The 55519-nt window shown below is 52.0% G+C and carries 60 protein-coding genes (1 of these 60 cut by a window edge); 36 read left to right on the top strand and 24 right to left on the bottom strand.

The genetic code is table 11. The annotated features are described in order from the left end of the window. From ACT3T6_RS13440 to rho, 4 genes are all read left to right on the top strand, one after another. Positions 1 to 405: hypothetical protein (locus ACT3T6_RS13440; RefSeq protein WP_444625953.1), on the top strand; the 405-nt coding region annotated here is incomplete at its 5' end. Positions 406 to 437: 32 nt separating this feature from the next. Then, a complete protein-coding gene (locus tag ACT3T6_RS13445) occupies positions 438 to 752 on the top strand; it encodes a hypothetical protein (RefSeq protein ID WP_193056802.1) in 315 nt (104 codons plus the stop codon). Positions 753 to 1815: 1063 nt separating this feature from the next. Beyond that, positions 1816 to 2214 carry a GFA family protein gene (locus ACT3T6_RS13450; RefSeq protein WP_193053176.1) on the top strand — a complete coding sequence of 133 codons (399 nt, stop codon included), beginning with the start codon at positions 1816 to 1818 and terminating at the stop codon, positions 2212 to 2214. Between the two features lie 86 nt (positions 2215 to 2300). Then, the gene (gene rho, locus ACT3T6_RS13455) at positions 2301 to 3260 is read left to right on the top strand and encodes a transcription termination factor Rho (protein ID WP_193053175.1); all 960 of its coding nucleotides are present in this window, start codon (positions 2301 to 2303) and stop codon (positions 3258 to 3260) included. 135 nt (positions 3261 to 3395) lie between these two features. On the opposite strand, the gene ACT3T6_RS13460 is transcribed toward rho, so the two are convergent. Next, positions 3396 to 4583, bottom strand: a complete 1188-nt coding sequence (locus ACT3T6_RS13460; RefSeq protein ID WP_193053174.1) for a DEAD/DEAH box helicase — start codon at positions 4581 to 4583, stop codon at positions 3396 to 3398. A gap of 223 nt (positions 4584 to 4806) precedes the next feature. Here ACT3T6_RS13460 and sugE point away from each other — a divergent pair, with 223 nt between their 5' ends. Beyond that, positions 4807 to 5124, top strand: a complete 318-nt coding sequence (sugE, locus tag ACT3T6_RS13465) for a quaternary ammonium compound efflux SMR transporter SugE (RefSeq protein ID WP_193053173.1) — start codon at positions 4807 to 4809, stop codon at positions 5122 to 5124. Positions 5125 to 5253: 129 nt separating this feature from the next. On the opposite strand, the gene soxR is transcribed toward sugE, so the two are convergent. Continuing rightward, positions 5254 to 5733: a redox-sensitive transcriptional activator SoxR gene (soxR, locus tag ACT3T6_RS13470; RefSeq protein ID WP_193053172.1), complete on the bottom strand. Its 480-nt coding sequence runs from the start codon at positions 5731 to 5733 to the stop codon at positions 5254 to 5256. Positions 5734 to 5828: 95 nt separating this feature from the next. Here soxR and ACT3T6_RS13475 point away from each other — a divergent pair, with 95 nt between their 5' ends. From ACT3T6_RS13475 to ACT3T6_RS13505, 7 genes are all read left to right on the top strand, one after another. Further along, complete coding sequence (locus ACT3T6_RS13475; RefSeq protein WP_193053171.1) at positions 5829 to 6254, top strand: VOC family protein; 426 nt, start codon at positions 5829 to 5831, stop codon at positions 6252 to 6254. A gap of 45 nt (positions 6255 to 6299) precedes the next feature. Then, positions 6300 to 6860: a flavodoxin family protein gene (locus ACT3T6_RS13480; RefSeq protein ID WP_193053170.1), complete on the top strand. Its 561-nt coding sequence runs from the start codon at positions 6300 to 6302 to the stop codon at positions 6858 to 6860. A 369-nt stretch (positions 6861 to 7229) separates the two neighbouring features. After that, a complete protein-coding gene (locus tag ACT3T6_RS13485; RefSeq protein WP_193053169.1) occupies positions 7230 to 7676 on the top strand; it encodes a GNAT family N-acetyltransferase in 447 nt (148 codons plus the stop codon). A 13-nt stretch (positions 7677 to 7689) separates the two neighbouring features. After that, a complete protein-coding gene (locus tag ACT3T6_RS13490) occupies positions 7690 to 7965 on the top strand; it encodes a putative quinol monooxygenase (protein ID WP_193053168.1) in 276 nt (91 codons plus the stop codon). A gap of 127 nt (positions 7966 to 8092) precedes the next feature. Then, complete coding sequence (locus ACT3T6_RS13495; protein WP_193053167.1) at positions 8093 to 8824, top strand: glucose 1-dehydrogenase; 732 nt, start codon at positions 8093 to 8095, stop codon at positions 8822 to 8824. A 185-nt stretch (positions 8825 to 9009) separates the two neighbouring features. Continuing rightward, positions 9010 to 9432 (top strand): tetratricopeptide repeat protein, encoded by a 423-nt coding sequence (locus ACT3T6_RS13500; RefSeq protein WP_193053166.1) that lies wholly within the window; start codon positions 9010 to 9012, stop codon positions 9430 to 9432. An 85-nt stretch (positions 9433 to 9517) separates the two neighbouring features. Continuing rightward, positions 9518 to 10000, top strand: coding sequence for a YehS family protein (locus ACT3T6_RS13505; protein ID WP_172118236.1), 483 nt, complete (start codon positions 9518 to 9520; stop codon positions 9998 to 10000). A gap of 95 nt (positions 10001 to 10095) precedes the next feature. Here ACT3T6_RS13505 and poxB read toward each other — a convergent pair whose 3' ends face one another. Genes poxB through ACT3T6_RS13520 form a run of 3 tightly spaced genes read right to left on the bottom strand, consistent with a single transcriptional unit; the run spans position 10096 to position 13760 of the window. Next, positions 10096 to 11832, bottom strand: a complete 1737-nt coding sequence (gene poxB, locus ACT3T6_RS13510; RefSeq protein ID WP_193053165.1) for a ubiquinone-dependent pyruvate dehydrogenase — start codon at positions 11830 to 11832, stop codon at positions 10096 to 10098. 8 nt (positions 11833 to 11840) lie between these two features. Continuing rightward, on the bottom strand, positions 11841 to 13343 hold the full coding sequence (mqo, locus tag ACT3T6_RS13515) for a malate dehydrogenase (quinone) (protein ID WP_193053164.1): 1503 nt from the start codon (positions 13341 to 13343) through the stop codon (positions 11841 to 11843). Between the two features lie 21 nt (positions 13344 to 13364). After that, a complete protein-coding gene (locus ACT3T6_RS13520) occupies positions 13365 to 13760 on the bottom strand; it encodes a hypothetical protein (RefSeq protein ID WP_193053163.1) in 396 nt (131 codons plus the stop codon). A gap of 272 nt (positions 13761 to 14032) precedes the next feature. Between ACT3T6_RS13520 and ACT3T6_RS13525 the strand changes: the two genes are divergently transcribed. Then, positions 14033 to 15076, top strand: coding sequence for a linear amide C-N hydrolase (locus ACT3T6_RS13525; protein WP_193053162.1), 1044 nt, complete (start codon positions 14033 to 14035; stop codon positions 15074 to 15076). Positions 15077 to 15290: 214 nt separating this feature from the next. Continuing rightward, complete coding sequence (locus ACT3T6_RS13530; protein ID WP_172118231.1) at positions 15291 to 15695, top strand: DUF4019 domain-containing protein; 405 nt, start codon at positions 15291 to 15293, stop codon at positions 15693 to 15695. Here ACT3T6_RS13530 and ACT3T6_RS13535 read toward each other — a convergent pair whose 3' ends face one another. From ACT3T6_RS13535 to ACT3T6_RS13545, 3 genes are all read right to left on the bottom strand, one after another. After that, positions 15696 to 16481, bottom strand: a complete 786-nt coding sequence (locus ACT3T6_RS13535) for a class I SAM-dependent DNA methyltransferase (RefSeq protein ID WP_193053161.1) — start codon at positions 16479 to 16481, stop codon at positions 15696 to 15698. A 136-nt stretch (positions 16482 to 16617) separates the two neighbouring features. Further along, the gene (locus tag ACT3T6_RS13540; protein ID WP_193053160.1) at positions 16618 to 17073 is read right to left on the bottom strand and encodes a carboxymuconolactone decarboxylase family protein; all 456 of its coding nucleotides are present in this window, start codon (positions 17071 to 17073) and stop codon (positions 16618 to 16620) included. A gap of 50 nt (positions 17074 to 17123) precedes the next feature. Beyond that, complete coding sequence (locus ACT3T6_RS13545; protein WP_193053159.1) at positions 17124 to 17927, bottom strand: helix-turn-helix transcriptional regulator; 804 nt, start codon at positions 17925 to 17927, stop codon at positions 17124 to 17126. A gap of 317 nt (positions 17928 to 18244) precedes the next feature. Between ACT3T6_RS13545 and ACT3T6_RS13550 the strand changes: the two genes are divergently transcribed. Continuing rightward, entirely contained in the window at positions 18245 to 18562 is a 318-nt protein-coding gene (locus ACT3T6_RS13550) for an antibiotic biosynthesis monooxygenase family protein (RefSeq protein ID WP_193053158.1), read from the top strand. A gap of 36 nt (positions 18563 to 18598) precedes the next feature. On the opposite strand, the gene ACT3T6_RS13555 is transcribed toward ACT3T6_RS13550, so the two are convergent. Both ACT3T6_RS13555 and ACT3T6_RS13560 read right to left on the bottom strand, forming a co-directional pair. Further along, on the bottom strand, positions 18599 to 19201 hold the full coding sequence (locus ACT3T6_RS13555; protein ID WP_193053157.1) for a YqaA family protein: 603 nt from the start codon (positions 19199 to 19201) through the stop codon (positions 18599 to 18601). Positions 19202 to 19328: 127 nt separating this feature from the next. Further along, a complete protein-coding gene (locus ACT3T6_RS13560; protein ID WP_193053156.1) occupies positions 19329 to 20003 on the bottom strand; it encodes a LysE family translocator in 675 nt (224 codons plus the stop codon). Positions 20004 to 20149: 146 nt separating this feature from the next. Between ACT3T6_RS13560 and ACT3T6_RS13565 the strand changes: the two genes are divergently transcribed. Beyond that, positions 20150 to 21007, top strand: coding sequence for a methylated-DNA--[protein]-cysteine S-methyltransferase (locus ACT3T6_RS13565; protein ID WP_193053155.1), 858 nt, complete (start codon positions 20150 to 20152; stop codon positions 21005 to 21007). An 18-nt stretch (positions 21008 to 21025) separates the two neighbouring features. Then, positions 21026 to 21538 (top strand): O-acetyl-ADP-ribose deacetylase, encoded by a 513-nt coding sequence (locus tag ACT3T6_RS13570; RefSeq protein WP_193053154.1) that lies wholly within the window; start codon positions 21026 to 21028, stop codon positions 21536 to 21538. Between the two features lie 6 nt (positions 21539 to 21544). Here the strand turns inward: ACT3T6_RS13570 and ACT3T6_RS13575 are convergent, their stop codons facing one another. Further along, positions 21545 to 22465, bottom strand: coding sequence for a glutaminase (locus tag ACT3T6_RS13575; RefSeq protein ID WP_193053153.1), 921 nt, complete (start codon positions 22463 to 22465; stop codon positions 21545 to 21547). Positions 22466 to 22810: 345 nt separating this feature from the next. On the opposite strand from ACT3T6_RS13575, the gene ACT3T6_RS13580 reads away from it, so the two are divergent. The 3 genes from ACT3T6_RS13580 to ACT3T6_RS13590 all read left to right on the top strand — a co-directional run bounded on the left by ACT3T6_RS13580 (position 22811) and on the right by ACT3T6_RS13590 (position 26496). Beyond that, positions 22811 to 24172, top strand: coding sequence for a cytochrome P450 (locus ACT3T6_RS13580; RefSeq protein WP_193053152.1), 1362 nt, complete (start codon positions 22811 to 22813; stop codon positions 24170 to 24172). 152 nt (positions 24173 to 24324) lie between these two features. Further along, positions 24325 to 25776, top strand: coding sequence for a cobyric acid synthase (locus ACT3T6_RS13585; RefSeq protein ID WP_193053151.1), 1452 nt, complete (start codon positions 24325 to 24327; stop codon positions 25774 to 25776). Positions 25777 to 25935: 159 nt separating this feature from the next. After that, a complete protein-coding gene (locus ACT3T6_RS13590) occupies positions 25936 to 26496 on the top strand; it encodes a hypothetical protein (protein WP_193053150.1) in 561 nt (186 codons plus the stop codon). Between the two features lie 28 nt (positions 26497 to 26524). Here ACT3T6_RS13590 and ACT3T6_RS13595 read toward each other — a convergent pair whose 3' ends face one another. Both ACT3T6_RS13595 and ACT3T6_RS13600 read right to left on the bottom strand, forming a co-directional pair. Further along, positions 26525 to 27706: a vWA domain-containing protein gene (locus ACT3T6_RS13595; RefSeq protein ID WP_193053149.1), complete on the bottom strand. Its 1182-nt coding sequence runs from the start codon at positions 27704 to 27706 to the stop codon at positions 26525 to 26527. A 3-nt stretch (positions 27707 to 27709) separates the two neighbouring features. Continuing rightward, positions 27710 to 28564, bottom strand: a complete 855-nt coding sequence (locus ACT3T6_RS13600) for an AAA family ATPase (protein ID WP_172118209.1) — start codon at positions 28562 to 28564, stop codon at positions 27710 to 27712. Between the two features lie 583 nt (positions 28565 to 29147). Between ACT3T6_RS13600 and ACT3T6_RS13605 the strand changes: the two genes are divergently transcribed. Continuing rightward, positions 29148 to 29753 (top strand): OmpW/AlkL family protein, encoded by a 606-nt coding sequence (locus ACT3T6_RS13605; RefSeq protein ID WP_193053148.1) that lies wholly within the window; start codon positions 29148 to 29150, stop codon positions 29751 to 29753. Between the two features lie 89 nt (positions 29754 to 29842). Here the strand turns inward: ACT3T6_RS13605 and pepQ are convergent, their stop codons facing one another. The 7 genes from pepQ to ACT3T6_RS13640 all read right to left on the bottom strand — a co-directional run bounded on the left by pepQ (position 29843) and on the right by ACT3T6_RS13640 (position 37935). Continuing rightward, a complete protein-coding gene (gene pepQ, locus ACT3T6_RS13610) occupies positions 29843 to 31141 on the bottom strand; it encodes a Xaa-Pro dipeptidase (protein ID WP_193053147.1) in 1299 nt (432 codons plus the stop codon). Between the two features lie 14 nt (positions 31142 to 31155). Beyond that, positions 31156 to 32067 carry a LysR family transcriptional regulator gene (locus ACT3T6_RS13615; protein WP_193053146.1) on the bottom strand — a complete coding sequence of 304 codons (912 nt, stop codon included), beginning with the start codon at positions 32065 to 32067 and terminating at the stop codon, positions 31156 to 31158. Positions 32068 to 32116: 49 nt separating this feature from the next. After that, positions 32117 to 33163: an ABC transporter ATP-binding protein gene (locus ACT3T6_RS13620; RefSeq protein WP_193053182.1), complete on the bottom strand. Its 1047-nt coding sequence runs from the start codon at positions 33161 to 33163 to the stop codon at positions 32117 to 32119. A 17-nt stretch (positions 33164 to 33180) separates the two neighbouring features. Continuing rightward, positions 33181 to 34197, bottom strand: a complete 1017-nt coding sequence (locus ACT3T6_RS13625) for an ABC transporter ATP-binding protein (protein WP_172118205.1) — start codon at positions 34195 to 34197, stop codon at positions 33181 to 33183. Between the two features lie 7 nt (positions 34198 to 34204). Then, entirely contained in the window at positions 34205 to 35161 is a 957-nt protein-coding gene (locus ACT3T6_RS13630; protein WP_172118204.1) for an ABC transporter permease, read from the bottom strand. Continuing rightward, positions 35158 to 36207: an ABC transporter permease gene (locus ACT3T6_RS13635; RefSeq protein ID WP_193053145.1), complete on the bottom strand. Its 1050-nt coding sequence runs from the start codon at positions 36205 to 36207 to the stop codon at positions 35158 to 35160. Before ACT3T6_RS13635 ends, ACT3T6_RS13630 begins: the two co-directional genes overlap by 4 nt. A gap of 156 nt (positions 36208 to 36363) precedes the next feature. After that, a complete protein-coding gene (locus tag ACT3T6_RS13640; protein ID WP_193053144.1) occupies positions 36364 to 37935 on the bottom strand; it encodes an ABC transporter substrate-binding protein in 1572 nt (523 codons plus the stop codon). Positions 37936 to 38225: 290 nt separating this feature from the next. Between ACT3T6_RS13640 and ACT3T6_RS13645 the strand changes: the two genes are divergently transcribed. Further along, positions 38226 to 38726 carry a hypothetical protein gene (locus ACT3T6_RS13645; protein WP_226912108.1) on the top strand — a complete coding sequence of 167 codons (501 nt, stop codon included), beginning with the start codon at positions 38226 to 38228 and terminating at the stop codon, positions 38724 to 38726. 11 nt (positions 38727 to 38737) lie between these two features. On the opposite strand, the gene ACT3T6_RS13650 is transcribed toward ACT3T6_RS13645, so the two are convergent. Further along, positions 38738 to 39127 (bottom strand): glutaredoxin family protein, encoded by a 390-nt coding sequence (locus ACT3T6_RS13650; protein ID WP_193053180.1) that lies wholly within the window; start codon positions 39125 to 39127, stop codon positions 38738 to 38740. Positions 39128 to 39417: 290 nt separating this feature from the next. Between ACT3T6_RS13650 and mpl the strand changes: the two genes are divergently transcribed. From mpl to ACT3T6_RS13665, 3 genes are read left to right on the top strand one after another with little or no spacing between them, the layout of a single operon-like run. Continuing rightward, entirely contained in the window at positions 39418 to 40803 is a 1386-nt protein-coding gene (gene mpl, locus ACT3T6_RS13655) for a UDP-N-acetylmuramate:L-alanyl-gamma-D-glutamyl-meso-diaminopimelate ligase (protein WP_193053143.1), read from the top strand. Further along, positions 40800 to 41453, top strand: coding sequence for a flavin prenyltransferase UbiX (locus ACT3T6_RS13660; protein ID WP_287077089.1), 654 nt, complete (start codon positions 40800 to 40802; stop codon positions 41451 to 41453). Before mpl ends, ACT3T6_RS13660 begins: the two co-directional genes overlap by 4 nt. Then, a complete protein-coding gene (locus ACT3T6_RS13665; RefSeq protein WP_172118359.1) occupies positions 41450 to 42070 on the top strand; it encodes a LysE family translocator in 621 nt (206 codons plus the stop codon). The genes ACT3T6_RS13660 and ACT3T6_RS13665 overlap by 4 nt, the downstream gene beginning before the upstream one ends. A gap of 5 nt (positions 42071 to 42075) precedes the next feature. Here the strand turns inward: ACT3T6_RS13665 and ACT3T6_RS13670 are convergent, their stop codons facing one another. From ACT3T6_RS13670 to ACT3T6_RS13680, 3 genes are read right to left on the bottom strand one after another with little or no spacing between them, the layout of a single operon-like run. Next, positions 42076 to 43473 (bottom strand): bifunctional DedA family/phosphatase PAP2 family protein, encoded by a 1398-nt coding sequence (locus tag ACT3T6_RS13670; protein WP_193053142.1) that lies wholly within the window; start codon positions 43471 to 43473, stop codon positions 42076 to 42078. Between the two features lie 28 nt (positions 43474 to 43501). Beyond that, on the bottom strand, positions 43502 to 44428 hold the full coding sequence (locus ACT3T6_RS13675) for a diguanylate cyclase domain-containing protein (protein WP_193053141.1): 927 nt from the start codon (positions 44426 to 44428) through the stop codon (positions 43502 to 43504). Then, positions 44425 to 45273 carry a hypothetical protein gene (locus tag ACT3T6_RS13680; RefSeq protein ID WP_172118362.1) on the bottom strand — a complete coding sequence of 283 codons (849 nt, stop codon included), beginning with the start codon at positions 45271 to 45273 and terminating at the stop codon, positions 44425 to 44427. Before ACT3T6_RS13680 ends, ACT3T6_RS13675 begins: the two co-directional genes overlap by 4 nt. A 198-nt stretch (positions 45274 to 45471) precedes the next feature. Here ACT3T6_RS13680 and ACT3T6_RS13685 point away from each other — a divergent pair, with 198 nt between their 5' ends. The 11 genes from ACT3T6_RS13685 to lipB form a co-directional block, all read left to right on the top strand. After that, positions 45472 to 46779: a glutamate-5-semialdehyde dehydrogenase gene (locus ACT3T6_RS13685; RefSeq protein ID WP_193053140.1), complete on the top strand. Its 1308-nt coding sequence runs from the start codon at positions 45472 to 45474 to the stop codon at positions 46777 to 46779. A gap of 46 nt (positions 46780 to 46825) precedes the next feature. Beyond that, positions 46826 to 47485: a nicotinate-nucleotide adenylyltransferase gene (nadD, locus tag ACT3T6_RS13690; protein WP_193053139.1), complete on the top strand. Its 660-nt coding sequence runs from the start codon at positions 46826 to 46828 to the stop codon at positions 47483 to 47485. A 78-nt stretch (positions 47486 to 47563) separates the two neighbouring features. Further along, positions 47564 to 47950 carry a ribosome silencing factor gene (gene rsfS / locus ACT3T6_RS13695; protein ID WP_193053138.1) on the top strand — a complete coding sequence of 129 codons (387 nt, stop codon included), beginning with the start codon at positions 47564 to 47566 and terminating at the stop codon, positions 47948 to 47950. After that, positions 47947 to 48414, top strand: coding sequence for a 23S rRNA (pseudouridine(1915)-N(3))-methyltransferase RlmH (rlmH, locus tag ACT3T6_RS13700; RefSeq protein ID WP_193053137.1), 468 nt, complete (start codon positions 47947 to 47949; stop codon positions 48412 to 48414). The genes rsfS and rlmH overlap by 4 nt, the downstream gene beginning before the upstream one ends. Positions 48415 to 48484: 70 nt before the next feature. Beyond that, a complete protein-coding gene (gene mrdA / locus ACT3T6_RS13705) occupies positions 48485 to 50392 on the top strand; it encodes a penicillin-binding protein 2 (RefSeq protein ID WP_193053136.1) in 1908 nt (635 codons plus the stop codon). Between the two features lie 3 nt (positions 50393 to 50395). Then, positions 50396 to 51556, top strand: a complete 1161-nt coding sequence (gene rodA / locus ACT3T6_RS13710; protein WP_193053135.1) for a rod shape-determining protein RodA — start codon at positions 50396 to 50398, stop codon at positions 51554 to 51556. Positions 51557 to 51659: 103 nt separating this feature from the next. Next, entirely contained in the window at positions 51660 to 52628 is a 969-nt protein-coding gene (mltB, locus tag ACT3T6_RS13715) for a lytic murein transglycosylase B (protein ID WP_193053134.1), read from the top strand. After that, positions 52625 to 53599, top strand: a complete 975-nt coding sequence (locus tag ACT3T6_RS13720; RefSeq protein ID WP_193053133.1) for a septal ring lytic transglycosylase RlpA family protein — start codon at positions 52625 to 52627, stop codon at positions 53597 to 53599. The genes mltB and ACT3T6_RS13720 overlap by 4 nt, the downstream gene beginning before the upstream one ends. A 58-nt stretch (positions 53600 to 53657) precedes the next feature. Then, positions 53658 to 54857 (top strand): D-alanyl-D-alanine carboxypeptidase family protein, encoded by a 1200-nt coding sequence (locus ACT3T6_RS13725; protein WP_193053178.1) that lies wholly within the window; start codon positions 53658 to 53660, stop codon positions 54855 to 54857. Between the two features lie 55 nt (positions 54858 to 54912). Then, positions 54913 to 55224: an HP0495 family protein gene (locus ACT3T6_RS13730; protein WP_193053132.1), complete on the top strand. Its 312-nt coding sequence runs from the start codon at positions 54913 to 54915 to the stop codon at positions 55222 to 55224. Then, on the top strand, positions 55225 to 55519 hold the 5' portion of the coding sequence (lipB, locus tag ACT3T6_RS13735; RefSeq protein ID WP_193053131.1) for a lipoyl(octanoyl) transferase LipB. It continues 356 nt past the right edge of the window; 295 of the gene's 651 nt are visible here — the first part of the coding sequence; the start codon lies at positions 55225 to 55227; its stop codon lies beyond the right edge, outside the window.

Here is a 55519-nt window from a genome sequence, read left to right on the forward strand (position 1 = left end):
TATTCTTGGCGAGAATTCAAAAAGCCGCGAACTAATCGATCCAGTCTTTGGATCAATGAAGTGGACGCATATTGTGACGTCTGCAAGCAGATTCGCCCTTTTCAAGACATGCGTCCCCGAGGCAGTGGCGCTGGCATGGCGATAAAAGCTCTTGAGTCTGGCACTTCATGTTTTGAGTTCTCATGTGTTTCTTGCAGGAAATCGCATCGTCTGTATCTGGTGGAGCAACTGCTTGGTGAGGGTTTTATTCGGATACAGAAATTTGGAGAGCTACCTAGAGCCAAGCTAAACAGGGATCGTAACCTTCAGAGGTTCTTGAAAGGCGATCGCGATAATTATGAAAAAGCCATTGTTTGCCTTTCGCACGAATACGGGATCGCTGCCTTCGCTTATTCCGCCGAATAGTAGAGAACAACATTTATAGGTTGCTGGACCTTGTGCAGGAAGATGCGCAATCTTCTGAGACCGAAAGTGAAGACCTAGAAGCCATAGATGAGCTTCGAAAAGAATCACCAATGAGCGAAAAGATTAAAGTGGCAAACCGAGCATTACCCGAACACCTCAAGCCGGATGGTCTAAATCCATTAGGGCGCCTATACCAAGCGCTAAGCCAAGGTGTGCACAGTTTGTCTGATGAAGAATGTCTCACAAGAGCAAATGAAATCAGCGTATGTTTGGCCTTCCTGGTTAGTGAGTTGGCAACACGAAAAGCTCACCGAGAAAATTTCAAAAGAATGGTTAGAAAGCTGTAAGGCTAACAAGGCCAAGCACAGTGACAGCGTTATAACGTTTTTACGCTCAGAAGTGTGATTGGATATTTTTAATAATCGAGAGTTAGCTACAGCTGCTCTTATTATAGTCGTCTTTATTTGGGCGTCTATAAAAAGTAAGGAGGTTCTGACTGCTATAAAGTTAGTCGTCAAATCCTTTTTTCAAAAAAGCCATACTGATAACCACTTTGACTTTTCTTTTATATATTTCAGCAGTTGTATATCTGCTCTATAGTATTAATATTTGGAATATAGGGTAGCTTAAAAATACGATACTGTGGTTTTTCTTTATCGGTTTTGTTCAGCTTATGAATACGACCAAAATAACCGATCCCCAAAAGTATTTGAAAATATCTTTAAGCTCTCAGGTTAAGCTCATTATACTAGTTGAGTTCCTCGTAGCGTTTCATACTTACGGCTTTATAACTGAATTTATTTTAGTAACGACAGCTACATTGTTGGCGTGTTGTAGTGCATTTGTTAAAAACAAACCTGAGTATCAGCAAGTACGAAAAGTATGTGACAATATTTTAGTCATAATGGGAACCTTGATTTTCATCAGCTCGATCTTAAATATATATGATGAGCCAGGTAGGTTTATCAGTATTGATATATTCAGGGATTTCTTGGTGCCAATATTGTTATCTGTATCTTTACTGCTATATGTGTATGTGTTTTATTTTTTTTTGGCGTACGAAAGAGCATTTATTATGACCCGTATCTATACTGATTCTCGACAACTTCAATGGTACGCAAAATTTCGCTCATTTGTTGCCTTCAAAGGTAAGCCAAAACATATCCATGAGTGGTTGCACTATTCTTGCATTTCAGAGTTTGAGTCAAGAAAAACGATTCGACTGTCAATAAGGAAATTTAAAGAACAGCAGCGTAGCTCAACAGTATAAAAAAGCGTTTAAGGCAGATTTCGCAACGCCCGCCATTTTTAGCTCAGGCTGAGTTTTTGTTTACGAAGCAATGGTTTTGATTAGGTGGTAGACGTCGCTCATTACTTAGCGCGGTGTTATCAAATAGAGAGTTTGAAAAAATGACCCTATCAGGTAGCTGCCTATGCGGCGGCGTCCAATACGAAATAACAGGCCCTCTTACCGACGTCTACTACTGCCATTGCACAATGTGCCGCAAGCTCCACGCGGCCGCGTTTCGAACCTGTGCCAAGGTGCAGTCCGAGCATTGGCGAACCGTCAAAGGCGAAGAGCTGCTTAAAACCTACGAGTCATCGCCCGGGGAGTTCAAGGTGTTCTGCTCGACCTGTGGGTCCAGCATTCATACCCGGTTCACTGAAAAGCCGGAGGTTTACGCGCTTCCTCTTGGCACCCTCGACACCGACCCCGGTGCGCGCCCAGGCCGCCATGTGTTCGTGGGCAACAAGGCGCCGTGGTACGAGATTGCCGATGACTTGCCCCAGTTCACCGAGAACGGCTGAGGCAGTGTTGCTCAGGCTTAATATCATTTTCAAAGCCCAGCCATTACTCTATGCACCCAGCTTACCCAAGGCGATCCACCAATCTTATGACGAGAAAAATACTAGGCTTGAAAGTCAAACGGCAGCAAGAAGCCAAGCCCGCCAACGAAGTTGAAGATCAATTCTCCGATGACCCCGAAAAACGCTTTCTAAATGGCGTCGCCATCCATCCGTCCCCACGCATTGATTTAGAAGCGGGTTCCAGTCAGCGCAGCGTACGAGCGATGGACTTGATCACGCCCATAGGGATGGGCCAACGCGGCTTGATCGTAGCACCGCCAGGCTCGGGCAAAACGACGCTACTCAAACATATCTGCCAGGCCGTGGCCGAGGCGCACCCGGATATCAAGCTGTATGCCTTGCTGATCGATGAGCGCCCGGAAGAGGTGACGGACTTCAAGCGCAGCGTGTCGGCAGAGGTACATGCGTCGTCTTCAGATGAAACCTACACCCACCATGTGCGTATGGCCGATAAGCTCCTTGAGGCGGCGCGTAAGCAAGCGGGTGAGGGGCACGATGTGATGATCGTGATCGATTCGCTGACTAGGCTTTCACGCGTTCATAACGCCGAGCAGCGGGGCAATGGCCGCACGATGACGGGTGGGCTGGATGCCCGAGCGATGGAAATACCCCGCAAGTTGTTCGGCGCCGCGAGAAAGATCGAAAACGGTGGGTCGCTCACGATTCTGGCTACCGTGCTGGTAGATACGGGAAGCCGTATGGATCAGGTGATTTTCGAGGAGTTTAAGGGCACGGGCAATATGGAGATTGTGCTGTCACGCGAGGTGGCCAATCAGAGGATTTTCCCGGCCATAGATATCTCCAAGAGTAGTACCCGCCGAGAAGAGCTTTTGATTGATACAAAGGATATTGAAAAAGTACGCACACTGCGTAGAGCGTTGACCCAGCTCAAGCCAGTCGAAGGCGCGCAGAAGTTATTTGAGTTATTAGGGAAATATCCAACCAATGCCGAGCTATTGGACGCGTTTTCACCAGGCTCCGCCTAGTCGTTAGAAAGACCTTTAATGGCCACACATGTTTACCCATGGCTTGGTAAAACAGGCCTTAATTGCAAACGCCTTTAGCAGAGAAGCTCACCTTTTATTCGTTAAGAGGTGAGCTTCTTTGTTATGGTTTAACGGTTACTTTTTCTTAAAGTTCAGGTTTGAAGCGGGCACTACTTTTCGAACTGGAAAGCCTTCAATTTCTCTGCGCTCAATGATGCTGTTTAATCGCCTTTCAATGGCACAAAGATTTTTAAAGTCAGCCAAGGCGACAAACGAGATAGCTTCACCAGAGGCACCCGCACGGCCGGTTCGGCCAATACAGTGAATGTACTCTTCTGGCTGAAAGGGTAAATCGTAATTCACCACACGGCTTAGCTCGCCAATATCCAAACCCCGTGCGGCAACCCCTGTGGCGACCAGGTACTTTAGCTCACCAGATTTGAACTGCGCCAAAATCTTTTCGCGCATGGCCTGGCTTCTGTCGCCATGAATGGAATCCGCTTTGATACCACGCTTTGCGAGTTGGTCAACCAGCTTGGCCGCGCCGTGTTTTTTCTCGATAAAAATAAGCGCCTGATCCCACGCTTGCTCGTTAATCAGGTGGCTCAGCAGGGCGGACTTGGTGTCTTTGTCTACCGCGATTAGCCATTGCTTGATGCTGGCGGCGGCGCGCTCGTTGGGAGAAATGGATATTTCAGACGCCAGGTCGGTCATCTTGCTGTCTGAAAAACCGTAGGCCAGCGCCCGAACGTCGCCATTCATGGTGGCCGAAAACAGCAGGTTCTGACGGTTTTCAGGCAGGCGTTCAATGATTTTGTTGATATCGTCGACAAAACCCATGTCGACCATTCTGTCCGCTTCGTCCAACACCATGGCTTTGAGTTCATCAAAGTGCAGCGCACGCTGATGCGCCAAATCCAGCAACCTGCCCGGTGTGGCGACGAGGATATCAATCCCTTCTATCAAGCGCTGTTTTTGAGGTTCGCTATCAACACCGCCATACACCGCCATGGAGGTTAAGTGCAGATGTTTAGCGTATTGAGCCACGCTGGCTTCAACCTGAACCGCTAGCTCGCGGGTCGGTACGAGAATCAGCGCACGGATGCGTTTGCCACGTAGCGTTCCCGCTGTACTGAACCGTTCTAGCAGAGGCAGAACAAAGGCTGCGGTTTTGCCTGTTCCGGTTTGTGCGGTGGCGATTAAATCGTTACCCGAAAGAATGGCAGGAATCGCTTGTTCCTGGATGGGAGTCGGGGTTTTGTAACCTAGTTCGGTAATCGCTTGAACTAGTGGGCTGGATAAGCCTAGTTTTGCAAATGACATAGGGGGCTCTGACGGGATGTCGTAAGGGGTGTCGAAATGAAAATATGTCGCAGTATAACGTAGTGCTTGTAGTAGCGCTGATTTACCGTGTTGCGTGAACTTTGCACATGCCTTGCTGCTCCGCATCCAAATTCCGAATAGGGCAGGCTGACCCGCAACGCCGTACGCCATTATGAGATAATCGAGTCAGAGAATTGATTAAGCAATCGACGAAGAGGAATACATGAGCTGGTTTATATTGTTTGTAGCGGGCCTTCTGGAGATTGGCTGGGCCATCGGGCTGAAATATTCGGTGGGCTTTACAAAACTCTGGCCGACTGCCTGGACGCTACTTTCGCTAGTGGCGAGTTTTCTACTGCTGGGCTTGGCGCTGAAAACCCTGCCCGTGGGTACCGCTTACGCGATATGGGTAGGGATTGGCGCAGTGGGGACGGCCATTTTAGGCATCGTGCTGTTTGGCGAATCTTTGGGCGTACTCAAATTAATGAGTTTAACGCTGATCGTTGCGGGGCTTGTCGGGCTTAAACTCGCCCACGCCTGATATCCATGGAAACCGCTAGTGGCTGCCCGTTCATTAAGCGTACCGGGGCGTGCTACCCGAAAGGCCACCGGGAGTACGTTGTTGAAAGTACGTTGTCGAAATCTGCTCTGTTAATGCCACCGTTATTGTTCATGACGCTTGATCATGTTTATCACCGGCAGCCCGCTCCTCCGCCTGATCCAACAGTACTGGGCCACTACCTGCCTCCGCCAACTCATCATCCGGGTTATACAGCGGGCAGCGGGTCATGCTTAAACAGCCGCAGCCGATACAGCCGCTGAGGTTATTGCGCAGCGTTTGCAGGTAGGCAATGCGGCCATCCAGCATGCGCTGCCAGTTCCGGGATAGCTGCTGCCAATCTTCCACCGTGGGCGTGCGGTTATTGGGCAGAGACTCGAAAGCTTGCTTGACCTCGTCCAGGCTGACGCCCACTTTTTGCGCGGCTTTAATCACTGAAATGCGCCTTAGCACCTCCGGTTTATAGCGGCGTTGGTTGCCCGCATTGCGCGAGCTTTGAATTAGCCCCTGCTGTTCGTAAAAGTGCAGGGCGCTGATATTAATGCCGCAGCGCTTGGCGACTTTGCCGACACTCCAGTTTGCCTCCGCCATTCTCGCTCCCGTTTTTCTTCTGGTTCAAAAAAAGCTTTACCTCAACTTGGGTTGAGGTTTTAACCTTTTATCCGAACCCACGCAAGGAGAGCAATATGTACTTGGAACACGTGAATCTGGTCGTTGCTGATATGAATGCCATGCTGGAGTTTTACCGCGCTGCCTTCCCACATTGGCATATACGCGATGAGGGGCAGGGTGAGTGGTACGGCAAACCGCGCAAGTGGGTGCACTTTGGTGATGAAAGGCATTACCTGGCGTTAAGCGATCATGGCGAAGGACAGAACCGAGCGCTGGAAGGCCATAGTGTTGGTCTGGCGCACTTTGCCTACGTGACCGATAACCTGGATGCCGTAGTGGCTCGATTAAATAACGCGGGCTTTTCCGTTGCCAAACCGGGTGCCACCGAGCCGTTTCGTAAAAACGTTTACTTCGTTGATCCAGCGGGGTTTGAGGTGGAGTTTGTTGAGTATCTGAGCGACATCCCGGCAGAACGTAATTTAAATCGCGATGCGCAGTAACCAGCAGTGTAGAAAGAATCAGAGCAACGGAAGGGAGATACTGTAGTGAAAGTCGTCGTCATTTTTCATTCTGTAACAGGCACTACCAAAAAGCTGGCCCACTCGATTGCATCAGGTGCTGCAATGGAGCCTGGTGTTGAAGTGGTCACAGTAGAAATTGTTGGCGCCGATATTGTTGAAGGGCGTTTCCGTAACATCGAGCTGCTGCGGCAACTCGATAATGCTGATGCGATTATCTTTGGCTCACCTACTTATATGGGCTGCGTATCAGCACAGTTTAAAGCGTTTACGGATGCCACAAGTGAGTGGTGGGCAAGGCAAGCATGGGCAAACAAAATTGCCGCGGGTTTTACCATTGGTGCTAACTTAAGTGGTGATCAACTGAGTACGATTCAGTACCTGCAAGTGTTCGCTAGTCAACACGGTATGTTTTGGGTGGGTCTGGATACACCGGGCAACTATGATCCTGCAATGCGTAACAGGCTTGGTGCACAGTCCGGGCTTATTGCCCATTCCGTGGATACTGATCTCAATGAAACGGACTTACTTACTGCGCGTTATTTAGGTCAGCGGGTAGTACAAACCGCTAAAAAGCTCGCGGCTTGAAGGAGAGAACGTGCAAATTTGTGAAACGGGATAGTATGAAACAGAGCGGTGCATTGAATGACAGCACATTGAATATGACAAGTGTTTAATGAATGATGAGCTTCGTAAGCATCTCGCGCCAAAACATAAGATAAAGTTAAAGCTTTCTATGAAGTGGCACTTAAAGTGGGGTGGAACATGCAAGGGCGCACGGGGTTACAGGCATAATTATCATACTGCCTTTATTCTGAAATAGGAATCGACATCACAGGGGCATTTAAATATGCCTACTCGTATGAAATTTTGGAGTACATGGGTAGCTAATAAAGGCCTCCATGAATGCTGTAACTCAGCGGTACTAATCTCCATCGTTATGGGCTTGAGATAAGAATGGACTATCTAGAAGTCAATGCCAGTGACATTCCCACCCAGCTTTTACTGGAAGCCGATCCTTCTGAACAGAGCATCGCATCTTATCTGGATGGCGCTTGGTGCTTCGCGGCAAAGCTAAACGGAAACGTCGTTGGTGCCTGTGTCACAAAATCTATTAACACCGACATCGCTGAAATATTTAATATCTCGGTTTACCCGGAATTTCAGCAGCAGGGCCTTGGTTCTGGACTGTTGAGCTTTGCCTTGTCTGAGCTGAAAAGCAAAAAAATACAGCGTGTGGAATTAAGTACCGGCACTTTTGGATATCAACTGACCTATTACCAACGCCATGGGTTTAGAGTTGATCATGTGGTTAAAAACTATTTTCTGAATAATTACCCTGAGCCGATTCTTGAAGATGGCATACAGCATCAAGACGCGCTGCGGTTGTACGTAACGCTATAAAAAGGTGAGTTCAGTGGCAAAAGTAACCTTAAAAGGGTTTATCGAGGTTCCCGGTAGCGATCTTGATGGCGTGCAAGCCGAACTTAACACTCACCGCCAACTTACTCTTGAGGAGCCTGGCTGCATAACGTTTAAGGTTACTCAAGATAAAACTGACCCGTGCCGTTTTGATGTTTATGAGGAATTTATTGACCGCAAAGCCTTTGAGGAACATCAACAGCGGGTGGCAAGCTCTGACTGGGGCAAGCTAACCCGTAACGTGAAACGCCATTACGATGTGTTTGAGTAGGTTATCGTATCGTTTTACTAATCAAGAGAGACTTCGATAGGCGGTTTTGCGACGCAGTAAAACTTGCCTGAGATGCGCCCTCGCTGCAAGGTAACCCCTTAATATCACCATTTTTCGAGGAATTCTTGTGAAAAAAGTCGCCATCGTAACCGGCGGAGGGCGCGGTATTGGCGCCGCTACTTCAATTAGGTTATCGGGCCAAGGGTATGCCGTTTGCGTTAATTACCTTAAAAATAAAGCAGCAGCAGACGCAGTGGCGGCGCATATTATTGAAGCGGGCGGTAGAGCGATGGTCTTCCAAGCGGATGTTTCAGTGGAAAGTGAAGTGCATTCACTGTTTGAGGCAACCCGAAAGCGGTTGGGAAAAGTAACGCACTTGGTTAATAACGCGGGCATTCTATATACCCAATCTGTGTTTACCGATATTAGTGCTGAGCGCTTTCAGAAGGTGTTGAGCGCCAACGTGATGAGTGCTTTTCTATGTTCGAAGGCATTTATCAATCAGGCAGAGGGAGCGGGCGCGATTGTCAATGTCTCTTCCGCTGCGGCACGCACCGGTGCGCCGTTTGAGTATATTGACTATGCCACATCAAAAGGTGCGATGGATTCGATGACCAAAGGCTTGGCTCTTGAGCTTGCTGACAGGAGTATTCGCGTTAACGGAGTGCGGCCAGGCTTTATCCATACGGATATGCATGCCGATGGCGGTGAACCGGGGCGGGTTGAGCGCTTGGCGCCCCAAATCCCTTTAAAACGTGGCGGCACCCCTGAAGAGGTTGCTCAGGCTATCACTTGGCTTCTATCGGATGAGGCTTCTTATGTGACCGGCTCGTTTATTGATATTGCGGGTGGTCGGTAGTTTGTCTTAAGCGAGTAGAGGCTTTTTCAATCGCCAACTCGACGTTACTGTCGGAAAAACCTTCAAGAGAGCGCTTCATGGGTATAATGCGGCCCATCGCCCATTGCCGTAGTGTGGGCGCGCATATCGGGTCGTATCGGCGAGTTTACCAGTCGATTCTCATTTTACTGTAGAAGGTAGCTGACATGATCAATACCAAAATTTACAAGGCCGTTTATGAGTTGGCTGAAAAGCTGATGAAGGCGGCAGAGAAGGACGATCGAGAGACGTTTGATTCGCTTTATGCAGAGCTGAACGCTATTTGTATCGAGCATGAAGATACCGATAAGGATCATCCGGAGCAGTGGGAAACGTTGGCGGATTTTACCGAAGAGCTGGATGACGCGCTGGTGATGTATGAAAAGGCGCTTCACAAAGCCGAGGTCGCCAATGCTAAAGACCACCTGTCGTCTATCGGTTTTTCAATGGCGACCCTGCAGGTTGAGTTGGGCCAGGAAGAGGCTGCTATTCAACATCTGAAAAATGCCAAAATCAGTGCCAACAAGATTGAAGATAAAGATTTGAAAGCAGAAATTGATGAGCTGCTTGAAAAACTGACAGCGAAATAGCTGGCTTTGTTGTTACCATGATGATCTTGATAAATGCACATCCAACGGGATTGTGCTGGGTTTTCCTAAGACCAGGAGCTATCGTTTGACCAATAATGATATTTTTCGCCGTATCCGGTACTGCTTTGATTTAAAAGATACTGCCGTATTGAAAGTTTTCGCGCTGGCAGAGTTCACAGTATCTGAGGAGCAGGTGTCCGGGTGGCTGAAAAAGGAGGAAGACGAAAAATTCCTCAAAATGAGAGACCGCGAGTTGGCCGCGTTTCTTAACGGATTTATTAGCTATAAGCGTGGGAAGCGCGACGGCGAGCAGCCCGCGCCAGAAAGTAACTTGAACAACAATATGGTGTTCCAGAAGCTGCGCATTGCGCTGAATTTAAAAGCCGATGATATTCTAGCTATTTTTGAGCAGGCCGAGTTTCGGTTGAGCAACCACGAGTTAAGTGCTTTCTTCCGCAAGCCTACGCATAAAAATTATCGTGAGTGTAAAGACCAGGTGTTGCGTAATTTTTTAATGGGTCTTCAGTTCCAGCAACGCCCTGAATCCAGGGGTTCAGAAGAAGTCTGAGGTTGTCACGCCGCTGCGATTTACAGGGTTTCAGAAGTAAAAATGGCCATTCAATGCGAATGGCCATTTGCTGTTAAGCGTTTTTTAAACAGAACCTAACGCTTTAGCAGGTTGGTTTTGGCCAGATCAATGACTTCGTGCATGCCGCCATCCATGACGGCACGTAGCCCCCAGAGGCTAAACCCTTTGACCTGCTCCATGCCGATGGTGGGCGGCAGTACCAGCTCTTGTTTGGCTGTTACTACATCAAGTACGGCGGGGCCATCGTGGGCTAATACATTGTCGATGGCATCGGCCAGCTCGCCAGGGTTTTCAACACGACGGGCATAAATGCCCATTGCGCTTGCAACGGCAGCAAAGTCGGGATTGTCCAGGTCTACGCCCGTATTAATGAAACCGGCTGCTTTCATTTCAAGTGCAACGAAGCCGAGTACTCCATTATTAAAGATGACGATTTTGATCGGAATGTTGTGCTGTTTAAGTGACAGTAAATCGCCCATCAGCATGGAAAGGCCACCGTCGCCGGAGAACGTAATAACTTGCCGACCCGGCTGCGCGTACTGAATGCCAATCGCCTGAGGCATGGCGTTAGCCATCGAGCCATGCGAGAACGAGCCGATAAGACGACGTTGGCCGTTCATTTTAAGGTAACGTGCCGACCAGACTGTGCACGTTCCTACATCGGCAGTAAAAATCGCATCCTCATTGGCCTTTTCGCTCAACAAGCGCGCAAGGTACTGTGGGTGGATAGGTGAGTGGGCCGAGTGATTTTGCGCCTGTTTGTCCAGGCCTTCGCGCGCTTTAACGTAGTGGGCCAGCGCTGCATCCAGAAAGTGCCGGTCAGTGCGCGTATGAAGCGCCGGCAGAATGGCCTCAATGGTTAACCCGATATCGCCGACCACGCCCAATGCCAGCTTGGCGCGCCTGCCCAGGTTTTCAGGGCGAATATCGACCTGCACGACGTTGGTCTTTTGCGGTAAAAACTGTTTATACGGAAAATCCGTGCCCAGCATCAGCAGCAGGTCGCACTCCTGCATGGCCGCGTAACCTGATGAGAACCCGATAAAGCCGGTCATGCCGACATCATAGGGGTTGTCGTATTCGACGTGCTCTTTGCCGCCGAGTGCGTGCACGATGGGGCTCTTAAGCGCATCGGCCAATTGCATTAGCTGGGCGTGTGAACCGGCGCAGCCTCGGCCAGCGAAAAGCGTAATGCGCTCTGCATCGTTGAGTAGTTTGGCGAGTGCTTCCACTTCGGTTTTGGCGGGCACCACACGTGGCGTGGGGGGTAATAAGCCATGGCGCTGCGTTACCGTTTTAACCGGTGAGGCGCGCAGTGCAACATCACCAGGCAACACCACGACCGCAACGCCACGCTGCCCAACGGCGGCGCGGATGGCATTGTCCAGCACATAAGGTAATTGGCTGGCGTCGGAGACCAGCTCACAGTAGTGGCTGCATTCACGAAATAGTTCTTGGGGGTGGGTTTCCTGGAAATAGCCGCCGCCGATCTCTGAAGAGGGAATATGCGCGGCAATGGCCAGCACCGGCGTGCGCGTGCGGTGGGCATCGAACAGGCCGTTGATAAGATGCAGGTTGCCGGGACCGCAAGAGCCGGCACAAACGGCTAGGCTACCGGTTAGTTGTGATTCGCCGCTGGCGGCGAATGCGGCAACTTCCTCATGGCGTAGGCCCACCCATTCGATGCCGGGCCGCTCGCGTATGGCCTCGGTTAGTCCATTCAGGCTGTCGCCGACAACGCCGTAGATCCGCTCAACACCACTTTCCACCAGCGTTTCGATCACTAAATCAGATACGTTTTTGATAGACATGAGAGACCTCAAACAAAGTCCAGGTTTAACGTTGCGGCTGTTTGCTTGCGCGTGTCGTAGCAGGCCTCTTTATCCGTTTTAAGGTCGATGCCGTAGGTGGGAATGATCGTCTTGAGTTGGGGGAGCCAGCCATCAGCAGTTAGCTTGTCGGCAAAGCATTTCTCCAATACCTCTAGCGCGATAAAGGCCGCCGTTGATGCGCCAGGAGAAGCGCCTAGTAACGCGGCGAGGGAGTGATTGGATGAGGCGATTAGCTCGGTGCCAAACTCCAACACACCGGCTTTTTCATGGCTGGGTTTAATGATTTGCACGCGCTGACCCGCCACGGCGTGGGTCCAGTCGTGATGGCGTGCCATTGGGTAGTATTGGCGCAGCATCTCAAATTGGTGGCTCTTGCTTTGCAGTACCTGGGAGACCAGATACTCCGTTAGTTGCCAGTTATCCTTTGCAACATCAAGCATGGGCATCACATTATCCAGGTGTACCGAACGGAACATGTCCGTTAGAGAACCTTGCTTGAGAAAGCGCGATGAAAAACCGGCGTAAGGGCCGAACAGCAGCGATTTTTTATCACCAATAATGCGCGTATCCAGGTGGGGAACTGACATCGGAGGCGAGCCATGGGCCGCCTTGCCGTACACCTTGGCGTGGTGACGTTCACTAATGCTGTCTATATCGCAGCGTAGCCAAATACCACTGACGGGGAAGCCGCCGTAGCCGTGCCCTTCAGGAATGCCAGACTTTTGCAGCAGTTCGATAGCGCCGCCACCCGCGCCGATGAAAACAAACCCAGCCTGAATGCTTTCATGGTGCTTGCTGTGCGTGTCGTGCATTTTCACGCACCAGCGGTTGTCGTTTTGTCGAGTAATATCCTGTACGTGCTTTAAGTAGTGAATTTCAAACCCGGATTGCTGCGACAAATGGTCGAACAGCAGGTGGGTAAGCGCGCCATAGTCGACATCAGACCCTGATACGATACGCGTCGCCGCGACGGGCTCGCCATCGCTGCGTCCTTCCATGATGAGCGGGGTCCACTGCTCAATCTGCGCGGGGTCTTCGCTATATTCCATGCCGTGATAGCAGTGGTGCGATGACATCTGTTTAAAGCGCTGGCGTAGATAGTTGACGTTATCCTCGCCCCAGACAAAGCTCATGTGCGGGCAGGGATTAATAAATGCCTGTGGGTTGGGAATGGCCCCTTTCTTGACCAGATAGGTCCAGAGTTGGCGTGAAATATCGAACTCTGTGTTGACCTCCAGCGCCTTGCTGATATCAACCGTGCCGTCTGAGCGAGCAGGGGTGTAGTTCATTTCGCAGTTGGCGGCATGCCCGGTACCTGCGTTATTCCAACCATTGGAGCTTTCCTGGGCGCAATCTTTCAGTGTTTCCAGCACCACAATCTTGAGTGAAGGTTCTAGCTCTTTGAGAAGAGTTGCGAGCGTGGCGCTCATGATGCCCGCGCCGACCATTACAATATCTGCCCGCTCGGGAATCTGTGCTGATGTAGGCATGAACGTTCTCCGCTTAGGAACTCAGCACTTGCTTGATGCGCTGATAAAGGGAAGGTCAATATCCTGCGGCACTATGGCATACACGCGTCGCCAGGGCTGGTTATCGATTAGATGCCAGCGGTGGCCGCCACCTGTGGTGTCTTCCGCCAATAAAATGTCGCCGGGGTGCAGCGTGAATGAGTCGCCCGTGCGCGTCTCGAAAGTGAGTGTGCCGCTAAGCGTTAAGACGAATTGACGGTTAGGAGCGTCATGCCAGCTAAAGCTGCCGCCTTCGCTTGTTTCGCGAAAGGAGATGCTGGTCGTTTCGATGACATCACTGAGCAAGTCATGGCGCTCACCTTTGGGAAGATCAATCCATCCTTCTTCAAAACACGATTGATGGTTACTGCCTGTCCATAACCTTACACATCGGAACATTACTGACTCCTGATTGTGAGTAGTGACAAAACATGATGAAAAATAGAACAATCATCTGAGTTTAAATACTAGTTCGGATTTTGTGCAATAAGGTGCGTGACCAAAGCTAAATTTATGCCTAAGGTGAAGTGGGTTTGATAATTTAAATATGGGCATGGGCTGGGGATTCCATGCCGCTATTCTTTTTATAAAAAAGGGGTTGGCGCTTTTCTGGTTAGCCGCCAATTATCTCTGGCAGGCTCTATAACGTTTGTAAATAAAAGGAAACCACCATGGGAATCAAAAAAAAATTAACGCTAGCGGCAAGCATGTGTGCCTTGTTCGTGGCCATCACAGCGGATGCATGCACGCGCGCGGTATATCAGGGCCCTGATGACATGATTATCACGGCGCGCTCCATGGATTGGAGGGACGAAATACATCCGAACCTATGGCTGTTTCCAAAGGGAATGGAGCGCGATGGTGCGGCTGGACCCAACTCCGTTACTTGGACATCCCAGTATGGAAGTGTCGTTACCAGCGCGTTTGATATCTCAAGCACTGATGGCATGAACGAAAAAGGCTTGGTGGCTAACCTGCTATGGCTTGCTGAGGCAGAGTATCCTGAATTTGGGCCGGATGACGAGGGGCTTTCCGTGGCTGCCTGGGTCCAGTATGTTTTGGATAATTTTGCGACCGTTGATGAGGCGGTGGAGGCGCTGCGCGATGAGCCCTTTGTGGTCGTCTCTGCTGAAATACCGGGCACCACTCGATTTGCTACGCTTCACTTGTCAATTTCAGATGCCAAGGGTGATAGCGCAATATTTGAGTATATCGGCGGTAAACTCACTATTCATCACGATACGTCATACAATGTGGTGACAAACTCGCCCACCTTCGAGCAGCAACTGACGCTGGATGACTACTGGAGACAGATCGGTGGTTTGGTCATGCTGCCTGGCACAAACCGTGCCGCAGATCGATTTGTCAGAGCGTCGTTCTACATGGATGCCATCCCTAAAACGAGCGATACAAGAGTCGCTGTTGGCAGTGCATTTAGCGTGATTCGCAATGCGTCTGTTCCTTTCGGCATCTCATCAGAAGAGGAGCCGAATATTTCTTCCACCAGGTGGAGAGCGGTATCTGATCAGAAACACCTTGTTTATTATTTCGAGACGGCACTTACGCCTAACACGTTTTGGGTGGATATGAAGGATGCCGACTTTACTGAGGGCGTGCCTGTTCGCAAACTGAGCCTCAAGAATAACAGTGTTTATGCAGGCAATACGGTCAACGCGTTTGAGGACGCCGAGCCCTTTGAGTTTGCTGGCCTGTAAGGTGCGTTAAGGGCATTTTTTTGCTAGTTAGCGCATGAAATAGCCCCCTGTGTCGCGGTTAGCGCAGGGGGCTTTCTCTTACTTAATAAAGCCAAGGGATAGAAAAAACTGCGGTTAGCTTGTTCGATTATTGTGATTAATACTAAAGTAATGGCGGCTGGTACCGATATTAAATTAAGCACACCTATTTACTGATCGCTGCCTAGAGTTATCCATGCCAAAAATCGTGATCTGTTTCATTACAGCCCTGCTACTGCTGGCACCGTATGCTCAAGCGAACACCGATGCGGCTGAGGCCGCGGCGCTGGCATGGCTTGATGCAATCGATAGTGGCGAGTATGAGCTGGCTTGGGAGGAGTCATCACCGCTTCTTAAGAGTCCGCTTTCGCCCAGTATGCTAGAGCGGATCATTAGCGCAGCGCGCCGTGACTTCGGGTCGGTGGAGGCAAGACGCCGCACACGCGTCATCACGCAAACCTCTATGCCCGGCGCTCCCAAAAATGATTACAAAAAGTTCATCTACCAAACGCGTTTTGCCAACAAGTCTGATATTACCGAAACCATTACGCCGCACTTTGAAGACGGCGTTTGGAAAGTAAGTGGGTACTATGTGAACTGATCAGCAACAAGTGGATTGCCCCGTTGCTACAACCGTGGGGGGGTGAATCTTCACGCAGGCAAAAATGGCGTTCCCCGAAGTGGTGTTCCACGGCGTGATAGCTTCAAAGTTGTGCTCGAATACATGCACTTCAAAGTAGGGCTCAAGCAGCGTAATTAGCTCAGCAAAACTAACCGCGACCATGGGGTGCTCATCGTTCCATACTTGGGTATCGCACGCGTTGGTTTTTGCAATACTAAGTTTGAGGGCCTGTTTTTCACCGCTACCGCTGTAATGCCACCCGGAACGAAACGTGAAGGCATCGTCGGCTTTTTTAACGGTGTGGCTCACAAACAGATTGTTATCGATTTTATCTTTATCGACTGCGTTGAAGCAGAAAACCCCGCCACTCATTAAGGCGCTGTGCGCACTTTCAATACACGCTTTGAGCTTTTCAATTCCGTCGCTGTAGTGAATCGAATATAAAAAACAGGTAATCAAATCCTGCGGGTCGCTTACCTGGAAGTTGCCCATGTCCTGACACGTAAACTGGGCCTCAGGGCAACGTGTGGCAGCAATATCCAGCATGGGCTGGTTAATATCCAGCCCGCTGCTCACATAGCCATTATCAATAAAATGGCGAACATGAGGCCCGGTACCACACGCGACATCGAGGTGAAGGTTGCCACCGTTACCAAAAATTTGGTGAAGCCTTTGCACGGCGTTGCTTTGCGCCCGGTAGTCGATGTCTTCGCACATCACATCGTAATAGCCAGAAAGGTCGGTATAGAGTGCGTTAAAGGACATGGCGGCCTGGGTAGCTTGGGAGTGAGGGTGGCGCATAGTAAACGAGTGGAGTGGCTTTTAGAAGCCAGCCGTGCGGAAGGGAATTTTGATCAAGACATCGCAGGCCGTCGCACAGGCTTGCGATGTCTTTTTCGGTTTATAGCGAGATGTCAGGCGCAAACTGCATACTTACCGCCACCCGGTTCCAACTATTAATGGCTAGAATCACCGTGGTTAGCTCAAGAAGGTCCTGTTCGCCAAAGGCAGCCAGAGCATTCTGGTAGACGCTGTCGCTAACAGACTGTTGGCTGATTAAGGTAAGCGCTTCGGCCCACTCAAGGGCTGCACGTTCCTGTTTATTGAAGCAGGGGGCTTCCCGCCAGGCAGGCAGTACATCCAGTCTTACCTGATGCTCGCCGTCGTCTCGGGCTTCCTGAGTATGCATATGCTGGCAGAAGCAGCACTGGTTGATTTGGGAAACGCGTAGCTTAACGAGGTGGATGATGGCAGGCGTTACCGCGCTATTAGCCGCTACTTCGCCCAGAGGCACCAAATGTTTAGCAAGGCGAGGGGTTAGCTTGTAAACGGCTTGTCGAGAAATACGCTGAGACATGGCAGTGACCTCGTTGATTGGTGAGGTCTCAGCTTATAAAGGTGTGCGTACTACGCCTTGTAAATTTGCGACAACTTGCGCTGGCGGTAAGAGGCGGGTGTTTCGTTGGTAAAAGATTGGAAGGCGTGGGTAAAGTGTGGCTGATCATAGTAGCCACAGTGGAGCGCTATTTCTGATAGCGGCCGGTCAGCTTCAAGTAAGCACCGTCGCGCTCGGTTGAGGCGAGCATACGTCACCAACGCGCCTGGCGAGACACCGACTTCACGTTTTAATCGACGTTCCAGGGTGCGTCGGGTTAACCCAACATTGGCAGCTAACTGCTCAGGTGGGAGCTGTAACTGGTTAATCGCCTGGATGATTCCTGGCACAGGGCTTTTACTCGTTAGTCGACTTTTGAGTAAACCCAGAAGCCATGTTTCAAGCAGGGCTAATCCTTTGGGTGCATCAAGCTGATAAAGGCGCTCCACCACCGGCATTAAACTGTCCATCCAGGAGGGGTTTATGTCATCGCCCAAGCAAAGATGCGCGTCTATACACTGTTCCGGGGCTAAGCCCAGGAGGCTATACATACTGGTCGGTTTAAACCGAATGCCCATCCGGGGGGTGGACGTATCAAACGTCTCAAGCAACATGTGTCTGTTAAAGCAGAGCGTGACGATGGGACGAGAGCTTCCAAGGTGAATGGTGAGGCTGGCGCCTGCATCGGGGTAAAGCTTTTCTACGATGGGGTGCGCAAGGGTGCTTTGCCCGCCCATCGACCAAAGGCATTGCACCCATGTGCGAAGGTTGGTGTTGGGCAGGCGCTGCTGGAAATTCAAATGAACGGCGTTACCGGGCAGAATAAAGTGGGCCATGGCGACAACCTGCTTTGTTGATGAATGGACTTCATCGCATAAGCTGTATTAAAGCCTAAACACAGGGGCTGGGAAAGTGGCTATGCTTGGACAGTGAAGTTCTCACTTCGCAATGAACTGTTTAATCATCAATCCACGTGGTTGAGCCCTTCAAAACAAGCGTCAAGCTGGGGCTCTTGCCCGCTGTGCCGTAGGTAAAGCACCATCTCACGCGCAACGATATTGATTTGATGAGTAAACACCAATAATTAGCTATGGAGTCTACTGCTTCGCCTACGGTATGCTTTTTTGAACTGCTTTCAGCTCAAGAGAACTTCATGGCCCTTATCTCAACGACTCCAGAACCCCCTTACTACGCCGTTATCTTCACTTCCGTGCGCACGGATATTGAAGATGGCTATGATGACATGGCGGAGCGTATGGTTGAGTTAGCCATGCAGCAGCCAGGTTTTTTAGGCGTTGAATCGGCTCGAAATGAGGTGGGGGTTACGGTTTCCTACTGGGCTGACTTGGCCTCGATTAAAGCGTGGAAGGCGCATGCCGAACATAAAGAAGCACAGCGGCTTGGGCATCAGCAGTGGTATCAGCACTTTAAAACTCGGATTGCCAAGGTTGAGCGGGATTACGGCATCTAGCGGATGCTACTTCCCTAGTCTTCTGCTTTATGTCGGTTACATCATCAAGCGCGTGAGTGCTTGTAGCCCCAGAGCAATCAACAGCACTATTACGCCGCCTATCAAGCTGGTAAACAACGCATGGCGCTTCCATAGCAACAGCACTCGATTACCGAAGCGATAAACCAGCCAGGCTAAGCCATAGTAGCGCAGGCCACGAGCAATTAATGCCGCCAGCAAGAATAGCAAGACAGGGTAGCCCGAAATGCCCGCCGTTATCATGGCTATCGGAAAGGGGATAGGCAGGATGCCCATGGCTATAATGGCAGCGAAACCGTATTGATTAAAAAACAGTTGAAACGCCTGAAAGCTCTCCTGCATACCGGTGACGTTGATAAACCATGTGCCTACCGACGTAAATAACAGCAAGCCTACGCTGTAGCCCACCAGGGAGGCGATCAGACAGCCCAATGTAGTGATGGTAGCCAAAAGCCAGATCCGCTGCTTGTTGGCTGCCATTAGCGGGATGAGTATTAGCTCAATGGGAATGGGTAAAATAATGGTTTCAAGAAATGAGAACACGCCCAGTAGCCATAGCATATTCTTTGAGCCGTTAATGCGCTCGAACCACACTTTAGGACTTTTTGAGATAATGGCCATGGATGGGGTCTACATCGGCGGACTAATACGGCGGTACATACTGGGTCAGTCCCATGGTATTGTCTAGCGTGAGCGGTGAGGTGGCGACACGCAGGCGGTAGGGTCATTTTACTCTTCATCACTTCTCTTATTGGCTGAGATATAACAGATGCCCCCACACTCTTCTCCTTTCGCAGCTCCTGTTTTTTGGCGTGACCCAAAATGCCGTATATAGAGCTTCGCAAAATAGGCAGCTAGCAGCCAATAACGCTGCAAGCAGTCGATTAATAGCGACTAACAATCGAGGCGTTTGAATGTAGCGCTTTAAGAAAGCCCCCGCGTAAACCCAGCTGGCTAACGATAACCAGCAAATAGGCAGGTAAAGCGCCGCGAACATGGCTATTTGAGCCGGGTCGTTACCCATTGTATAAGCGCCAATGCCAGACGCCGATGCAATCCATGCTTTGGGGTTTAGCCATTGCATGAGCGCACCTGTTATAAAACCAGGCGGTTTGGTGGTTGCTTGCACAGGCAACTTGCCGTCATCCATTGCTAACCTGATACTTAGATAAAGCAGAAACGCTACTCCGGCCCAACGAAGTAACACTTCAAGTAGAGGCACGGTGGTGAGTAAAGCGTAAAGCCCTGCACCAATTCCTAGAAACAGCGCTATAAACCCTAGTGTGGCTCCTGTCACAAAGATTAACCCTTTAACAATAGGGTAGTGGGTGCCGCTACTGAGGCATATCAAATTGACGGGGCCTGGGGAAATGGATGCGGCAAGGGCAAAGGCTGACATGGGGAGTAATAGCGAAATGCACATTGTGATCCTCCTAAACAGTGAGGGGAGTATGCGATGACGTGGCGACGGCGTATTGTATAAAATTGATATGCGCAAGATTCGGGTCGGCAGGCCGCTAGGGAGCGCTTAAGCTAGGAGAGCTTCGGTATCACACAGAGGAACCGGCAATGGATGATTATGCGCGTATCGAAAAGGCGATGGTCTACATGGTCGAGCGGGCGGTATTGCAACCCAGTTTGGAAGAGGTTGCGGCTCATGTGCATTTAAGTGCCTACCATTTTCAGCGCCTGTTCTGCCGCTATGCAGGTATTTCGCCCAAGCGCTTTTTGCAGGCCCTCACCCTGGAGAGGGGTAAGCAGTTATTAAAAGAGCCGCGGGCATTACTGGATGTTGCCCATGAGCTTGGGCTGAGCGGTGGCTCTCGGCTTTATGATCACTTTGTGCAGTTAGAAGCGGTGACGCCTGGAGAGCATAAACGTCAAGGGGAGGGCGTCTGTATCGAGTACGGCGTGCATGCAACGCCCTTGGGCAGCGTGCTGGTAGCGGTGACTCCGCGCGGCGTTTGCCGTATGGGCTTTGTGGATGCTACGAGCGCTGATGAACTGCTGGCGCGGCTTGCCAAGGAGTGGCCGCGAAGCTCGCTCAATCATCGCCCAGCGGCGACGGCGTATGTGGTGGATGCGCTATTGGCAACTTCTAAAACAAAACCTGGTACGTTATCGCTTCACGTGACCGGTACCAATTTCCAAGTCGCAGTATGGCGAGCACTACTCACCATTCCTGAAGGCCAGTTGGCAAGCTATACGCATATTGCTCAAGCGCTGGGCATGCCTAAATCGTCGCGAGCCGTAGGCAATGCGGTGGGTGCTAACCCAATTGCGTTATGGATCCCTTGCCACCGTGTTATCCAGCAAAGCGGGGCGTTAGGCGGCTACCGTTGGGGCGTCGCTAAAAAGCAGATGGTGCAGGCCTGGGAGCTGGCGCACTTAACACCTGAAGTGGAGCCGCTCGGTGCATTTAAATAGTCAACAAGGAGGTTTTAAATGAACATTACCGCGATACAAGCCGATATCACTACGCTTCATGTTGATGCCATTGTTAACGCGGCTAACACCTCATTACTGGGTGGCGGAGGCGTAGATGGCGCCATTCACCGTGCGGCCGGACCGGAACTACTTGATACCTGCCGAACGCTGGGTGGCTGCGCCACTGGCGATGCAAAACTGACCGAAGGCTTTAAACTGCCAGCACGTACTATTATCCATACCGTTGGCCCTGTATGGCACGGCGGAACACGCGGCGAAGCTGAATTATTGGCGTCTTGCTATCAGCGCTGCTTGGCTCTGGCTGAATCGGTAAACGCACGCTTGGTGGCGTTTCCAAGCATAAGCACGGGCGTATACCGTTATCCTATTGAAGAAGCTGCATGGATTGCTGTCTCAACGGTGAGCGAGGCTCTAAGGCAGGGCTCTACCGTTGAGGCGGTTACGTTTTGCTGCTTTTCTGCCGGGGATTTAGCGGTGTATGAAGCGTGTCTTGATCAATCTGGACGTTGAAGCGATTTAATGCCCAAACACTGACCAGCCGGTGCGTTGAGCAAACATTTCAAGTGCTTTCGTGCCCAGCAGACTATTGCCATATTCATCCAGGCCTGGTGACCAGACAGCAATGGCGCCTTGGCCTGGGGCGATTGCCAGGATGCCGCCACCGACGCCACTTTTTCCTGGTAGCCCCACCCGAAAAGCAAACTCACCTGAGGCGTCGTAATGCCCGCACATCATCATCAACGAGTTAATACGCCGAGCTCGTTGAGGGGAGACGACGCGAATGTTGCTGGGCTGGTTAACGCCATCAGACGCCAAAAATAGCCCTGCGTGAGCAAGCTGTTGGCAGCTCATGGCAATGGCGCACTGGTGAAAATAGGTACCCAAGACTTTATCGACATCGTGGCGCAGGCGGCCAAATGCTTTCATAAAGTGGGCAAGCGAGGCGTTGCGGTCACGGTGCGCCATTTCAGAAGCAGCGACAGTATGGTCAAAGCAGATGCTGTCGTCGTCCGCGATATAGCGCACAAAGCTTAGCAGTTCGGCAAGCGTTTCCCTGGGTTCATGACCCATCATGATGGCGTCAACGACCGCTATCGCTCCGGCATTAATAAAGGGATTCCGCGGTTTGCCCCCTTCGTGCTCAAGTTGAACGATAGAGTTAAATGGATCACCCGATGGCTCACGGCCTACATTGGACCAAAGCGCATCACCCATTTTTCCCAGTGCAATCGTCAGCGTAAATACCTTCGAGATACTCTGAATTGAGAAAGGGGTAGTGGCACAACCGGCGGAATAGCGCTCGCCCTTTACGGTGGCAAGAGAAATGGCAAATTGTTGGGGATCCACATGAGCAAGCTCAGGGATATAGTCGGCCACCTTACCACGCTCGGTTTCGGCGGCCATTGCCCTTGCGATCTCATTGAGTAAATCTTGCATTTATAGCCGTTAATTTTGGGTAAAAGAGGGCTGCCAAAATACCCGAAAACGGCGGCAATGTCTGCCAGAAGCCTATCGCTAGTAGGCCAGTGAAGAGCCTTGAGCAGTTAGATGGTTATTCTTCTTTATTGTACGAAATAGTGAAATAAGCAAACAATCGGTAAAGATCCCATTTTTTTAGTTTTACGATGGTAAAAGCATTTGCCGATTTCTTTAATTATTACTCATAAAATTATTTTATTTTAACAAAGGTTTGAAAGGCTAAAGATTTAAAGCGTTTCGCTTGCGGTGCGTTAAGGGGCATCTAGACTTGGCTCTCATGGACGATTTAAAAGGAGAGCGCTAATGGCAAAGGAAACCGTCACCGATTCACTGCCCACGGCATCGTTTAGCGAAACAGTATCGTTCTTGTTTAAGGTCATGGCGCCCAATATTGCCAAGGGCGTCATTATTCGCCGCCCAGGCGTTATGCACGTTGCTGAGCGATGGGCACTGGACAAGCGCTCCATTAAACAAGTACAGGCGTTTAATAATAAATATGGAAAGGGCCCGCTACTTTTTAAAACACCGTTCAAACCCATGGCATTGATATTAGACCCGGATGATGCAACCCGGGTAATAGAGGAAACGCCCGAGCCCTTCGCCACGGCTGAATCAGCAAAAAAGAGCGCACTTGCCCATTTTGAACCGGATGTAGCGTTGATCTCAAAGGGTAAGGCCCGCGAAGAGCGGCGGCGGTTAAATGAAGACGTTTTAGAAAGCGGTTGTCCGATGCACCGTTTTTCTGATCACTTTACCCAAGTGGCTGAGCAGGAGGTAAACGCACTCTTAAAGGCCGTTTATCATCATAATAATAAGCTGGACTGGCCCTTGTTTTTTGATGCCTGGAACCGTGTCGTGCGTCGCGTGGTGTTGGGGGATGCTGCTCGGGATGATTACCCGCTCACCCAAGAACTTATTCAACTGCGTAAGGCTGCTAATTGGGGATTCATGCGTCCCAAGCGCAAGCGGTTACGGCAAAAATTTCATAATCGTTTAGCGCACTATGTCGATCAGTCTGAAACCAATAGCCTGGCGGCGAAGGTGTCCCATTACGCCATCGGGAGCCAGGCAAAACCTGTGGGCCAGATGCCTCAGTGGCTATTTGCGTTTGAGCCTGCCGGTATGGCGACGTTTCGAGCGTTGGCGCTGCTATGCGCCCATCCGGCTCAGGCTGAACGGGCTCAGCGTGAAATTAACCTCTCCCCACCGCCAGACAACCCCTTTTTACAAGCCTGTGTGCTGGAAGCCTTGCGGTTGTGGCCAACAACGCCCCTTATTCTGCGCGAAACAACAGAGCGAACGTGCTGGTCGCAAGGCGAAATGCCTACCAATACCACGCTGCTTATCCATGCGCCCTATTTTCACCGTGATGACCGCACATTGGACATCGCCAACCGCTTTGCGCCCGATATTTGGCTAAACCCTGAGCAACTTAAACACTGGCCACTGCTGCCTTTTAGCGGAGGGCCGGGTATTTGTCCCGGAAGAAATATCGTCCTGCTGGTGACCAGTGCGGTACTGGCCGCGCTGATGAACAACCACACGTTTACGTTAAACCCGCCCGACAGGCTCACAGAAGATGAGCCCATGCCGGCGTTATTAAGCAACTTCCATCTCTGTTTTCAGGTTAAACAATCAGATGCTTTATCACGCCAGGAGGGCTGAGGGCGTGTAAAGCGCTTGTTTGAATCGCTAAGCCTGCTGGGGGTGCCGTCGCAAGGGTGGTCTTCTTTGCCCTTGATGTGCGTTGCATCCTTGTAGAGTGCTCGCTACAGTTCGGCCTTTGCTGGGCTAACTGAACGTATGGAGCATGTCGCATGGCCACCTTAATGATTCAAGGCACCACGTCAGATGCAGGTAAGAGCACCGTGGTCGCCGGGCTATGCCGAGTGCTTAAACGTCGAGGCTTTCGTGTGGCTCCTTTCAAGCCTCAAAACATGGCATTGAACAGTGCCGTAACGGAAGATGGCGGAGAAATCGGCCGCTCTACCGCTCTACAAGCACAGGCCGCTGGCGTGGTACCTCATAGTGATATGAACCCCGTGCTGCTTAAGCCGGAATCGGACCGTGGCGCTCAGATAATTTTGCGCGGTAAGGTGTACGGCCATATGGGGGCGCTGGATTACCACGCCTTTAAGCGGACTGCTCAGGAAAGTGTCATGGCCGCTTGGCATGCATTGCAGCGCCGTTATGATGTCATTATTGCCGAAGGGGCAGGCAGCCCTGCCGAAATTAATCTGCGAAAGGGCGATATCGCGAATATGGGGTTTGCGGAGTCGGCAGATTGCCCCGTATTACTGGTCGGCGATATTGATCGAGGAGGCGTATTTGCCCAGTTGGTAGGCACGCTTGAATTGCTCAGTAAAAGCGAGCAGGCGCGTACCAGGGGATTTATTATCAACCGTTTTCGCGGCGACATTGGCCTGCTGAACCCAGGGCTTGAGTGGTTGACCCAGCGGACAGGTAAACCTGTGTTCGGCACCTTGCCGTATCTGCAGGGATTATTACTGGATGCTGAGGATAGCGTTGGCCTCACCCAAAAAACAGCGCAGGCAGCGCCATTAACTATTGTTGTGCCGGCGCTTCCACGTATCAGTAACCATACCGACTTTGACCCGCTGCGCCTTCATCCTCACGTGGCGTTGCATTTTATTGGACCGGACCAACCGATTCCCGCGGCAGATGTCATCATATTGCCGGGCAGTAAAAGCACTGCCCACGATCTGGCGTGGCTAAAGCGCGAAGGATGGGAGGTGGCCATTAAACGTCACCTTCGCTATGGCGGCAAACTGCTGGGTATTTGCGGCGGTTTTCAAATGTTGGGCGAATGGGTAGAAGACGCAGACGGCCTTGAAGGTCCACCAGCGCGCGTTGCGGGGCTTGGGTTATTGTCGCTTACCACACAGATGGTCTCGGGCAAGCAGTTGCGTAACGTTGTGGGTCAGCTGCTGCCTGAAGGGGCCAGTGTCACCGGTTATGAGATCCATAATGGGGTTAGCGAGGGCGCGGCGCTGGCGAACCCGCTATTTGATTTGGAAAACCGTCACGAAGGGGCTGTTAGTGACGATGGACAAATAATGGGTACCTATCTGCACGGCTTGTTTGACCATCCTGATGCGTGCCAAACGCTCTTGAAGCGCTTTGGGCTGACCGAAGTAGGCCAAGTGGATTACCTGGCCCATCGCGAAAAAGAGCTTGAGCGTTTAGCGGATTCGCTGGAGGCGCATTTGGAAATAGAGGCAATTATTAAGCTTATCCAGCAAGCTTAATGGTCTGATAGCAAGCAGGGCTGGTCGTCTGCCTTGCAGTTGTGTCTTTGCTGATGCTGTCATAAGGATAAATTCTGGCTGGTATGCCGCGTCGGTATCCTCTAACCTTGCGGCGTTAACGTAGCTGATACTGGTCGCAACAGCGTAAAAGAGAGCGTCATGAAGGTAGTTCAGATTAAAGAAGCGGGGCAGCGAGATGCCTGTTTAGCGCAACTGTGCGCTAGCGTTTATGGTCAGCAGGCAGGATTAACCCCGCTGGTGGTGTTTGCCGGTACGCGCAAGGTGCTGTTTACCCAGGAAATAGCCCGTTTGGTGGCGGGTGTTGATGGCGCAGGTAAGCCGTTGTCGCTGGCGCTGTTGGTATTGGATGAGGCGGGCGAAGGCATGACGATTACTCACGCCTGCGAGTTTGAGCAAGGCGCCAAGCAGCGGCTCATCAGCGAATTGGCGCTTAAAGCGCCGCTGCGCGTTGAGGTGGATAATGCGGAGCAGGAGGCGGTTTATCAGGCGAGCGGTATCAAGCGCTGGTTTGATGGCGCTGACAGCAAACGCATTGGCTTAAGCGGCCGCCATCCGGCCAGTAATGCAGGCGAACTGGCCGCGACCGTTGTGTTGGATGAGGCGCTCATTTTACGACGCTTTAAGCACGACCCAAAAGCATTTGAAAGCGCCAAGCAGGACTTTCTAAACGGCTTGAACCAGTTTCCCGCAACGCTCTGAGCATGCTTATCCTGTGAGCTGGCCGAGGCTACTTTTTGGCCAGCTCGCGCATGGCGCTTTCCAGCCCTTCCAGTGTCATGGGGTACATGCGGTCCTCAATAATGTCACGAATCAACTGCGTGGAATACGTGTACTCCCAAGCGCGAGGTGGCATAGGGTTAAGCCATGCCAAGTGGGGAAAGGTCTCGCAGACGCGTTTCAGCCATGCGCCGCCGGGCTCTTCATTAAAATGCTCGACGCTGCCACCTCGGTGAGTAATCTCATAAGGTGACATGGCCGCATCGCCTACGATGACTACCTGATAATCCGCGCCGTAAGTGTGGAGCACGTCCATGGTGGGGATGCGCTCGCTGCCGCGTCTTGAATTATGTCGCCAGACCCCTTCGTATAAACAGTTATGAAAGTAGTAGTGTTCAAGATGCTTGAATTCAGATCGGGCAGCCGAAAACAGCTCCTCACAAACGCGAATGTGGTCATCCATGGAGCCGCCTACATCCAGAAACAGCAGCACCTTAACGGCGTTGTGGCGCTCAGGGCGCATCTGAACGTTTAGTAAGCCCCCATCGCGCGCTGTTTCACGAATAGTACTGTCGACATCGAACTCTTCCACTGCACCCTGGCGGGCGAACTTACGTAGTCGGCGCAGCGCCATTTTGATATTGCGGGTACCCAGCTCCAAAGAGTCGTCATAGTCGCGAAAGCGCCGTTCATCCCATACCTTTGTTGCGCGGCGATGGCGTGAGCCTTCCTGGCCGATACGAATGCCTTCAGGGTTATAGCCATAGGCGCCAAATGGGCTAGTGCCGCCTGTGCCAATCCACTTGTTACCGCCTGCGTGGCGCTCTTTTTGCTCTTCTAGGCGTTTTTTAAAGGTGTCGATCAGCGCTTCCAGGCCGCCTAGCGATTCAATGTTGGCTTTCTCTTCATCAGACAGCTGCTTTTCGAATTCCCGGCGCAGCCAGTCATCGGGAATCAACGCCTCAATGGCGGCGTCCATGTCTTCAAGGCCTTTAAACCAGGCAGCAAACGCACGATCAAAGCGGTCAAAGTGGCGTTCGTCTTTAACCATTACCGTGCGAGTGACTTGGTAAAATGCTTCCATATCGGCAAATACGACGCCACGTTCAACCACCGCGTGCAGGTCCAATAACTCACGCAGCGACACAGGCACGCCCGCACGCTTTAAGGTTTCGAACAGACCAATAAACATGGCTTAACGACCTGTGCCTTTCTGACGGCGTAACATAAACGCCAGGCGTTCAAGCAGCTGGGTATCCTGCTCGTTTTTAACCAGTGCGCCGGCCATGGGCGGCAGTGCCTTGGCTGGGTCGCGGTTGTAGAGCGCTTCCTGGGCAATTTCATCCGCCATTAGCAGCTTAAGCCAATCAACCAGTTCAGAGGTTGAAGGTTTCTTCTTAAGGCCGGGCGCATCACGTAGTTCGAAAAATACGTTCAGCGCTTCGCCGACCAGCCGCGGTGCAATATCCGGAAAGTGCACATCCACTATCGCCTGCAGAGTGGCTCGGTCGGGAAATTCAATGTAATGAAAAAAGCAGCGGCGCAGAAATGCATCGGGTAGCTCTTTTTCATTATTGGACGTGATGATAATAATGGGGCGTTGATCGGCTCGGATCGTTTCACCGGTCTCGTAAACGTGGAACTCCATGCGATCCAGTTCCTGGAGCAAGTCGTTCGGAAACTCGATATCGGCCTTATCTATCTCGTCGATCAAAAGCACGACACGTTCATCGGCCGTAAAGGCTTCCCACAGCTTGCCGGGCTTTATGTAGTTGGCCACGTTCTCCACGCCTTCGACACCTAGCTGAGAATCGCGCAGCCGGCTAACCGCATCGTACTCATAAAGCCCTTGGGCTGCCTTGGTACTGGATTTTATATGCCAGGTAATTAGCTGAGTGCCCAATGACTCGGCCAGCTCTTCCGCGAGCAGGGTTTTACCGGTGCCAGGCTCGCCCTTAATCAGCAACGGCCGTTCAAGAACAATCGCCGCGTTAACCGCTTGCTTTAGTGCATCAGTGGCAATGTAGGAAGAAGTAGAGTCAAACGCCATGAAGAGTGCCTCGACGGGTCGAAAACGTATTCAAACAAGTGTACGTGAGGGTAGGTGTCGGGGCCAACAGCCGATTCCGATGGCGTTAAATAGAAACACCAAGACCCAATGGATACACACAGTACCTTTTTGCACACACGGTACCTTTAGAGGGCAAAACTACCTAAGCACGAACAGGGTTGGTGCACTTTCTTCGCATGAGATATTGAGGTAGGCGAGTTGAGTGCAGGCGCTTTGTGTATATTTTTGTATTTTAATGATTTTTAGGATGTTGGCACGCAGTTGGCTATATCGTAAATAAGAAGCAAATGAACAGCATCACTAGCCACATTGGATGCTCTTCCTTCTTTACTACATCGCCACGGTAATGACCGTTTTGCGATACACCGTGTGAGCTGGCGTGCTCCACTTGGGTCCCCTTCGGGGGGCTTTTTTTTATGTTTGAAGAAAAGAGTTAACATTTTCAACATATAACAAGAATGTCACAAGAAATTTGGAAACACTGTTCGATTGGTATATATTGTATAGGTAAGCCGGTTGGTCGACACCAATCCCAAGCTAAAATGCATAGAGGGTGAACCTAATGAGCAATATGAAATTAATTTCAGCCGCTGTGGTAACTGCTGGCTTAGCACTGGCAAGCCAGGTTGCCTTAGCGTACAACGCTGGCGATGCATTTGTTCGTGGTGGCGTCGCTCAAACCGATACAGGATCAGGCAACGGCAATATCAATGGAGAGTCACTGAACGTTCAAAGCGAGACAGGCTTCACGTTCGGCGCTGGTTATCTATTTACTGATAAAGTGGGTGTTGAGCTTAATAGTTCTGAAAAGTTTGAACATCAGCTCAATGCGGCATCACAAGACCTGGGAAGCATTGACCGCTTACCCGTAAATTTATTAGTAAATTACTACCCCATGGGTGGGCTGGATTCACGTGTTCAGCCGTACGTTGGCGCAGGTCTTAACTACACACGCTTCTCGGGTGGTCCTGACAATATTGACGTACGCAGAAGCTATGGCGCTATCGGCCAAGCCGGTGTGGATTTAGCAGTCACCCAGAACGTGTTACTGAATGGCTACGTAAGCTATGCGGATGTTGATGGCGAGATCAAACGTGATGGCGAGCATATCGGTAAAGTCGATATGGACCCGGTCACCATCGGCGGTGGCGTGACATTCCGTTTCTAAGGCATAAGCCAGCTTCAAAATATCATCTAACACCCGGCCTTGCGCCGGGTGTTTTTGTTACGACTTAACAACAGGTTCTGCTACGGGCCTTATGGGGTCAGATTATCGTAACCATTTTCAGTGACCACTACGTTATCCTCGATACGAATACCACCACAGGACATTAACTGATCCACCAGCGTCCAGTTAATTGGAAGCGATGTGTCGCGCAACGGGTTTAGGAGCATCGGAATAAAGTAGAGTCCTGGCTCAACGGTTACCACCATGCCGGGTTTCAAAATACGCGTTAAGCGCAGGGCGGGATGTTCGCTGGGGGCGGGGGCCGCTGAGCCATCAGGGTGACGTAAACCGGCTACGTCATGCACTTGAAGTCCCAGGGAGTGACCTAAACCGTGTGGGCAGAAGGCGCGAGTGACTCCTTCGCTTACCGCTTGCTCGACGGTGCCTTTAAATATGTCATGGGCAACGAGGACGCTTCCCAGGGCTTGGTGCATTTGCTGGTGTAACTCAACAAAAGAGGCGTCCAGTTCGATGCGACTAATAATGTCATCTTTTAGATGGTGTAGCGCCGTTACCAGCTCTTCAAAAATCGCGGGGGCATCAGGCCCTGCGTGGGTGCGGGTGATATCTGCGCAGTAACCTCTAAAGCGTCGCCCGGCATCTACTAACAAGCTGTAGCGCTGGCTGGGTGGTGTTATATCGTAATGTTGGTAGTGCAGGACGCCTGCATGTCCATTCAAACCAATAATATTCTGGTAGGGAACGTTAGATTCGCGCTGTCGGCTAGCCGCTAGGTAGGTCAGTTGTATATCGAGCTCGCCTGAAGCGCCAATAAAGGCGGCTTGGGCGGCCTCGTGACCTGCCATTGCAAGGTGATTGGCTTCTCGTAGACAGGCAACTTCGTAAGGTGTTTTGAACATGCGAAGTTCATCAAGCGCTCGCACAACCTCATCAGGGGCTGTTTCAGCGTTCAGCGCTTGCTGAATATCGGGCGCCGTGCTTGCTATATCGCCGATGACGGCGCTGCGGCCCTCTAAATGAGGTGCGCGTGCGTGGGCACACTGATGTACATCAATGACGGATAGCCAAGGCTCATCGGGTAGCTGAGTAGGCTGATGCCAAAAATCAGCGGGCGCATGCAGATAAAACTGCGGTTTTTTACCAGGCTCAATGACTAGCCAGCTGTGCTGAATGTCCGCAAGGCCTACCCAGTGCATAAAATGGCCATAGGTTTGGAAAGAGGCGGCATGATCGTCAGCAAAATGATGGCTGGCGTGGCCGCTATAAATCACCAGACTGTCAAAGCCGTACTTTGTTAACACCTGCTCATAGGCATGCTGTAAATGAACGATATGATCAAGCTGCAGGTTAAAAAGCGTTGTTGACATGAAAATCTATCCTGTTAACTACGTGACGGGGCGAGTTCGCTCCAGAGTTTGTCTAGTTCTGCATGGTGCTGATGCTGATGGCGGTATAAGCGCAGCTCCATGGGCACATCCCAGCGGCTATCGCCTGCTCTGACAAGGGTGCCTTGGGCGAGCTCATGTGAAACGTTGCGCTCTGGCAGCCAGCTCATGCCATATCCCAGCAGTACCAGCTCTTTTATACCTGCCGCGTACAGATTTTCACTTTGTGCCACCAGGTGGGTGCTTTGAGGTAATCTGGCCAGGTGTGCCTTTATTGCAGAGCCCAGCAGGCCTCGCTTGGGGTAGGCAAGCCAAGGCGAGGGCTGCTGGCGTGTGCCCGGTAAAACGGTACAAGGCTCGCCTTGAGGGGCAAGGCCTGTCACGGGAATTAGCCGCTCATGGCCGATCACCCGATAGGTACAAGCGCTTGTATCGATATCCAGATCGCAACGCCCGGCAGGCCAGTAACAGATAGCCAGGTCGCACTCTGCGCGCATTAACGCTTGAAAATAGTCGTGAGCAATCCACCCGGTTGCGCGCAGGTAGGGCTGTACATGGTCCTGCCAGCCGGTAGACGCTAGCCATTCAGGCAGGAAATTCCCCAGCAGGCTTTGCGGGGCGGCTACCATAATGCGCCGCTGTTGACCGGCATTAATCTCGCGCAATCGGTCACGCGTTAAACGAACGCGCTCCGTTACCTGTTCGCATAAGGTGAGGAACTCCTCTCCGGCGGGGGTTAACGAAAGCGGTAGCGTTTGGCGATTAATGAGCGTAATGCCCATCTCTTCTTCCAACAGTTTAATCCGTCTAGAGAAGGTCGGCTGGGTTACGTTTTGGTCATCAGCGGCACGTGAAAAGTGCCGAGTCCTGGCCAGGGCAATAAAGTCTTCTAGCCAGCGAATTTCCATGCTTTACCTCGCAGTGAGATGGCGTGACTGGCCAGTAAATGCCTACGCTTCATAGGCGGCCTTCCTCAACAGCGTGGCAGGCTACACGCGTGCCGTCATCCTGCATTTTTAATTGCGGGATTTCTTGAATGCAGCGCGCATTGGCATACGGGCAGCGACCATGAAAAACACAGCCGCTCGGTAAGTTAACCGGCGTTGGCACCTCACCTTTAAGGCGAATATGTTGTGGCCGGTCATCTTCAAGGCGCGGAATAGATGAAAGGAGTGCTTGGGTGTAGGGGTGGCGGGGCTTGGCGAACAGAGTCGAGGTCGTGGCTATTTCGCACACGGTGCCCAGATACATCACGGCAACCCGCGTACCAAAATGCTCCACTACCGCAAGGTCATGGGTGATAAACAGGTAGGTCAAATTGCGCGCGTGCTGGGCTTCCATCAACAGGTTCAGCACCTGTGCCTGAATAGAGACATCCAGCGCTGAAATGGGCTCATCAGCAACAATAAACTCAGGGTCCACTGCCAGCGCTCGCGCAATGGCAATACGTTGACGCTGGCCGCCGGAGAATTCATGACCAAAACGCTTGCCCCAGTCTGGGTCAATGCCCACCGAGCTCATTACTTCTTCGACCTTATCGGCAATCTGCTGACGGTTCCATGCGGGGTGGTGCAAGCGCAGTGGCTCTTCCAGTGTTTGCTGGATGGTCATCCGCGGATTAAGCGACGCGTAAGGGTTTTGGAAGATCATCTGCATGCGCTTGCGATACGGCAGCAAATGGCGCGAGCTTAAATGGTCAATGCGCTGACCATCATAGTGAATCTCGCCTACAGATGGCGTAATGAGCCCCATGACTGTACGGGCAACGGTCGATTTACCGCAGCCGGATTCGCCAACGACGCAGAGTGCCTCGCCACGCATTATCTCCAGGTTTACGCCATTAATAGCGTGTACGTGTTCCTGGTGACGAACGAGCTTGCCGCCTTTAAATCGCAACTGGTCAAGAAAATCGCCTGATAGCGAAAACCGCTTTTTGAGATCGCGGATTTGCAGAAGTACTTGGGCTTCTTCGACGTTTTCAGCGGGGATGTGATGCTCTGCCATCGCACTTGCCTGCGTACTCATTGGCTTTCCTCCTTTAAACGACGATCTTCCAGCAGTTCAGCCACCATATGGCAAGCTACCTGGCAGTTGCCCGCTTGTACAAATCCGGGCACTTGCTCAATACAAGCGGGGCGGGTTTGTCCATCGGCGCGCTTAATAAAGTCGCAGCGCGGGTGAAAGGCGCAGCCGCTGGGGAGATTGGAAAGCGAAGGCATACTGCCACGGATCTGATTCAGTCTTTCACCGGGCGTTGCCATCTGGGGCAGGGCATTAATCAGCCCTTGGGTGTAAGGATGCTGCGGGTCATTAATGATCTCACGCGTTGGCCCTTGTTCAATCACGCGGCCGGCATACATGACCAGCATGCGTTGAGTGACCTGACTCACGACGCCAAGGTCGTGAGTAATCAAAATAAGCCCGACATTGTGCTGTTCGCAGAGATCCAGCAATAGCGCCATGATTTCTGCCTGAATGGTGACATCCAGCGCCGTTGTAGGCTCATCGGCAATAATGATGTCCGGGTCAAGCAGCAACGCAATGGCAATAATAATGCGCTGCCGCATGCCGCCGGAAAGTTCATGAGGGTATTGTTCCAGACGCTTTTCCGGTGAGGGAATTTGCACCTGGCGTAATTTATCCAGTGCAATGGCGCGGGCCTCTTTAGAGGAAATTCGTCGGTGAGCTTTTAGACACTCCACCATTTGAGCGCCAATCGATAACACCGGGTTCAGCGTCATCATTGGATCCTGGAAGATCATTGAGATTCGGTTGCCACGTATTTTACGCAGCCCGCGCTCCGACATGGTATTCAGCGTTTGTCCTTCAAACGTAATACTGCCACCGGCAATAAATCCGGGCTTGGCAATCAGATTAAGCAGCGAAAACGCCGCAACCGATTTGCCAGCACCAGACTCGCCTACAATGCCTAAACGCTCACCGCGCTCTAGCGTAAAGCTAACATCACGCAGTGCACGTACTTCGCCCTGGCGCAGGCCAAACCGTACATCCAGTTGGGAAACTTCAAGTAATGCCATGGTGCCCTCAGCCTTTATAGAGTCGTGGGTTCATGACATCGCGCAGCCAGTCGCCCAATAGATTGATAGACAGCACCAGCACTACCAGTACCGCACCGGGAATTAGCGTGATCCACCAGGAGCCTGATTGAATGTAGTCAAAGCCTGCCTTGATTAACGAACCAAGCGATGGATGGGTCTCGGGCATTCCCAGGCCCAAAAACGACAGCGCCGCTTCAGAAATAATGGCGTTGGCAATTTGCACGGTAGAAATAACGAAAATAGGCGATAACGTATTAGGCAACACATGGCGGAACATGATCCGTTTGCTGCGCAGTCCCATTACTCGTGCAGCGTCTACGTACTCCTTGTTTTTCTCGGCAAGTACGGAAGCGCGCACGGTACGGGCGTATTGTGGCCACTCGGCCAAGCCAATAATCAGTACCAGCATCAGTACTGCGTATTGACTATAAAAAGAGCTACCCAAGGTGGCCTTCACCACAGCGCCGACCACGATAGCCACCATCAAGGTGGAAAATGACAGCTGAATATCCGCCAGGCGCATAAAAAAGGCATCCACACGGCCGCCCAAATAGCCTGCCATTAGGCCAAACGTTACGCCTAAAAGTGCCTGCAAGATCACCGCACCAAAGCCGATCAAAAGCGATACTCGCGTACCGTACAAAATAATCGACCAAAGGTCTCGGCCCTGGGCATCGGTGCCCAGTGAGTAGCGTTCATCCGCTCCGTCGACCCAGAACGGTGGCAATTCGGAGGCCATAATATCGATCTGACGCAAATCGTAGGGATCGGTAGGTGCAATAAGAGGCGCGGCAAAGGCAGCCACTACCAGGCAGATAAATACCGCCAGGCAGAGCTGTGCCGTGCGGTCACTCTTGAAGCTGTACCATAAATAGGAGTCGCGAAAGCGTTGGAAATGGCTGGGCGATTTGCTCTTGGGCACGCTCTTTGTTGTCATCGTCATGCGGGTTTACCCGTCAGTTTTACGGTGGGGTTCACAAAGCTGTAAATCAAATCCACGATGGTGTTGGTCACCACGAAAATGACACCGACAATCATTAGATAGGCCACGATTAGCGGGATATCAGCCCGGTTGATCGCATCCAAAAACATCAGGCCCATGCCCGGCCACTGGAACACGGTTTCGGTCAGAATGGTGTAAGCCACCATCGTGCCGATTTGAACACCGCCTACGGTGATCACCGGTAGCATGGTGTTTTTAAGCGCGTGGACAAAATAGACGCGGCGCATTGAAATGCCCTTGGCGCGGGCATACTTGACGTATTCAGACTGCAGTACTTCCATCATTTCAGCGCGGATCAAGCGAATAAACAGCGGCAGCATGATAGAGGCGAGTGAAATGGCGGGCAGCACCAGGTGTTGCAGGCCGCTCCAGGTGGCCAGGTTGGTATCCCAATAGCCAAACACGTGCACCAGGTCATAACCGCGCCCAAACGAGGGCATATTACCTTGAGTGGATAGCGCACTGTTTAACCAGGCCCCCCACGCGGTCCCTTCGGGAAAAATTGAGACGGTAATGCCGATAGCAAAAATTTGAATTAATACAATCGCGGTTAAGAACACCGGAATCGAAATACCGATAATCGATGCCCCCATAAAAAAACGCGAGATAATCGAGCGCGGTTTGATAGCGCTGTACACCCCGATAGGTGCCGAAAAAACCACGATAATTAAGGTGGCCGCAAAGACGAGCTCAAGCGTTGCTGGCAGGTGGCGTGCAATAACGCTGAGTGCCGGCTCGCGGTAGAAGTAGGAGTTGCCAAAATCGCCTTGTACGGCATTTTTGGCAAAGCGCACATACTGCACCATGAAAGAATCATTAAGCCCCAAGCGCTCGCGCAGGGCCTCTCGTTCACTTTCGGGGACCGATTGTCCAACCATCTGCTGTATCGGGTCACCCAGGTTATCCTGGATGGCGAAGGCCAGCACGCTGATGATGAACATCACCAATACCGCGTGCATCAGCCGCTTGATTAAAAAGGCAATCATGGCGTACGCCACCTATGTAATAGTGTTTAGCAAAGGAAGTAGAGGTCAGTGCCGTTAAACATTTCGCAATGGGTTTTGACACAACAAGCGCTTCGCCCTCCAGTTGGCTGGAGAGCGAAGCATCCGTGCAGGCAATTTACAAACCGTTAGTCAAACTTAGCGGTTAATAACGAGATCGCCCAAGTAGGGGAAGTCGATGGCGTTAACGACAGGTTCAATCTCAACGCCTTCGGCAGCGGCATACGCAAGGTTCTGCCAATGCAGCGTAATAAAACCAACATCTTCATACAGCATGGCTTCTGCTTCACGCAGCATTTCATTGCGCCGCTCAAGATCGGTTACGCTGTCGGCTTCAGTGACCAGCGCGTCGATCTCTTCATTGCAGTAATTGCCATAGTTGTATTGGCCCGCACCGCTCTCTTCATCAATACAGAAGGTGAGGTACTGGAAGAAGTTGGCAGTATCTTCAGTATCCGAATGCCAGCCAAGCATGGCGATATCCGATTGACGGGTATCATACTCTGGCCAGTACTGGGCAAGCGGCATGGTGCGCAGGTTAACGTTGATATTGATACGCGATAGCATGTTCGCTACCGCTTGGGCAATTTGTGCGTCGTTGACGTAGCGATTGTTGGGCGCAATCATGTCAACGCTAAAGCCGTCTTCATAACCCGCTTCCGCCATTAGCTCTTGAGCGCGGGTCAGGTCATAGCGTGGTACCAGATCCGGGTTGTGACCGGAGTAGCCTTCCGGTGAAAACTGCCCAGCAGGCGTCGCAAAGCCACGCATTAAGCGATCAGCGATGCCTTCCTGGTTGATGGCAAGATCAACGGCTTGACGAACGCGCACGTCTTTGAAGGCTTCAACTTGTTCTTCGTTAAGCTGGAAGCCGATAATACGCGTGCCCGGTACTTCGAAAAGCTCAACGTCACTTGCTTCACGAACGCGCTCCAGATCATTCGGCGGCACAGCGTCAATAAAATCGACGCCGCCTGAGAGCAAGGCTGCTACGCGCGCGGCGTTTTCCGCAATCGGCGTGAGTACAATGCTTGAGACATTGCCTTCGCTTTCAGTATCCCAATAATCTTCAAAGCGTTCAAAATCGACACGTACGCCTTGGCGACGGTCAGTAAGAACGAAGGGGCCGGTACCGGAAACATTGCGTGAAGCAAACGAGTTGCCTGCTTTTACGATCTCCGCTTTATCGACGCCATTTTCGGTTTCACCAGTATAGAACTGGCTATCCATGGGAAAAATGTAGGTCGCCAGGTTGAGCAACAGCGGATAGGGGGTCGTCGTCGTGATTTCCACCGTGTAGTCATCAACCGCTTCGGCGGTAGCAATGGGCTCAAAAATGGCGCGGTAGTCAGGGCTCTCTTTTAAGCGCTCAATCGTCCATACCACGTCTTCAGCCGTCAGCTCGTTACCCGAATGAAACTTGACGCCTTCACGAAGCGTCATGCGCATATGCGTATCGTCTGTTTGTACCCATTCAGTTGCCAAGCGGGGCTCAAACTGAAAGTCCTTGGTCCAGCGGACGAGAGGATCAAACGCCAAGTGGGAGAAACGCAGCATACCGCCGGAAAGTTGTTCGTGAATATCAAGCGTTTCCGGATCGGCGGAGTAGCCAATGCGCAACGTTTCAGCGTTTGCTGTCAAAGGGAGCACTGCGCTACCCGCAACAGTTGCACCGACAATAGTGGCCAGTATCTTTTTTTTGAGCGCCATAATCGTTCCCGTCTTATTGATAATTTTATTGTTCACATTACCGTCTAAACGCTATTGGCGAGACAGCAAAGCAGACACGGTCAGCTTGTAAGCTATCCTATTAACATAGAGAGTGTTGAATGCGTCATACAATCGAAATAGTGATAGACCCTATTCAACTATTGAATGATTGGGCTTGTAGCAGTGAATACTGGAGTGCAAGCTAGTCTAAAGTCGTAGATGAAAAATAAACGGGCGTTTGGTATCAGCCCACGAAAGCCATTAGTGACCCGCTGGAAGGCAGGCTGAAAATGATGAAATGGAATCAATGGATCATTCTGGTGTTAATCGGTTGGCTTCCATTAACCGCACAGTCTGACACTATTGACGGCATGCTGGACGGCGAGCCGCGGGAGTGGTTTGTGCTGAGCCAGGGCCGTGACTCCAATGCTTCTTTTGTAGAGGTTGGCGATCAACGCCAAATCACTATCACAGGGTTTGTCGAGCCTGATCAAAGGGACGCCTACGAAGGGTTGTCTATTAGCCTGGCGGTTGAAGACAACCAGCTTATCGATGCCCAAGTGGTACAACTGATCGGTAGCACCACCGTACCGCCGCTTTACACCTCTGAAGGAGGCAGTGTTACCGTCACGTTGACGCAGCTTGAGCAGCAAGGCAGCCACATTCATATTGCTGGACGTGTCGAAGGCGTATTGGCGTTGCAAACTGCACTGGACGACGCGCCCAGCCGGGCTGAGGGAATCGACATCGATGTGCAGTTTGACGTTAATGCCTATCGAGCACGGTTCTAACAAGCACGGTTTTAAGCTCCAAATTGCTGATGCAGCCATGCATTAATATCATCAGACTCATACAGCCACTCTTCGCGACCATCTTCGTGGTGAATCTTTAAGCAAGGCACTTTGGTTTTGCCGCCGCCTTCAAGGAGGTCCTGCTTATGTGCGGGGTCATGCTGAACATCGCGCAGCTCAATGGTTAGTCCTAAGCGGGCAATTTCTTTACGCACCTTAATGCAGAAAGGGCAGGTACGGAATTGATAAAGGGCTAGGCGTTGGCAAGCCTGGTCGACGCGCGCTTGATCGGCGGGGGCACGCTCAATCGCGTTAGGCGTTGAGAGTTTTTCACTGATAAGCATGACCGGTGCCAGCACCAAACGAACACCACGGAAAAAATAGCGAATTAATACACGCATAATAAACTCCATCGCTAACCCTGGGGCATGGGTCAGCGTTCTTAGAAAAAGTACGTCATTGGAAACAGCGATGCTACGCGCCAACAGGTGGGCTTTAAACAAGCGTGCGCGCATCCTGCAATAATCGAACGCATTTGTCACTTGGCGACGCTCGCTATACGTATATTGGGGCATTTTCTAACCCCCAGGTGTGCTTAAATCCTTGCTTCTGGGTGAGTAAACAAGCCGAGCATGCTAGTCTTTTCAGCTATTTTAAGCTGTGTTTATTACGTTGTTCAGGGACAGAAACCATGCATCTCCATATTATCGGTATCTGCGGCACCTTTATGGGTAGTCTTGCGCTGCTCGCGCGCGAGCAGGGCCATCAGGTTAGCGGGTCAGATGCAAACGTCTATCCTCCGATGAGTACTCAGCTTGCTGAAGCAGGCATTACGTTAATGGAAGGTTATCGAGCAGAGCACCTTGGTGCTTCGATTGACCTGGTGGTAGTGGGGAATGCGCTGTCACGCGGAAATCCTGAAGTAGAGGCGCTACTTAACAGCGGTTTGCCGTATACCTCAGGAGCGCAGTGGCTTGCTGAGCATGTGTTACCAGGGCGGCGGGTAATTGCTATCGCCGGTACCCATGGTAAAACCACCACCGCCAGTTTGCTGGCCTGGCTATTGGAGAGCGCGGGCCAAGTACCGGGCTTTTTAATTGGCGGTGTGCCGCGTAACTTTGGTGTTTCCGCGCGGCTGGGGGATCCTCAGGGGCCTTTTATTGTTGAAGCAGATGAGTACGATACGGCCTTTTTTGATAAACGCTCCAAGTTTGTACACTATCGCCCCGATATTGCTGTGCTCAATAATCTTGAGTTTGATCATGCGGATATCTTTCCGGATTTAGCTGCTATTGAACGCCAGTTCCATCACCTTGCGCGCACCGTACCCAGCCAAGGGCGCCTGCTAGTAGCCGATGAACAGCCAGCGCTAGAGCGCGTCATAGCGATGGGAGCCTGGACACCCATTAAGCACTTTGGTGAGCAGTCCCAAAGTGCGTGGCAGCTCTGCCTTGAGCGCCCTGATGCCAGCCGTTTTCAGGTGATTCACCGCACAGACCAGGGCGAAGAGGATAGCGTCGTCGAGTGGTCGTTAAGTGGCGTTCACAACGCGCGAAATGCCTTGGCAGCGTTGGCGGCTGCCCACGAGTGCGGAGTTGATTTAGCCCGGGCATGCGCAGCACTAGCGCGTTTCGAAACGCCACGACGGCGCCAGGAAGTGCGTGGAGAAGTGGGGGGCGTTCAAGTCATTGACGACTTTGCCCATCACCCCACGGCGATTGCGGCGACCTTGCAAGGCTTGCGTGCCACAACGACCAAAGGGCGCTTGCTGGCGGTCATTGAGCCACGTTCCAATACCATGCGGTTAGGTGCGCTACGCGATCGACTCAACGACAGCATCGCTGGTGCGGACCAGGTGTATTGGTATCAACCTGCCGGTATTGATTGGTCGATGGAGGCGCTGGTAGCTGAGCAAGGTGCTAAAGCTCATCTTTATCAGCAGATTGAAACACTGGTAGAGGCGGTTGTTCGCCATGCCGAACCGCTGGATCGGATTGTGGTGATGTCCAACGGTGGCTTTGATGGCGTACATGAACGTCTACTAAATGCCTTAACGGCCAAGGAATTGAACGCGTGAGTACAGATTCCCTGTTCAAAAAGCCGATCACCGTGGCATTAACGGGCGCTTCTGGGGCGCAGTATGGCCTGCGGCTGATAGACGTATTGGTAGAGGCAGGCCATGAAGTGTGGGTCATGATCTCCAAAGCGTCACACATGGTGATTGCCACGGAAACCGACATTAGCCTGCCTGCTCAGCCAGAACGGCTGGCTGCTGCATTGAGAGAGCGTAGCGGCGCCGCGGCTGGCCAAATCCGCTGCTTTGGGCGAGAGGACTGGATGGCGCCTGTTGCCTCCGGGTCTGGAGCGGCCTCGGCTATGGTGGTATGCCCATGCTCGACGGGAACGCTCTCGGCTATTGCCACTGGGGCAAGTAACAACCTGATTGAGCGGGCGGCCGATGTCGCGATTAAAGAGCGCCGAACGCTAGTGCTGGTGCCCCGGGAGAGCCCATTTTCGCCTATCCATTTGGAACACATGCTGGGGCTAAGCCGCATGGGGGTTGTTATTTTACCTGCCGCCCCGGGGTTTTATCACCGCCCGCAATCCATTGATGACCTCATTGATTTTATTGTGGCACGCATTCTTAATCAGTTGGGCATTCAGCATACCTTGATGCCTCGCTGGGGCGAGGATGAAGCCGATAACATGTCTAAGGATAAGCAATGAACTGGGCCACGCTCTCTATATTTGTACCCACGTTTTTATTTGTGTCACTCACGCCGGGTATGTGCATGACGCTTGCCATGGTGCTGGGCATGACCCAAGGCGTGAAACGTACGCTGTGGATGATGATGGGAGAGCTGGTGGGCGTAGGGCTGGTCGCCGCAGCAGCAGGCGCTGGGGTAGCCGCCTTAATGCTCCGTCAGCCTGAACTCTTCACGGTGTTCAAGTGGGTGGGCGGCGCTTATTTGGCCTATTTGGGCATTATGATGTGGCGCTCTCGTGGGCGTATGGCGATACCCAGTGAACTAAATGCGGGGCCTGCCGCCGGGCGGCTAACACTTGCCATGCAAGGGTTTGTGACCGCTGTGGCTAATCCGAAGGGGTGGGCATTTTTTATGGTACTGCTGCCCCCCTTTTTGGATAGCAGCCGCCCGCTGGGTAGCCAGCTGGTTCTGCTGATTGTGGTTATTTTGTTGATCGAGTTTGCCAGCCTGTTGGTGTATGCCGTCGGCGGTAAAACGCTGCGTAAAACGCTGGGAAAAAGCGGCAATGTTCGTTTACTTAACCGCATTGCCGGCACGTTAATGATGGGCGTTGGATTATGGCTGGCGCTAGGCTAGGCCGCTTAAACCGGTGGGAAGAAAATCACGCGAAGGCTGATTAACACCAGCGAGGCCGACCCCAATAGCAGCCAAGGGCAGGGCGTTAATGGCTTTCGAGGATAGCGCTGCCAGCTTAAACGAACCAGCGCACAGATCATCAGCCCAAGCAGAGCGCCGCCGACCAGGTCACTAAACCAGTGCACGCCAATAACGAGCCGTGACAGTGCCATTGGCACCGCCAAAGCAATCGCCACCCAATAGATCCAGATACGTTTTTGGAGAGGTAGCTCTGAGGCAATAAACGCGGCGGCCAGGCCCAATACGACAACCGAGGTTGACGTATGGGCACTCGGATAAGAGAGCGAGCCGGTCAGGTAATCGGGGGTGTCAGGTCGAGCACGCCCGAAAATGGCTTTACCCAGTGTGTTAAGAAGCGCTACGCCTCCCACCGCCGCTCCCCAATGCAGCAAGGCATCCCATCTTCTATAAAAGATCATCCATAGTGCCCACGGCAGCAACAGGACAGCAATGCCCAACTTGTCGCCAATTTTGGCAAATACGGCACCAATAGCGATAAGGGTGTCACTTTGAAGCCAGCTAAAGAGCCGTTGGATATAGAGGTCGAGCGTCAATGGACCATTGTGATGCACAACCAGCAGTGTCCAACCCGAAAGGCAGGTTAAGGCAATAATAAATAGCAGCAGCGAAGCGAGAGGAACTTCGCCAGATTGGCTCATGACAAGCCAGGGGCGGCGCATAAACGGAATACGACGTGCTAAACGGGCGGTAGCAAGGTAGAGGCGTCCATGACGGCCCACCTGTGCTCGCCCCCAGGAGAACACTACCGCGAGTACCACCACGCTGGCGGCTATTATGAGCAACGCTGTTTCAATGCCCGGGGGTAAATCAAGGTGTTCTTGCCATGTTCGTCCGAGCAAATAGCCTGGCAGTACATAGGCAGGTGCCCACAGTGCGGCAGATGTGATATTTGCCCATAAAAAATTACGGGGTGGCATCCGCATCATGCCCGCTATGAGCGGAATGACGGGTCTTACCGGGCCAACAAATCGGCCAATAAAGACCGAGTAAAGACCATAACGATCAAAAAAGCGGGAGCCTCTGCCTAGCCATTCCGGATGTAGGGAAAGTGGCCAGCGTTGAGTGATTTGTGCATGGTGGCGATAACCAAGCCTGAAACTAATGCCGTCGCCGATCACCGCGCCTAAAAAGGCGGCCATTACTAACCACACTATCCCGATAGACTCATGCCCCGCCAGGGAGGCCACTGCCGTAATCAGCACCACGCCGGGCACCAACAGGCCCACTAATGCTAACGATTCTGCAAGCGAAATGAGCAGCATCAGCAGAAGAAGCATGAAAGGAGAGAGCGAGAGCTGTTGAAAGGTTTCGACTAAAGACACGAGGGACTCCTTGAAGGGCGATACGCTGTCATCCGTTTGCCAGCGCATGAGCACGGGCGTGCAGGCGTTGTATATAGCGCTCGAAGCTCTCTTTATGAGGCAAACAAGCTGCAATGCGGGCTTCAAGATGACCGGTTTCAACCAATACACACTGGGAAAGTGCATGCTGTAGCCGCTCACGAACCAGCAGCGCACCGCTTTCACTGGTGTCGGGCAGCACCAGCCAGAAGGTGGCCTCGCCAGCGCGCCCCAGTATGTCATGATCACGGCAGCGACCTATCACTTCGCTACACAGTGTATCAAGTAGCGCGATTTTAGCTCGAGAGCCGAACTGCTCTTCGGCCATATCCAGCTGTGGCAGGTGAATGACCAGTACCGCTAAGCGCTTGTTAAGCATGGCAGCACGCTGAAATTCGTTGTTTAAGCGCTCCTTTAGCGTTTCGTAGTTGTAGGCGCGACAGTGACAATCATAGGGGTCGGTGGCCTGTAGTAATGCGCGGCGGCGAGCATGCTCCCATCGAGGGAGGGCCAGCAGTAAAAGCAAAATAACATAGCCGAGATAGAAGGGTGGCTCAGGTGTCGGGTGAGAGATAAACAACCAGACAAGGGGGCCAAGCACCCCCGTCAGCACCAAGGCAAGCCAAAGGGGTAAGAGTATAAAAGCAGAGGTGATGGGTAGGCCAAGCCAGATGGCTGATGCGTTAGAGATAGAAAGCGTACTTAATACCGTGAGGTAGGTGCTGCCTACCAGCAGTATTTGAGATATGTATCCCTTTAATCCCTGCCCTAAATGCATCAGTAGGGCCGCTAATAGGGCCAGGGTAACAAACGCGGGTACCCATAAGCTCCGGTAGCTGCCCATTTTATAAAGCCATAACGCGTACCCCATCATTACTACCAGGCTGGTACTGTAAGTGATGATCATTAGCCGCTTGGAGAATGGATAGCTGTTCATGAGGAACCCAGCGTTGTGGGGGTATTGCAGAGGTGTTCAAGCGTTAAGGTTGAGGGCTCAATATCCATTAGCGGCTCATGATGGCTCACCACATTTTCAGGAAGTGCTGCCTGGAGCTGCGTGCGACGGCGTGTGGCTTCTTGTGGCGAGCGAGAAAGCATCAAGGCGGCAAGCGTTGTGCTATTCAGACGATAGGTGTTCTCAAAGGAGTAGGTTAGCTCACAAAGCTTTTTTGCGGTGGGCCAAAGCTGGCGCCGCTTAACCTGCAATATAAATAGCTCTGCGTAGATAGCCTCGCGCTCAGAACGGGTTTGCTCACGAGGAAGATCGCGCAGCAACTGTTCGCCAGCCCAAAGATTAACCTTTGGGATAAGCCGCAAACGCTGGCCGATAGCCCCATTCATATCAACCAATTGGCGTGCGCTAGAAACCGCCAGTAAGCACAGTATGCCCAATAACAGCACTATTAGCCCCCCGGCTGGAAAGGACAATTGTGGCGCTATTAAGGCGCCGCTAAGTAGTGCGGCCATGGCATTAAGTACAAGAATCCAGCGCGCCTGGGGTAGCATGAATATGGCCGCCCACGCCCAGATCAACATATCATGCTGTTCTGGTGCGCTGGCAATTAATCCCAGCAGTAATAAGCCCGGCAGCACTTGCCAGGGTAGCCCTCTGGAATGACGATGACTAAAGTCCAGAAGCAGAGCTGTAATGCAAAGCCAACTGACGGAGAGCCAAAGCAGCAGGATGGCCATGGGCTGTGCGCCCAATGTCCAGAACGCTAGTGCAGCCGCTGCGGCGAGTAAATTGGCTCTAAGCAAGTGAATTTTGTATTTGCTTTGCATGGTGGCTTACTATTCACCTTCACGAACTCCATGTACGTTCCCCGTCGTCTAATCAGCGGTGACAGGACCAAGTGTGAAACTTAAAATGCTCATTATAACGTTTAAGTAGCGTAATATATTGCCTACTACTGGACACAATTACGACGCGCCTGACCAGATAAAATGATGGCGGCGTGCATGATGATAAAGGGAGACAGCATGAGCGTTTCAACGCCCTTACAAGATGAGGCTCAACAGCAACTCACCGCCGGTGATGTTCCCGCATACATGCAGGCGCTTGGAAAGGCAGCGCGTTCAGCCGCAAGCGAGCTACGTCGTGCCGATACCGGCATCAAAAATCGTGCCCTTGAGTCAATAGCGCAGCAGCTGATGACGGCTCGCGCGCGTATTTTAGACGCCAACGCTCAGGATATGCAGCGCGGTAAGGAAAATGGTCTGGATAGTGCGTTACTTGACCGCTTGGCGCTTGATGACGCCCGTTTTGATGCGATGATTGAAGGGCTGCGTCAAGTGGCCGCCTTGCCTGACCCGGTGGGTGAGATAGACGATATGAGTTACCGTCCCAGCGGCATCCAGGTAGGCAAAATGCGCGTGCCTTTGGGGGTCATTGGCATCATTTACGAATCACGCCCCAATGTAACGCTTGAAGCGGCCAGTTTGTGCTTAAAATCGGGCAATGCCTGCATTTTACGCGGCGGGTCAGAGGCGAGCGCGTCCAATCAAACCATTGGCGAATGCATTACGCAAGGACTGGTGGATGTGGGACTGCCTGCTAACTGCGTTCAGGTGGTGGCGACGACCGACCGTGCCGCCGTCGGCGCATTGATCAGCATGCCAGATTACGTGGATGTCATTATCCCGCGTGGTGGGAAATCGCTCATTGAGCGAATCTCGCGTGACGCTAAAGTGCCCGTTATCAAGCACCTTGATGGTGTTTGTCACGTCTATATTGATACCACGGCTGATCCAGCTAAAGCCTTGGCTATCGCGGTCAATGCTAAAACGCATCGTTACGGCACCTGCAATACCATGGAAACACTTCTGGTTGATGCGCCGGTGGCTGATTTGCTGCTGCCAGAGCTGGCGCGGGCTTACGCAGGACATGAGGTTGAGCTACGAGGCTGTGAACGCACTCAAGCGCTGCTTCCTCAGGCCTTGGCGGCATCCGAGGAAGATTGGTACGCCGAATATCTTGCACCGGTACTAGCGATCAAAATAGTGGATGGCGTGGAAGAGGCGATTGCGCATATTGAGCGCTATGGCTCGCACCATACCGACGCTATTGTGACCCAGGACTACTCTCTGGCGCGCCGTTTTATGGCCGAGGTGGACTCAAGCTCTGTGATTGTTAATGCCTCAACCCGCTTTGCCGATGGGTTCGAGTATGGATTAGGTGCTGAAATTGGCATTTCGACCGATAAGCTGCATGCGCGAGGGCCGGTGGGTTTGGAAGGCCTTACCACGCGTAAATACGTTGTATTCGGCGATGGCCAGGTTCGCCAATAAGGCGTGTACGATATGAGTTTTGCAGCGCTATGAGTGGTAGGTCGATATGAATTCAGTACCCATAAAAGCAGGCATGCTGGGAGGGACATTTGACCCTATTCACCATGGCCATTTACGCAGTGCTTTGGAAGTGCGAGAAGCATTGGGCCTTGACCAGTTGCATATGATACCGGCGCCAAAGCCGCCTTTACGTGGTGCACCACAAGTGTCGGCAGAGCAACGAATGGCGTTGTTACAAGCCGGGATTGGCACTACGCCTGGGCTTTACGCGGATAACCGTGAGCTGCGCCGCGAAGGGCCATCCTACAGCGTTGATACGCTTGCTGAACTGAGGGCTGAATATGGTGAACAGGCACGTTTAGTAATGGTGATTGGCTTTGATGCCTTTTTACGCCTTCCTCAGTGGCAGCAGGTTGACACGTTGTTTTCCCTCGCTCACTTGGTAGTGATGGCTAGGCCTGGCTATCAAACACCCTGGTCTGATGAATTAAGGGAACTGGTAGGGCAACGTGAAGTCGAAGGCGTGGACTCGCTGATGCAGCGCCCCTGCGGTGGCGTTTTACTGCTGTCGCTCCCTTCGATGATGGCAATTTCAGCGACCTATATTCGTCAGCGGCTGCGTGAGGGAAAAAGCGTTCGGTATTTGCTCCCGGAAGCGGTTGAAGAGGCCATTTTACATAAAGGCTTTTACCAGGACGTTGAATAGCGCTGGTAGTCACGCAAGAAGCCGTTACAATGGCCCGCTTTGCTAGCCGAACACCATACGAGGTTATCTGCAGGAGTCATGCACATCGATACACTGAAAAGCCTAGCGCTTGATGCGTTAGAAGACCTTAAAGCACGCGATATCACTCAACTGGACGTTTCCAGCTTAACTGAGGTTACCGACCTTATGTTGATTGCTAGTGGTACGTCTACCCGGCATGTTGCGGCACTTGCGCAAAACGTCGTAGAAAAAGCCAAGGCAGCCGGTCTTGCGCCGCGCGGTGTTGAAGGCGGTGATAATGCGGATTGGGTATTGGTCGACCTGGGTGACATTGTTGTTCATATCATGATGCCGGAAGCCCGTGCACTTTATGACCTTGAACGCCTCTGGGCAGACCTGCCTAGCGATGCAAGCATGACGGATGAGGCACGCACGCTTTTTGAAGAGCGAGCCACGATGTCATGAGAATAAGGCTGTTGGCGGTAGGTACGAAAATGCCTGCTTGGGTTGAAGAGGGCATTGAAACCTACCGTAAACGGCTCCCTCGGGATTTCAGCCTTGAAATAGAAGAAATCCCGCTTGGCCAGCGCGGTAAAAATGCAGATATTGCCAAAGCGCGTGCTCAAGAGGCTCAACGCATTCGCGATAAACTGCGGGGTGATGAGTATCTGGTTGCGCTGGAAGTAAAAGGCAAACCCTGGACAACCGAACAACTGGCCCAGGAAGCGGATAGCTGGCGTATGGAGGGCCGCGATATCGTATTGCTGGTCGGTGGGCCTGATGGTCTTGAACCTTCCCTCTCTGCGATAGCCGATAAAGCGTGGTCATTGTCACCGTTAACGCTGCCGCACCCGTTAGTTCGTATCATGCTGGCCGAGCAGCTTTATCGTGCCTGGACGCTATTGGTTGGTCACCCCTACCACCGTTAACGGCTCAAAAGGTGGTGGTATTTGTTGGCTGTGTTGCGTCAATCGTCTGATTTGAGAGTCATCTGTTGCCATGCCCCAGCGCCGTGACACGCTAAAAAATTCTGAGCAAGAGTTGCGCATTTTTCGTGTCAGAACACTTCTTGCCGTTCTGGTCGTTATAACGCTTACCGGTCTTCTGGTAGGGCGTTTAGGCTACTTACAAATTGTTCAACATGAAATTTACACCACGCGGTCAGAAAAAAACCGTGTGCGTGTTGAGCCGCTGCCACCTAATCGAGGTTTGATTTATGACCGAAATGGTGTGCTGTTAGCTGAAAACCGGCCTACTTATAACCTGACGCTGGTGCGTGAGCGTGTTGATGACCTTGATGCAACGCTGGCCCTATTAGTGGAATTGCTGGAACTGCCAGAAGAAGATATCGAGGCCTTTAACGTACGTTCACGCCAGCGACAGCGTCCTTTCCAACCTGCGCTCTTAATGAGCGATCTGAGTGAAGCCCAAATTGCTCGGCTCGCGATTAATCGCCACCGCCTGCCAGGCGTTGAAGTCGAAGCCCAACTGCTACGTTACTATCCCGATTCAAACGTTATGGCCCATACGCTGGGCTATGTAGGGCGTATTAATGTTGATGAGCTGCAAAATTTGGATGCCGGCCGTTATGCCGGCACCCACTTTATTGGTAAAACCGGCATTGAACGCTTCTATGAAGAGGAGCTTCATGGCGAAGCAGGCCTGCGTAAAGTCGAAACCAACGCCCGAGGGCGAGTATTAAGAGAGCTGGGTCGCACCGACCCTGTGCCTGGGAAGAACATAACGCTGACGATTGATAAGTCTCTACAAACGCTTGCCTATGAATTAATGGATGGGCGGCGTGGGTCGATCGTCGCTATTGCGCCTGCAACGGGCGAGATTCTGGCCATGGTGTCGACGCCTGGGTTTGACAGCAACCAGTTTGTGACCGGGATCGATGTTGCCTCCTATCGCGGCTTGCAGAACGACCTGGACTTACCTCTTTTTAACCGCTCTATTCGTGGTCACTATCCACCTGGCTCGACCATTAAACCCTTTTTAGCCCTCGCGGGACTGGCTGGGGGGGTTATTACCCCAGACAGCACGATTAGCGACCCAGGCTATTATCAACTGCCTAATGACTCCCGGCGTTACCGGAACTGGTTGCGCTGGGGGCATGGTCGTGTGGATTTAGAGCGCTCATTAGCTGTGTCTAATAATACTTACTACTACACATTGGCCCATGATTTAGGTATCGATAATCTACATGAACGGATGAATGGGTTCGGATTCGGGCGGCGAGTCGCCTACGATGTTCAAGGGGAAAGCACTGGGCTGATGCCGTCTCGCGAATGGAAGCGGGAGCGTTTTAACCAGCCGTGGTACCCCGGCGAAACCTTGTCAGTAGGTATTGGCCAAGGTTACTGGCAAGTAACGCCGTTGCAGCTGGCAAGCGCAACGGCAACGCTTGCCAACCGGGGCCACTGGGTAAAACCCCGCTTAGCTCTCCAGGTGGGCGATACGCTGCTTCGTGAAGATTTACCCGACACGCTGGACGATATTCAGCTGGAAAATGATGCCTGGTGGGACCGGGTATTTAGCGGTATGGAGAAAGTGCTCAGCGGTAGCGAAGGCACTGCACGGCGGACTGGCGTTGGCCTTGAGTATCGAATGGGCGGCAAATCGGGAACGGCTCAGGTGTTTTCTTTGGGCCAGGACCAGCGCTATAACGCCGATGAGCTTGAGGAACGCCTGAGAGATCACGCCTTGTTTGTAGCGTTTGCGCCGGTTGATTCCCCCCAAATTGCCGTGTCGGTTATCGTTGAAAATGCGGGCGGCGGCAGTACCCATGCAGCGCATTTGGCGCGCGCCATGACCGATGCATGGCTTTTAAAAGATGAAGCGCCTGACGCAGATGATGTACGCGACGTGTTGGAAGAAGATACCGCTCAAGTGGAGGGGAACTGACCTATGCCCTGGCAGACGATTACCCGCCCATTGCGTCGTTATCCCGTTCGACCGCCCGATAGCGGTATCGCGCGACGTAAAAGTATTTGGGAACGCATCCATATTGACCCTTGGTTATTAGGCCTTTTATTGGTCTTAATGGTGGGTGGCCTACTGGTTTTATATAGTGCGTCTGGCCAGCGTATTGAGTCGGTAATCGCTCAGGCGATGCGGTTTGGCGTTGCGCTGGCAGTGATGGCATTATTGGGGCAGCTGTCACCGACCACGTTTTTACGCTGGGCACCCTTTGCCTATGGCGCAGGGGTCATCATGTTATTGGCAGTGGAAATTGCCGGTGATATTGGCATGGGGGCTAAGCGCTGGCTTGAGATCCCTGGCGTTATCCGATTTCAGCCCTCAGAGATGATGAAGCTAGCGGTTCCGTTAATGGTGGCTGCCTATTTGAATCGTTGCCAGCTTCCACCGCGATTAAAGGATATTGTGGTGTGCGCGGTGATCATTGGTGTGCCGGTTGTATTGACCGCTATTCAGCCGGACCTGGGTACATCGTTACTGGTGGCCAGTGCGGCTGTCATCGTGGTTTTGCTCGCGGGTCTTTCATGGCGCTTGATTGGATTTGTTGGTGGATTGTTGGCTGCGTGCGTGCCGCTTTTGTGGATGAACATGCACAATTACCAACGTCAGCGGGTATTAACCTTTCTTGATCCAGAAAGCGACCCACTAGGCTCGGGTTGGAATATTATTCAGTCAACCACGGCCATTGGTAGTGGAGGGCTATGGGGAAAGGGGTGGCTGGGGGGCACGCAGTCGCAGCTTGAATTTCTGCCTGAGCGGCATACTGATTTTATTATTGCCGTATTGGGTGAAGAGTTTGGGCTTATCGGGATGCTGGTTTTATTGGCGCTTTACTTGATGATCGTAGGTCGCGGTATTTGGTTGGCGGCTTCTTCACAGGATACGTTTGGACGCCTTTTTGCCGGTAGTATCATTCTCACCTTTTTCATTTATGTGTTTGTCAACGTGGGGATGGTTAGCGGTATTTTACCCGTGGTAGGCGTGCCGCTACCCTTGGTGAGTTATGGCGGCACCTCTAGCGTGACCTTGTTGGCAGGGTTCGGTATTCTCATGTCTATTCATGCCCATCGTCGGCTATTGCCACGTTAGTATTTCAGTCAGGACGGTGTGTTTTCAAAGGAGTGGTGAGTTGATAAAAAGGGCCCGAAATAAAGCTGGCAGTTGCCTTGTTGCCGCGCTAATAGCGTGTTCGATGCCTGCCGTATTCGCAGAGGAGCACTCGGCGGAAGGGGTGGACCTGCAACATAATGAACGCACCCAGATATTGGTAGATGAGTTAATCGCCCAAGGCATACCGGAAGCGTGGTTACGTGATGCTTTCTCTCAAGCCGCATATTCTCAAGCGGTGCTGGATGCCATGGAAGGCGCGGCAGAGCGCCGCTTAAAGTGGCACGAGTACCGCGATATATTTCTAACGGAGCAGCGTATCGAAGAGGGCGCTGCCTTTATGCAAGCGCACGCTGAGACCCTGGCGCGTGCGGAAGATGTTTATGGCGTGCCGGGTAATGTTATTACCGCCATTATTGGCGTAGAGACGTACTATGGCCGCCATAAAGGGCGCCATCGCGTGCTGGACTCACTGGCTACGCTGGCGTTTTATCATCCCAGTCGAGGGGGGTTTTTCCGTGGTGAGCTAGCTGCTTTTTTGCAGATCGCCCATGAGCAAAAGGTCGATCCGGCTGAACTTTATGGCTCGTATGCAGGCGCAATGGGGTATCCTCAATTTATTCCCACTAGTTACCAGGCCTATGCCGTTGATTTTGACGATGACGGCATTCGTGATTTATGGGAAAACCCAGTGGATGCCATCGGTAGCGTCGCGAATTATTTTGCTGAGCATGGCTGGCGGCGTGATGGTGCCATTTATCATGAAGCAACGGGACCGGAAGTGTTGCCCCAGGCGCTGACGTTTAACCAAACGTCTTCGCCGACCATGAGTGTGGCTGAGACAGCCAAGCAAGGGATTGAACCGCAAGAAGCGCTTAACGATACTTTGCTTGTGATGCCCTTGGTGTTTGAGATGGATGATGGACAGCTACGCTATCGGCTGGGTGAAAACAACTTTTATGTTATTACACGCTATAACCACAGTCATTTATACGCCATGGCAGTGACAGAGTTAGCTGAGGCCATTCAACAGCGGGCTGAGGAACAAGGATGAGCATGTTGCAATCAAGGACCTGGCAAGTAGGCAGTATGATCGCCTTGATAATAGTGGTAAGCGGCTGCGCGAATCGTGAAGCTCAGCGCGTTGCTACGCCAACTCAAACTCAACCTGACGCTGCACCCGCCGCAAGTACTACTGCCAGTGGAGGTGGGCGCTATGCCATGCATGGGGATGCGTATCCTGTTGCGCCGCCGGATGTATCCACCGTGCCGGATGCTGTACCACGTAATGAACCGCGTTCTGCGGGGGGCAACCGCTCAACCTATGAAGTATGGGGTGAAAAGTACCATGTAATGCCGGACGCTTCTGGCTATGCCAAGCAAGGTTTGGCCTCGTGGTACGGCGAAAAATTTCATGGCTATGCGACCTCAAATGGCGAGATTTACGACATGTATAAAATGTCGGCGGCGCATCGCTCGCTACCGTTGCCTACCTTTGCACGCGTTACCAGCCTGGACAGCGGGCAGTCGGTGATTGTCCGTGTTAACGACCGTGGTCCTTTTCATAGCGATAGAGAAATAGATCTTTCTTACGCAGCCGCCGCCCGGTTGGATATATTGGATAATGGAACAGGGCGAGTAAAAGTCGAGGCCATTGAGCCTGACCGTTGGCTAGCTGAGCGCGGCGGAGCGCCCGCGAGTACTGCGCCGAATGAGGATGCGCCCGTTGCGGAGCCCGCGCCAGCCGCATCTGTACCTCAAGCAGCTCCGTCTGTGGCCTCTAATAACCCCGCTGAGGGTGAGGTTTCAGGCGGCTATTACCTTCAGATTGCTGCGCTGGAAAGCGCTGATAGCGCTCGTAAGCTTAGCCAGCGATTGACAGACGAATTGCCTCACAGCGTTCGTGTAATGAATGAGGCTAATGTGCATCGTGTGCAGGTGGGGCCAGTAACACCGGCTCAAGAGACCCAAGCTCGGGAAGCACTTCGCCAAGCGGGGTTTCCTCAAGTTTTTATCGTGAGATAATTCATTTTTTATATTCTTTGGTGCTTAGCGCCACTTTCTTGCAAGTGAGATGTTAGTGATGAATGTATTCGTGTCGATTCGCCGCTCTGCCCAATTATGTTTGTTTGCGGCCATGACGGCTGTTGCGTTGCCGGCTGCGGCTCAAGTCATACCTCAGCCGCAAACGATTATTCCAGCCGCTCCGCAGCTCGCTGCCAGTTCCTGGATTTTAATGGATGCCAATAGCGGACGAATTCTGGTTGAGCACAACTCAGACGAACGTTTGGCGCCTGCAAGCTTGACCAAACTCATGACCGCCTACCTTGTCGAGCGTGAGTTGGATCGCGATACCATCACGTTGGATGATCTGGTCAATGTCAGTGAAAACGCCTGGCGGACTGGTGGCTCAAAAATGTTTATTGAAGTGGGCAACCAGGTCCCCGTCGAGGAGTTGCTGCACGGCATTATTATTGTGTCAGGTAACGATGCCAGCGTGGCCATGGCAGAGCACTTGGCTGGTGGGGAGGCTCCTTTTGCTGACTTAATGAACCAGCATGCGGCTCGACTGGGGATGGAAAATACCCACTTTGAAAATGCAACCGGTCTTCCTTCTGATAATCACTACTCAACAGCGCATGACCTGGCGCGGCTTTCACGTCATATCATCAATGATTACCCTGAGCACTATGCGATCTACTCGCAGCGCCACTTTTCCTATGGTGGAATTGATCAGCCCAACCGTAACCGCCTGTTGTGGCGTGACCCGTCAGTAGATGGTTTGAAAACGGGTTGGACAGATGCTGCGGGCTACTGCCTGGTGTCGTCAGCTGAGCGCGATGGCATGCGGCTTATTTCGGTTGTGATGGGCACCAATTCGGATGAAGCGCGCGCACAGGAAACTCAGAAGCTTTTAAGCTATGGTTTTCGTTTCTACGAAACCATGAACCTCTACGAGCGTGGTGCTGTGCTTGCAACGCCGCGTGTTTGGGGTGGTGACATTAACGAATTGCGTGCGGGGGTGGATGAAGAAGTGTTTATGACCCTTCCACGTAACCGTAATGAAGAGCTGCGTGCTCGTCTTAATCTACACTCTGATTTACAAGCACCTATTGCGGTAGGTGATGATGTGGGCACGCTAGAGGTCTACTTGGGTGAAGAGATGGTTGGCGAGCGCCAGTTGGTAGCGCTTGAAAATGTGCAAGAGGGCGGGCTGTTTAAACGCCTTTTTGATCAGGTTCAGCGCTTCTTCAGCGGTTTAATTGCGAACTTCACTGACTAAGTGATTCGGCTCAGGTGCGTCCTGGGCCTTTTTTACCTTCAATAAAAGGCGCGTTATGACTAAGGATACGAAAAAGGGATTTCGAGACCTGCGCGAGCCGGTGGCAGAAGAAACCCCCAAGATCACTTTTCCTTGTGACTACTCTTTAAAAATAGTGGGTGATGCTGCTGAGGATTTTACGGCTTGTGTTTGTCAAATCGTGGTGCGTCACGCACCGGATTTTGATGAATCGACGCTGCAAGTGGTGGATAGTCGAAACGGTCGTTTTCAATCCGTTCGCATCACGATTAATGCGACCAGCGAGCAGCAAATTAGCCAGCTGTTTGAAGAGCTAAAAGCCACTGGCCGTGTTCATATGGTGGTGTGAGTGAGTCGTTCTGCACCTGTTGAGCTGCACTGCTTGGGTCGCAGGCCGTATCTGCCTGTTTGGGAAGAAATGCGCGCCTTGACGGACTCTCGTGACAGTGAGACGCCGGATCAGTTCTGGCTGGTAGAGCATGACGCTGTCTTCACCCAGGGGCAGGCAGGCAAACCTGAACATCTATTGATGCCAGGCGACATACCGGTGGTGCAAACCGACCGTGGCGGGCAGGTAACGTATCATGGCCCTGGGCAGATAGTGCTGTATCCGTTATTGGATGTTCGGCGCAGTAAAATAGGCG

Source organism: Halomonas sp. 72 (assembly GCF_052379785.1).
Lineage (GTDB): Bacteria > Pseudomonadota > Gammaproteobacteria > Pseudomonadales > Halomonadaceae > Vreelandella > Vreelandella citrativorans.

Bases quoted from the DNA above. Each gene is read 5' to 3' on its own strand.
- ACT3T6_RS13450 (WP_193053176.1), top strand. From the start codon at position 1,816: ATGACCCTATCAGGTAGCTGCCTATGCGGCGGCGTCCAATACGAAATA.
- rho (WP_193053175.1), top strand. From the start codon at position 2,301: ATGACGAGAAAAATACTAGGCTTGAAAGTCAAACGGCAGCAAGAAGCC.
- ACT3T6_RS13460 (WP_193053174.1), bottom strand. From the start codon at position 4,583: ATGTCATTTGCAAAACTAGGCTTATCCAGCCCACTAGTTCAAGCGATT.
- sugE (WP_193053173.1), top strand. From the start codon at position 4,807: ATGAGCTGGTTTATATTGTTTGTAGCGGGCCTTCTGGAGATTGGCTGG.
- soxR (WP_193053172.1), bottom strand. From the start codon at position 5,733: ATGGCGGAGGCAAACTGGAGTGTCGGCAAAGTCGCCAAGCGCTGCGGC.
- ACT3T6_RS13475 (WP_193053171.1), top strand. From the start codon at position 5,829: ATGTACTTGGAACACGTGAATCTGGTCGTTGCTGATATGAATGCCATG.
- ACT3T6_RS13485 (WP_193053169.1), top strand. From the start codon at position 7,230: ATGGACTATCTAGAAGTCAATGCCAGTGACATTCCCACCCAGCTTTTA.
- ACT3T6_RS13500 (WP_193053166.1), top strand. From the start codon at position 9,010: ATGATCAATACCAAAATTTACAAGGCCGTTTATGAGTTGGCTGAAAAG.
- poxB (WP_193053165.1), bottom strand. From the start codon at position 11,832: ATGTCTATCAAAAACGTATCTGATTTAGTGATCGAAACGCTGGTGGAA.
- mqo (WP_193053164.1), bottom strand. From the start codon at position 13,343: ATGCCTACATCAGCACAGATTCCCGAGCGGGCAGATATTGTAATGGTC.
- ACT3T6_RS13520 (WP_193053163.1), bottom strand. From the start codon at position 13,760: ATGTTCCGATGTGTAAGGTTATGGACAGGCAGTAACCATCAATCGTGT.
- ACT3T6_RS13525 (WP_193053162.1), top strand. From the start codon at position 14,033: ATGGGAATCAAAAAAAAATTAACGCTAGCGGCAAGCATGTGTGCCTTG.
- ACT3T6_RS13530 (WP_172118231.1), top strand. From the start codon at position 15,291: ATGCCAAAAATCGTGATCTGTTTCATTACAGCCCTGCTACTGCTGGCA.
- ACT3T6_RS13535 (WP_193053161.1), bottom strand. From the start codon at position 16,481: ATGTCCTTTAACGCACTCTATACCGACCTTTCTGGCTATTACGATGTG.
- ACT3T6_RS13540 (WP_193053160.1), bottom strand. From the start codon at position 17,073: ATGTCTCAGCGTATTTCTCGACAAGCCGTTTACAAGCTAACCCCTCGC.
- ACT3T6_RS13545 (WP_193053159.1), bottom strand. From the start codon at position 17,927: ATGGCCCACTTTATTCTGCCCGGTAACGCCGTTCATTTGAATTTCCAG.
- ACT3T6_RS13550 (WP_193053158.1), top strand. From the start codon at position 18,245: ATGGCCCTTATCTCAACGACTCCAGAACCCCCTTACTACGCCGTTATC.
- ACT3T6_RS13555 (WP_193053157.1), bottom strand. From the start codon at position 19,201: ATGGCCATTATCTCAAAAAGTCCTAAAGTGTGGTTCGAGCGCATTAAC.
- ACT3T6_RS13560 (WP_193053156.1), bottom strand. From the start codon at position 20,003: ATGTGCATTTCGCTATTACTCCCCATGTCAGCCTTTGCCCTTGCCGCA.
- ACT3T6_RS13565 (WP_193053155.1), top strand. From the start codon at position 20,150: ATGGATGATTATGCGCGTATCGAAAAGGCGATGGTCTACATGGTCGAG.
- ACT3T6_RS13570 (WP_193053154.1), top strand. From the start codon at position 21,026: ATGAACATTACCGCGATACAAGCCGATATCACTACGCTTCATGTTGAT.
- ACT3T6_RS13575 (WP_193053153.1), bottom strand. From the start codon at position 22,465: ATGCAAGATTTACTCAATGAGATCGCAAGGGCAATGGCCGCCGAAACC.
- ACT3T6_RS13580 (WP_193053152.1), top strand. From the start codon at position 22,811: ATGGCAAAGGAAACCGTCACCGATTCACTGCCCACGGCATCGTTTAGC.
- ACT3T6_RS13585 (WP_193053151.1), top strand. From the start codon at position 24,325: ATGGCCACCTTAATGATTCAAGGCACCACGTCAGATGCAGGTAAGAGC.
- ACT3T6_RS13590 (WP_193053150.1), top strand. From the start codon at position 25,936: ATGAAGGTAGTTCAGATTAAAGAAGCGGGGCAGCGAGATGCCTGTTTA.
- ACT3T6_RS13595 (WP_193053149.1), bottom strand. From the start codon at position 27,706: ATGTTTATTGGTCTGTTCGAAACCTTAAAGCGTGCGGGCGTGCCTGTG.
- ACT3T6_RS13600 (WP_172118209.1), bottom strand. From the start codon at position 28,564: ATGGCGTTTGACTCTACTTCTTCCTACATTGCCACTGATGCACTAAAG.
- ACT3T6_RS13605 (WP_193053148.1), top strand. From the start codon at position 29,148: ATGAGCAATATGAAATTAATTTCAGCCGCTGTGGTAACTGCTGGCTTA.
- pepQ (WP_193053147.1), bottom strand. From the start codon at position 31,141: ATGTCAACAACGCTTTTTAACCTGCAGCTTGATCATATCGTTCATTTA.
- ACT3T6_RS13615 (WP_193053146.1), bottom strand. From the start codon at position 32,067: ATGGAAATTCGCTGGCTAGAAGACTTTATTGCCCTGGCCAGGACTCGG.
- ACT3T6_RS13620 (WP_193053182.1), bottom strand. From the start codon at position 33,163: ATGGCAGAGCATCACATCCCCGCTGAAAACGTCGAAGAAGCCCAAGTA.
- ACT3T6_RS13625 (WP_172118205.1), bottom strand. From the start codon at position 34,197: ATGGCATTACTTGAAGTTTCCCAACTGGATGTACGGTTTGGCCTGCGC.
- ACT3T6_RS13630 (WP_172118204.1), bottom strand. From the start codon at position 35,161: ATGACGATGACAACAAAGAGCGTGCCCAAGAGCAAATCGCCCAGCCAT.
- ACT3T6_RS13635 (WP_193053145.1), bottom strand. From the start codon at position 36,207: ATGATTGCCTTTTTAATCAAGCGGCTGATGCACGCGGTATTGGTGATG.
- ACT3T6_RS13640 (WP_193053144.1), bottom strand. From the start codon at position 37,935: ATGGCGCTCAAAAAAAAGATACTGGCCACTATTGTCGGTGCAACTGTT.
- ACT3T6_RS13645 (WP_226912108.1), top strand. From the start codon at position 38,226: ATGATGAAATGGAATCAATGGATCATTCTGGTGTTAATCGGTTGGCTT.
- ACT3T6_RS13650 (WP_193053180.1), bottom strand. From the start codon at position 39,127: ATGCGTGTATTAATTCGCTATTTTTTCCGTGGTGTTCGTTTGGTGCTG.
- mpl (WP_193053143.1), top strand. From the start codon at position 39,418: ATGCATCTCCATATTATCGGTATCTGCGGCACCTTTATGGGTAGTCTT.
- ACT3T6_RS13665 (WP_172118359.1), top strand. From the start codon at position 41,450: ATGAACTGGGCCACGCTCTCTATATTTGTACCCACGTTTTTATTTGTG.
- ACT3T6_RS13675 (WP_193053141.1), bottom strand. From the start codon at position 44,428: ATGAACAGCTATCCATTCTCCAAGCGGCTAATGATCATCACTTACAGT.
- ACT3T6_RS13680 (WP_172118362.1), bottom strand. From the start codon at position 45,273: ATGCAAAGCAAATACAAAATTCACTTGCTTAGAGCCAATTTACTCGCC.
- ACT3T6_RS13685 (WP_193053140.1), top strand. From the start codon at position 45,472: ATGAGCGTTTCAACGCCCTTACAAGATGAGGCTCAACAGCAACTCACC.
- nadD (WP_193053139.1), top strand. From the start codon at position 46,826: ATGAATTCAGTACCCATAAAAGCAGGCATGCTGGGAGGGACATTTGAC.
- rsfS (WP_193053138.1), top strand. From the start codon at position 47,564: ATGCACATCGATACACTGAAAAGCCTAGCGCTTGATGCGTTAGAAGAC.
- rlmH (WP_193053137.1), top strand. From the start codon at position 47,947: ATGAGAATAAGGCTGTTGGCGGTAGGTACGAAAATGCCTGCTTGGGTT.
- mrdA (WP_193053136.1), top strand. From the start codon at position 48,485: ATGCCCCAGCGCCGTGACACGCTAAAAAATTCTGAGCAAGAGTTGCGC.
- rodA (WP_193053135.1), top strand. From the start codon at position 50,396: ATGCCCTGGCAGACGATTACCCGCCCATTGCGTCGTTATCCCGTTCGA.
- mltB (WP_193053134.1), top strand. From the start codon at position 51,660: ATGCCTGCCGTATTCGCAGAGGAGCACTCGGCGGAAGGGGTGGACCTG.
- ACT3T6_RS13720 (WP_193053133.1), top strand. From the start codon at position 52,625: ATGAGCATGTTGCAATCAAGGACCTGGCAAGTAGGCAGTATGATCGCC.
- ACT3T6_RS13725 (WP_193053178.1), top strand. From the start codon at position 53,658: ATGAATGTATTCGTGTCGATTCGCCGCTCTGCCCAATTATGTTTGTTT.
- ACT3T6_RS13730 (WP_193053132.1), top strand. From the start codon at position 54,913: ATGACTAAGGATACGAAAAAGGGATTTCGAGACCTGCGCGAGCCGGTG.